The 57,671-nt window shown below is 41.8% G+C and carries 53 protein-coding genes, 2 rRNA genes and 2 pseudogenes (1 of these 57 running past the window's edge); 31 read left to right on the top strand and 26 right to left on the bottom strand.

Annotated features, from left to right (window positions below; translation table 11 throughout):
- From PL8927_RS15160 to PL8927_RS15150, 3 genes are all read right to left on the bottom strand, one after another.
- Window positions 1-547: the 5' end (the start) of a DNA methyltransferase gene (locus PL8927_RS15160; RefSeq protein WP_083623030.1), read on the bottom strand. 770 nt of this gene lie to the left of the window's left edge; the window shows 547 of its 1,317 coding nt (coding positions 1-547); its start codon is at window positions 545-547; its stop codon lies beyond the left edge, outside the window.
- A 32-nt stretch (window positions 548-579) separates the two neighbouring features.
- Entirely contained in the window at window positions 580-1,758 is a 1,179-nt protein-coding gene (locus PL8927_RS15155) for a cysteine desulfurase family protein (RefSeq protein ID WP_083623029.1), read from the bottom strand.
- Window positions 1,759-1,838: 80 nt separating this feature from the next.
- The gene (locus PL8927_RS15150; RefSeq protein ID WP_083623027.1) at window positions 1,839-2,240 is read right to left on the bottom strand and encodes a DUF7682 family zinc-binding protein; all 402 of its coding nucleotides are present in this window, start codon (window positions 2,238-2,240) and stop codon (window positions 1,839-1,841) included.
- Between the two features lie 432 nt (window positions 2,241-2,672).
- Between PL8927_RS15150 and PL8927_RS29250 the strand changes: the two are divergent.
- Both PL8927_RS29250 and PL8927_RS15140 read left to right on the top strand, forming a co-directional pair.
- Window positions 2,673-2,915, top strand: a pseudogene (locus PL8927_RS29250) (RRXRR domain-containing protein); the annotation flags it as partial.
- A 44-nt stretch (window positions 2,916-2,959) separates the two neighbouring features.
- Window positions 2,960-4,051 carry a sensor histidine kinase gene (locus tag PL8927_RS15140; protein WP_083623019.1) on the top strand — a complete coding sequence of 364 codons (1,092 nt, stop codon included), beginning with the start codon at window positions 2,960-2,962 and terminating at the stop codon, window positions 4,049-4,051.
- A 33-nt stretch (window positions 4,052-4,084) separates the two neighbouring features.
- Here PL8927_RS15140 and PL8927_RS15135 read toward each other — a convergent pair whose 3' ends face one another.
- Both PL8927_RS15135 and PL8927_RS15130 read right to left on the bottom strand, forming a co-directional pair.
- A complete protein-coding gene (locus tag PL8927_RS15135) occupies window positions 4,085-4,870 on the bottom strand; it encodes a metal ABC transporter ATP-binding protein (RefSeq protein WP_083623017.1) in 786 nt (261 codons plus the stop codon).
- Between the two features lie 17 nt (window positions 4,871-4,887).
- Window positions 4,888-5,838 (bottom strand): metal ABC transporter solute-binding protein, Zn/Mn family, encoded by a 951-nt coding sequence (locus PL8927_RS15130; protein ID WP_083623015.1) that lies wholly within the window; start codon window positions 5,836-5,838, stop codon window positions 4,888-4,890.
- A 290-nt stretch (window positions 5,839-6,128) separates the two neighbouring features.
- Here PL8927_RS15130 and PL8927_RS15125 point away from each other — a divergent pair, with 290 nt between their 5' ends.
- On the top strand, window positions 6,129-8,084 hold the full coding sequence (locus PL8927_RS15125; RefSeq protein ID WP_083623014.1) for a heavy metal translocating P-type ATPase: 1,956 nt from the start codon (window positions 6,129-6,131) through the stop codon (window positions 8,082-8,084).
- 28 nt (window positions 8,085-8,112) lie between these two features.
- Here the strand turns inward: PL8927_RS15125 and PL8927_RS15120 are convergent, their stop codons facing one another.
- The 6 genes from PL8927_RS15120 to PL8927_RS15095 all read right to left on the bottom strand — a co-directional run bounded on the left by PL8927_RS15120 (window position 8,113) and on the right by PL8927_RS15095 (window position 14,207).
- A complete protein-coding gene (locus tag PL8927_RS15120) occupies window positions 8,113-8,691 on the bottom strand; it encodes a Uma2 family endonuclease (protein ID WP_083623012.1) in 579 nt (192 codons plus the stop codon).
- A 244-nt stretch (window positions 8,692-8,935) separates the two neighbouring features.
- Entirely contained in the window at window positions 8,936-10,090 is a 1,155-nt protein-coding gene (gene corA, locus PL8927_RS15115) for a magnesium/cobalt transporter CorA (protein ID WP_231506029.1), read from the bottom strand.
- Between the two features lie 110 nt (window positions 10,091-10,200).
- Window positions 10,201-10,665, bottom strand: coding sequence for a nitrate reductase associated protein (locus PL8927_RS15110; protein ID WP_083623354.1), 465 nt, complete (start codon window positions 10,663-10,665; stop codon window positions 10,201-10,203).
- 54 nt (window positions 10,666-10,719) lie between these two features.
- Window positions 10,720-11,787, bottom strand: coding sequence for an LOG family protein (locus PL8927_RS15105; RefSeq protein ID WP_083623008.1), 1,068 nt, complete (start codon window positions 11,785-11,787; stop codon window positions 10,720-10,722).
- A gap of 206 nt (window positions 11,788-11,993) precedes the next feature.
- Window positions 11,994-12,323 (bottom strand): thioredoxin, encoded by a 330-nt coding sequence (gene trxA / locus PL8927_RS15100; RefSeq protein WP_083623006.1) that lies wholly within the window; start codon window positions 12,321-12,323, stop codon window positions 11,994-11,996.
- Window positions 12,324-13,043: 720 nt separating this feature from the next.
- On the bottom strand, window positions 13,044-14,207 hold the full coding sequence (locus PL8927_RS15095; protein ID WP_083623004.1) for a GuaB3 family IMP dehydrogenase-related protein: 1,164 nt from the start codon (window positions 14,205-14,207) through the stop codon (window positions 13,044-13,046).
- Between the two features lie 208 nt (window positions 14,208-14,415).
- Here PL8927_RS15095 and PL8927_RS15090 point away from each other — a divergent pair, with 208 nt between their 5' ends.
- The 7 genes from PL8927_RS15090 to PL8927_RS15065 all read left to right on the top strand — a co-directional run bounded on the left by PL8927_RS15090 (window position 14,416) and on the right by PL8927_RS15065 (window position 20,184).
- Entirely contained in the window at window positions 14,416-15,369 is a 954-nt protein-coding gene (locus tag PL8927_RS15090; protein WP_083623003.1) for an FkbM family methyltransferase, read from the top strand.
- Between the two features lie 154 nt (window positions 15,370-15,523).
- Window positions 15,524-16,162, top strand: coding sequence for a peroxiredoxin (locus PL8927_RS15085; RefSeq protein WP_083623000.1), 639 nt, complete (start codon window positions 15,524-15,526; stop codon window positions 16,160-16,162).
- A gap of 124 nt (window positions 16,163-16,286) precedes the next feature.
- Window positions 16,287-17,273 (top strand): cysteine synthase A, encoded by a 987-nt coding sequence (locus PL8927_RS15080; RefSeq protein ID WP_083622998.1) that lies wholly within the window; start codon window positions 16,287-16,289, stop codon window positions 17,271-17,273.
- Between the two features lie 407 nt (window positions 17,274-17,680).
- Window positions 17,681-18,244 (top strand): Uma2 family endonuclease, encoded by a 564-nt coding sequence (locus PL8927_RS15075; protein ID WP_331281830.1) that lies wholly within the window; start codon window positions 17,681-17,683, stop codon window positions 18,242-18,244.
- Window positions 18,245-18,421: 177 nt separating this feature from the next.
- Complete coding sequence (locus PL8927_RS15070; protein WP_083622994.1) at window positions 18,422-19,045, top strand: hypothetical protein; 624 nt, start codon at window positions 18,422-18,424, stop codon at window positions 19,043-19,045.
- Window positions 19,046-19,436: 391 nt separating this feature from the next.
- Window positions 19,437-19,598 (top strand): hypothetical protein, encoded by a 162-nt coding sequence (locus PL8927_RS28050; RefSeq protein ID WP_197047429.1) that lies wholly within the window; start codon window positions 19,437-19,439, stop codon window positions 19,596-19,598.
- Window positions 19,591-20,184, top strand: coding sequence for a GNAT family protein (locus PL8927_RS15065; protein ID WP_083622991.1), 594 nt, complete (start codon window positions 19,591-19,593; stop codon window positions 20,182-20,184). The genes PL8927_RS28050 and PL8927_RS15065 overlap by 8 nt, the downstream gene beginning before the upstream one ends.
- A 241-nt stretch (window positions 20,185-20,425) precedes the next feature.
- On the opposite strand, the gene PL8927_RS15060 is transcribed toward PL8927_RS15065, so the two are convergent.
- A complete protein-coding gene (locus tag PL8927_RS15060) occupies window positions 20,426-21,910 on the bottom strand; it encodes a mechanosensitive ion channel domain-containing protein (protein WP_083622989.1) in 1,485 nt (494 codons plus the stop codon).
- A gap of 155 nt (window positions 21,911-22,065) precedes the next feature.
- Here PL8927_RS15060 and PL8927_RS15055 point away from each other — a divergent pair, with 155 nt between their 5' ends.
- Window positions 22,066-23,046, top strand: coding sequence for an acetamidase/formamidase family protein (locus tag PL8927_RS15055; RefSeq protein ID WP_083622987.1), 981 nt, complete (start codon window positions 22,066-22,068; stop codon window positions 23,044-23,046).
- A gap of 61 nt (window positions 23,047-23,107) precedes the next feature.
- Window positions 23,108-23,917 (top strand): sulfite exporter TauE/SafE family protein, encoded by an 810-nt coding sequence (locus tag PL8927_RS15050; protein ID WP_083622985.1) that lies wholly within the window; start codon window positions 23,108-23,110, stop codon window positions 23,915-23,917.
- A 36-nt stretch (window positions 23,918-23,953) separates the two neighbouring features.
- Here PL8927_RS15050 and PL8927_RS15045 read toward each other — a convergent pair whose 3' ends face one another.
- On the bottom strand, window positions 23,954-24,613 hold the full coding sequence (locus PL8927_RS15045) for a hypothetical protein (protein ID WP_083622983.1): 660 nt from the start codon (window positions 24,611-24,613) through the stop codon (window positions 23,954-23,956).
- Between the two features lie 310 nt (window positions 24,614-24,923).
- Window positions 24,924-26,420: a UDP-N-acetylmuramoyl-L-alanyl-D-glutamate--2,6-diaminopimelate ligase gene (locus tag PL8927_RS15040; RefSeq protein WP_083622981.1), complete on the bottom strand. Its 1,497-nt coding sequence runs from the start codon at window positions 26,418-26,420 to the stop codon at window positions 24,924-24,926.
- Between the two features lie 472 nt (window positions 26,421-26,892).
- On the opposite strand from PL8927_RS15040, the gene PL8927_RS15035 reads away from it, so the two are divergent.
- From PL8927_RS15035 to PL8927_RS15025, 3 genes are all read left to right on the top strand, one after another.
- Window positions 26,893-28,383 (top strand): 16S ribosomal RNA (locus tag PL8927_RS15035).
- A 317-nt stretch (window positions 28,384-28,700) separates the two neighbouring features.
- A 23S ribosomal RNA gene (locus PL8927_RS15030) occupies window positions 28,701-31,587 on the top strand.
- The 16S and 23S rRNA genes sit together here, the layout of an rRNA operon.
- Before the next feature lie 216 nt (window positions 31,588-31,803).
- Window positions 31,804-32,139: a hypothetical protein gene (locus PL8927_RS15025; RefSeq protein WP_083622979.1), complete on the top strand. Its 336-nt coding sequence runs from the start codon at window positions 31,804-31,806 to the stop codon at window positions 32,137-32,139.
- 75 nt (window positions 32,140-32,214) lie between these two features.
- On the opposite strand, the gene PL8927_RS15020 is transcribed toward PL8927_RS15025, so the two are convergent.
- Window positions 32,215-32,862 (bottom strand): YsnF/AvaK domain-containing protein, encoded by a 648-nt coding sequence (locus PL8927_RS15020; RefSeq protein ID WP_083622976.1) that lies wholly within the window; start codon window positions 32,860-32,862, stop codon window positions 32,215-32,217.
- A gap of 150 nt (window positions 32,863-33,012) precedes the next feature.
- Window positions 33,013-33,840 carry a DUF2382 domain-containing protein gene (locus PL8927_RS15015; protein WP_083622974.1) on the bottom strand — a complete coding sequence of 276 codons (828 nt, stop codon included), beginning with the start codon at window positions 33,838-33,840 and terminating at the stop codon, window positions 33,013-33,015.
- Between the two features lie 408 nt (window positions 33,841-34,248).
- Between PL8927_RS15015 and PL8927_RS15010 the strand changes: the two genes are divergently transcribed.
- The 11 genes from PL8927_RS15010 to PL8927_RS14960 all read left to right on the top strand — a co-directional run bounded on the left by PL8927_RS15010 (window position 34,249) and on the right by PL8927_RS14960 (window position 43,379).
- Window positions 34,249-35,226, top strand: coding sequence for a sodium-dependent bicarbonate transport family permease (locus PL8927_RS15010; RefSeq protein WP_083622972.1), 978 nt, complete (start codon window positions 34,249-34,251; stop codon window positions 35,224-35,226).
- Between the two features lie 3 nt (window positions 35,227-35,229).
- Window positions 35,230-35,523 (top strand): P-II family nitrogen regulator, encoded by a 294-nt coding sequence (locus tag PL8927_RS15005; RefSeq protein ID WP_083622970.1) that lies wholly within the window; start codon window positions 35,230-35,232, stop codon window positions 35,521-35,523.
- A 15-nt stretch (window positions 35,524-35,538) separates the two neighbouring features.
- Complete coding sequence (locus tag PL8927_RS15000; protein ID WP_083622968.1) at window positions 35,539-35,835, top strand: P-II family nitrogen regulator; 297 nt, start codon at window positions 35,539-35,541, stop codon at window positions 35,833-35,835.
- An 88-nt stretch (window positions 35,836-35,923) separates the two neighbouring features.
- Window positions 35,924-36,832, top strand: coding sequence for a polysaccharide deacetylase family protein (locus PL8927_RS14995; protein WP_083622966.1), 909 nt, complete (start codon window positions 35,924-35,926; stop codon window positions 36,830-36,832).
- Between the two features lie 237 nt (window positions 36,833-37,069).
- The gene (locus tag PL8927_RS14990; RefSeq protein WP_083622964.1) at window positions 37,070-38,068 is read left to right on the top strand and encodes an RNA polymerase sigma factor, RpoD/SigA family; all 999 of its coding nucleotides are present in this window, start codon (window positions 37,070-37,072) and stop codon (window positions 38,066-38,068) included.
- Between the two features lie 95 nt (window positions 38,069-38,163).
- Window positions 38,164-38,649 carry a GNAT family N-acetyltransferase gene (locus tag PL8927_RS14985; RefSeq protein WP_083622963.1) on the top strand — a complete coding sequence of 162 codons (486 nt, stop codon included), beginning with the start codon at window positions 38,164-38,166 and terminating at the stop codon, window positions 38,647-38,649.
- Window positions 38,650-38,755: 106 nt separating this feature from the next.
- Window positions 38,756-40,468, top strand: coding sequence for an FAD-dependent oxidoreductase (locus PL8927_RS14980; protein WP_083622961.1), 1,713 nt, complete (start codon window positions 38,756-38,758; stop codon window positions 40,466-40,468).
- Window positions 40,469-40,809: 341 nt separating this feature from the next.
- Window positions 40,810-41,385 (top strand): IS607 family transposase, encoded by a 576-nt coding sequence (locus PL8927_RS14975; RefSeq protein ID WP_083622959.1) that lies wholly within the window; start codon window positions 40,810-40,812, stop codon window positions 41,383-41,385.
- A gap of 10 nt (window positions 41,386-41,395) precedes the next feature.
- Entirely contained in the window at window positions 41,396-42,466 is a 1,071-nt protein-coding gene (locus PL8927_RS14970; protein ID WP_231506028.1) for an RNA-guided endonuclease InsQ/TnpB family protein, read from the top strand.
- A 215-nt stretch (window positions 42,467-42,681) separates the two neighbouring features.
- Entirely contained in the window at window positions 42,682-42,888 is a 207-nt protein-coding gene (locus PL8927_RS14965) for a glycogen debranching protein (RefSeq protein ID WP_083622958.1), read from the top strand.
- Window positions 42,889-43,157: 269 nt separating this feature from the next.
- Window positions 43,158-43,379: a hypothetical protein gene (locus PL8927_RS14960; RefSeq protein WP_083622956.1), complete on the top strand. Its 222-nt coding sequence runs from the start codon at window positions 43,158-43,160 to the stop codon at window positions 43,377-43,379.
- A gap of 84 nt (window positions 43,380-43,463) precedes the next feature.
- Here the strand turns inward: PL8927_RS14960 and PL8927_RS14955 are convergent, their stop codons facing one another.
- From PL8927_RS14955 to PL8927_RS14935, 5 genes are all read right to left on the bottom strand, one after another.
- Entirely contained in the window at window positions 43,464-43,655 is a 192-nt protein-coding gene (locus PL8927_RS14955; RefSeq protein ID WP_083622954.1) for a hypothetical protein, read from the bottom strand.
- 370 nt (window positions 43,656-44,025) lie between these two features.
- Window positions 44,026-45,996 carry an iron uptake porin gene (locus PL8927_RS14950; protein ID WP_083622951.1) on the bottom strand — a complete coding sequence of 657 codons (1,971 nt, stop codon included), beginning with the start codon at window positions 45,994-45,996 and terminating at the stop codon, window positions 44,026-44,028.
- Between the two features lie 165 nt (window positions 45,997-46,161).
- The gene (locus tag PL8927_RS14945; RefSeq protein WP_083622949.1) at window positions 46,162-48,426 is read right to left on the bottom strand and encodes a PhoX family protein; all 2,265 of its coding nucleotides are present in this window, start codon (window positions 48,424-48,426) and stop codon (window positions 46,162-46,164) included.
- A gap of 249 nt (window positions 48,427-48,675) precedes the next feature.
- Window positions 48,676-49,416, bottom strand: a complete 741-nt coding sequence (locus tag PL8927_RS14940; RefSeq protein ID WP_083622947.1) for a response regulator transcription factor — start codon at window positions 49,414-49,416, stop codon at window positions 48,676-48,678.
- 83 nt (window positions 49,417-49,499) lie between these two features.
- Window positions 49,500-49,661, bottom strand: a complete 162-nt coding sequence (locus PL8927_RS14935; RefSeq protein ID WP_156093203.1) for a hypothetical protein — start codon at window positions 49,659-49,661, stop codon at window positions 49,500-49,502.
- A gap of 269 nt (window positions 49,662-49,930) precedes the next feature.
- Here PL8927_RS14935 and PL8927_RS14930 point away from each other — a divergent pair, with 269 nt between their 5' ends.
- Window positions 49,931-50,671: a creatininase family protein gene (locus tag PL8927_RS14930; protein WP_083622945.1), complete on the top strand. Its 741-nt coding sequence runs from the start codon at window positions 49,931-49,933 to the stop codon at window positions 50,669-50,671.
- Window positions 50,672-50,741: 70 nt separating this feature from the next.
- On the opposite strand, the gene PL8927_RS14925 is transcribed toward PL8927_RS14930, so the two are convergent.
- From PL8927_RS14925 to PL8927_RS14910, 4 genes are all read right to left on the bottom strand, one after another.
- On the bottom strand, window positions 50,742-51,323 hold the full coding sequence (locus PL8927_RS14925) for a retropepsin-like aspartic protease family protein (protein WP_083622943.1): 582 nt from the start codon (window positions 51,321-51,323) through the stop codon (window positions 50,742-50,744).
- 94 nt (window positions 51,324-51,417) lie between these two features.
- Window positions 51,418-52,080, bottom strand: a complete 663-nt coding sequence (locus tag PL8927_RS14920) for a retropepsin-like aspartic protease family protein (RefSeq protein WP_231506027.1) — start codon at window positions 52,078-52,080, stop codon at window positions 51,418-51,420.
- Window positions 52,081-52,136: 56 nt separating this feature from the next.
- The gene (locus PL8927_RS14915; RefSeq protein WP_083622942.1) at window positions 52,137-52,451 is read right to left on the bottom strand and encodes a hypothetical protein; all 315 of its coding nucleotides are present in this window, start codon (window positions 52,449-52,451) and stop codon (window positions 52,137-52,139) included.
- Between the two features lie 136 nt (window positions 52,452-52,587).
- Window positions 52,588-53,109, bottom strand: a complete 522-nt coding sequence (locus PL8927_RS14910; protein WP_083622940.1) for a pentapeptide repeat-containing protein — start codon at window positions 53,107-53,109, stop codon at window positions 52,588-52,590.
- Between the two features lie 747 nt (window positions 53,110-53,856).
- Here PL8927_RS14910 and PL8927_RS29245 point away from each other — a divergent pair.
- The 4 genes and pseudogenes from PL8927_RS29245 to PL8927_RS14895 all read left to right on the top strand — a co-directional run.
- Window positions 53,857-54,078: pseudogene (locus PL8927_RS29245) on the top strand (zinc ribbon domain-containing protein); the annotation flags it as partial.
- Window positions 54,079-54,100: 22 nt separating this feature from the next.
- Complete coding sequence (locus PL8927_RS29240) at window positions 54,101-54,292, top strand: hypothetical protein (RefSeq protein WP_456319741.1); 192 nt, start codon at window positions 54,101-54,103, stop codon at window positions 54,290-54,292.
- Window positions 54,293-54,434: 142 nt separating this feature from the next.
- Window positions 54,435-55,040, top strand: coding sequence for a DUF3038 domain-containing protein (locus PL8927_RS14900; RefSeq protein ID WP_083622938.1), 606 nt, complete (start codon window positions 54,435-54,437; stop codon window positions 55,038-55,040).
- The gene (locus PL8927_RS14895) at window positions 55,037-56,146 is read left to right on the top strand and encodes a DUF4335 domain-containing protein (RefSeq protein ID WP_083622936.1); all 1,110 of its coding nucleotides are present in this window, start codon (window positions 55,037-55,039) and stop codon (window positions 56,144-56,146) included. The genes PL8927_RS14900 and PL8927_RS14895 overlap by 4 nt, the downstream gene beginning before the upstream one ends.
- A gap of 562 nt (window positions 56,147-56,708) precedes the next feature.
- On the opposite strand, the gene PL8927_RS14890 is transcribed toward PL8927_RS14895, so the two are convergent.
- Window positions 56,709-57,671 (bottom strand): WD40 repeat domain-containing protein (locus PL8927_RS14890; RefSeq protein ID WP_231506026.1); only part of this gene is annotated, 963 nt, incomplete at its 5' end.

Raw genomic sequence — 57,671 nt, 5'->3', positions numbered from 1 at the left:
TAGAAGTTTTTCTAACGGTTGAGGCAAATGCTAACCAAAGTAAGGGTTGAAGGCTAGATTCAGCTAATAAAATCTGTTCTCTTAAAAGTTCTAATCCTTCTTGTACAGGTTGCTGAAACCAAAAATCTTTATTGGAAAAATTGATGGTTGCGGGTGCAAACTTTTGGGTAGATGTTTTTTCAATAATTTGGGTTGTTGCTTCTAAAATCTCCTGGGTTGAAAATACAGTGGTTTTAACTTGGCAAATTAAACAACTGAGAGGGTGATAGTCTAACCAGTAGGCTGAAATATTTTGTTGAATGGCTTCTAATAAAGTTGTACCTGAGCCACAAAATGGGTCAAGAATCGTAAAATCAGGATCAGCATATTTTTTGAGAAACCAACGAGGAATCTCTGGGATAAATTTTGCAGGTTGGAATCCTAAAGAATAGACTTTTATAGGGGGAACTCTTTCAACAGTTATAAACTTTTCAGACTCCAGATTATCAGGAATTTCTCCGACAATCTGTGAATAGGAACGAAACTGTTGTTCAACTGTATTGATCATACTCTTTAGAATTATACCAACCTGATTTTAAGTTAAACACTCATGGCTAACAACTGATTTGGAATTAGTCGTTCTAAGACTTGTTTGAGAACCATTGCTGTCCAATCAATATCCGCTTCGGTGGTATCCCGTCCCAAGGTGAACCGAATCCCTCCTAAAGCCGCAGTTTCCTCATATCCCATTGCTAATAAAATCGGACTGGGACTGAGTTTACCACTGCTACAAGCCGAACCTGCACTAATGCCAATTCCAGCTAAATTCAGTTGACGGACTAGGGTTTTTCCCGTCAGGGTTTTGGGGTCAATGTGTTTGGGGGGGATCACAGAGAAACTAACGTGATGGGGTAAACGATTTAAGCGATCGCCTGTGGGTAATAAATAGGGCACATCGGCTAATAAGTCAAATAAGCGATCGCGTAACCCCATTAACCGCAGCATTTCTGTTGTCAGATCCTGATCCGCTAATTCGCAGGCTAACCCAAATCCGGCTATCGTGGGAACCCCCTGCGTCCCAGAACGCAGTTGAAATTCCTGTCCTCCTCCCCCGAATAAAGGCGTTAACCCTACCGTATCCCGAACATATAAAGCCCCGGCTCCTTGGGGGCCATACAATTTATGACTGGATAGGGATAATAAATCAACGGGTAAATGCTGCACGTCCACAGGTAAACGTCCCGCCACCTGTACCGCATCGGTATGGAACAGAACCCCGTGAGCATGGGCAATTTTGCCTAAGGTTTCGATGGGTTGCAATGTTCCGACTTCACTTTGGCCATAAATAATCGACACTAACACCGTATTCGGTTGAATGGCCGCTTGTAAGTCCAACGGGTGAATGCGTCCGCGACTGTCTACGGGTAAGTGGGTGATTTGCCATCCCCACTGTTCCAGAAGTCGTGCAGGTTCAGCAATGGCCGAATGTTCCACCGCAGAAATAATCAGATGTTGGGGTTGAGAATATTGACGAGCGACGCCCATAATGGCGAGGTTGTCCGCTTCCGTTCCCCCAGAAGTAAAAATAATCGATTCCGGTGGAGCATTAATCAGATGAGCCACTTGTATTCTAGAGCGTTCTAAAACCGTTGCCGCCCTCTGACCCCACTCATGAATACTAGAAGGATTTCCCCACTGTTGAGCCATCACCCTTTGCATCAGGGTGATCACTTCAGTTCGGGGAGGAGTGGTTGCACTATAGTCGAGGTAGATTTGCATGGATATTTCTAAATCAAAAGTTGAGTTTTCTTTTCAAGGGAAAAATTAAAAAGGTTAGGATTTAGAGTGGTTTGGGTGCATTAATCTCCGGGTTTACAAACGTTGTAATCTTCATGAGAGAGAACTTTTTGGGGAACGAGGAAATTACCACTATCTTGACAAAGCATTCGATAATTCCGCGTGACGGGAATACTGATAATAAATCGATTATGGCGAAGTCGCTTCCCCCCAAAGTCTCGATAACTTTTCTGGTCATTTAAGCCAGCAATAATCGCCCTGGCTTTAATCACCACATAATCCGGTAAGCCTCTCAGGTCAATAATATCCTGAGCAAAGGAGGCTTCCCACTGTTGTTTTTTGGTTCGTTTGTCCTCAATGGCCTGATGGTGGGAATCCTTTGTCACCTCTTGTTGATTACAACGATGACAGATTTTCCCATATCCTTTATGGCCACAGGGAAATGTCCTCTTTCGTTTTGGCATAGCACAGCAGTGAGGGTTATTACCCGCGCCTACAAGCCCTGAACCAGTGCTTACGGCGCTCACAGACGGTTAAAAAGTGTGACATCCTTTTAACTCGGTAGCTTGGCAGAAATTAAGTTAATCTCCCCCCTATTAATAGATTACCCGAATCAGGAGGCAGGAGTTGAACCGTCATCCGTTAGCAGCCCCGTGACCTCAGTTTTACAGGAAACTCGGAAAAATCCCTTGTTTGTTGTTCCTCTTGCTGTCAAACTGTTAATAGAACCTATTCATTGTTTTGATTAATTGTGGATCAATTCAGCCGAATTTCGTTGCGATTAAGTTTAACTGTATTACTGGCTTTGAGTTTGGATGCTTGTGTTAAAACTTCATCCCAATCTGTCTTAAAGCCCCGTTTACAACCTTTACCTCAAGATCCTTTAATTCAAGTTTATTTTAATCATTCTGAAGCGTCAGTTTATCCAGAACCCTATCGTCNAAGCTCGATTGTTATTGAATCAAGGTCAAGCTGCTGTTTATCGTCGTTATCCGTTTACTATTATCTTAAAGGAGTCAAAACCCGCACCAGAAATACAACAAATAACCCTCAAAATTGATCCGGGTTCAAAAACCACTGGAATTGCATTAGTTCAGGGAAACAAAGTAATTTGGGGCGCTGAATTAACTCATCGAGGTGATTAACCAAGATTTAATAGAGTCCTGAAGGACTCACTACTAATATGGCTAAAATCGGTTTACGAGGACGTTTATTTTTATCCCATCTGTTAGTGATGTTAATTGGGGTGACATCCTTAGTAATTATTGGAAAAATTTATTCTCCTCGGTTTTTCGTCAGTAATTTAGAACAACTAGAAGGCCCAGGATTTCGGTTACAATATATTAGAACTCGTCTTGTAAAAGGCTTTGAAATTGCTTGGAACCGCAGCACCTTTTGGTCAGTTCTAGCCGGAACAAGCGCCGCCGTTGGACTCAGTTATTGGTTAACAAAAAGAATTACCCAACCCCTCACCCAAATGGAAGAAATTACCCAGAAATTTGCTTCCGGGGAATGGTCAGAACGAATGTCTTATAGTGATATTCCTGAATTAAATCAATTAGCCATGAGCTTTAATCAAATGGCGGCGAGTTTACAAAATGTTGAAAAAGGACGGCGAGAACTAATTAGTGATTTAACCCATGAATTAAGAACTCCGTTAACCGTTGTTAGGGGTTATTTAGAAGAGATAGCCGATGGTCACATTGAACCTTCTCCCGAAATTTATCAACAATTAGCTAAAGAAACCAAACGCCTAGAACGATTAGTTAACGATTTACAGGAACTCTCAAAAGTTGAATCTGGTTATTTATCTATCCATCAAAAACCCGTTAATTTATATCCTTTATTAGCATCCTTAGTCCAACGATTTTCCGATCAACTGTTAGAAGATGGGCCGATTATTCAATTAGAGTCTAAACGCGATTTACCTTTAGTTTTAGCTGATTTAGATCGAACCGAACAAATTTTAGTCAACTTATTAGGAAATGCGATTTGTTATACCGAAACGGGAACAATTACCGTTAAAATAGAAAATGATTTAAGCTTTCTTTGGATTTCAGTCATTGATACTGGAATTGGTATTTCTCCAGAAGATTTACCCCATGTTTTTGAACGCTTTTGGCGAGCAGATCGTTCCCGTTCTCGACATTCAGGAGGAACCGGAATTGGGTTAGCAATTACCCGGCGTTTAGTCGAATTACAAGGAGGAAAAATTTCTGTTTCTAGTCGTTTAGGAGAAGGAAGTATCTTTAAATTTTCACTTCCCCTAACCTAAAACATTACAACCTATTTAGGATGGTCGAGAGAGTTAAATATCTCCTGTATTGCTGTAGGTTTGTTCTAACATTTTTGGAGTGATATGTTGTTCTCCATGATAGTGTAAACGACGATTTAAACATCCGACGGTTTTGACATAGGAAGACATTGTATTAATATCATGAGTAATCATTACAATTGTCATATATTCATTGAGTTTAAGCAATAATTCATAAATACTGCTGCACATTTTGGGATCAACGCTGGCGGTGGGTTCATCGAGGAGTAAAATTTGGGGTTCACTCGCTAACGCTCTCGCAATATAAACCCGTTGTCGTTGTCCTCCCGATAATTCCCCAATAGGTCGATTTCTTAAGTCTAACATTTCTACTTTTTCTAAAGCCTGAATCACAATTTCTTCATCTTTTTTCGTATAGGGTTGGAATAAAGAACGCTTTCCTAACCGGCCCATTCTCACCACCTCATTCACCCGGACGGGAAAATTGCGATCAAATTCTAAAATTTGAGGAGCATAACCCAAATAACGCCGACCTTGGGGAACAGAACGACCCATAATTTTAACATCTCCTTTTAACGGTTTAAGTAACCCTAAAAGCACTTTAATTAATGTGGTTTTCCCCCCACCATTGGGGCCGATTAATCCTAAAAAATCTAATTCATAAACCGTTAAATTAATCGCTTCTAAAATGGGTTCATGAGCATCATAACCCGCCCAAACTTGGCTTAAACGGATGACTTCATTTTTTTGCTCAGGCTTTGGGGATAACTTTTGGGAATTTGACACAGATGTAAAGGTAAAATTAGGAATAGAAATCATGGCTAAGTTAAAATAAATTACGGGGTTAAGGTTTGAGATAAGGTTTCAGAAACTTTCAGTAAATTATTAGACCAATTTTCATCTAAATCACTAATAACAATAACTTTGGCATCAATTTCTTTGGCTAACATTTCCGCAGAACGGGGACTAAATTCCGGTTGAGTAAAAATAATTTTAATATTCTCCTGTTTAGCCTCAGAAATTAAATCCGCTAATTCCGCAGCGCTGGGTTCTTGTCCTCCGACTTCAATGGGTTCTTGTTCTAAGTTATAATCCCTGGCAAAATAGCCCCAAGCGGGATGAAAAACCATAAATTTACGGTTTTTGACGGGGGCTAAATTCTGGCTAATTTGTTGATCCAGTTGTTCAATTTCGGTGATAAAATTATTCAGGTTAGCTTGATATTCAGCCTGACGTTTAGGGTCAATTTTGACTAAGCCATCATAAATATTTTGAGCTTGAATTTTAACTAATTTAGGAGAAAGCCAAATATGAGGATCTAATGTTTCTTCTGCTTGATGATTTTCTTCATGATGATGGTGATGTTCCACCATAGGAATTCTCTCAATCCCTTGAGTTGAATCCACGATTAACATTTGTTGATTAGCTGCCTTAATTCGATCCATCCAAGCCGTTTCAAAAGCAATTCCAGTGGTAATATAAGCTTGAGCATCATTTAAAGATTGTAACTGTTGAGGTTTAGGTTCATAGTTATGTAAATCAACTCCAGGAGGAACCATAACATTGACTCTAACATTCTTACCCCCAATTTTTTCAACAAAATATTTTTGCGGGATAATACTAACGGTAATATCGACAATATTATTAGGAGTTTCTGTTGCTGTTTCCGCCACTGTTGGAGAATTATTCTCCGCCGAACTTATGGGTGTAGAAACGCTGTTACATCCACTGATTAAACCGATTCCTAATAACAATGTCACCATAGGGGTATAAATCCACAATCTCATATTGATGTCCTCAATACCGTTTTACACCGAGTTAGCCCAGCACACTTCCCGAAGCAACCGAATTGGGATGGGACTGAGCCTAAGTATAATGATAATCGTTTTCAAAATTTTTGGGAAGAGGGTTTTACCCTAGATCCTCAGAGACAGGTTTTGGGAGGTTGCTGTCAACACCAGATGTTCTTCAAATACTCCTCCTCAAACAAAGGTGAATACTCAACTCATCCCAAATCTAAAATTCAAAATTCTTAGTCACGGTTTATGCTAAAAACAGCGTTCTTTTTTCTCTTGTAATGACTCAACGTTCTAATTCCCCAATTTCTGTGCTTACATTTCTTCAGCACTATTCTGAAATGATTGCAGCGATAGTTTGTGCTGTTTTAGTGTTTATGGGTTGGGTTTGCTTACAAATAGGTTGGCTGGGATTAGCCTTTTTAGTCTTACCGATGGCTTATGTCATTGGTGGTTATGAAAGTGGGAAACAGGGGTTAACAACACTCCTGAAAGAAAAACAATTCGATGTTGATTTATTAATGATTGTAGCTGCTTTAGGAGCCGCTATTTTAGGAGTTTGGAAACAGGATTATTTTTTAATCATTGATGGGGGAATTTTAATCTTAATTTTTGCTTTCAGTGGTGCTTTAGAAAGTATTGCGATGAGACATACGGAGCGCAATATTCAGAAATTAATGGGATTAACACCCGATACCGCCACAGTCATTGACAATCAACAGGAGCAAAAACTTCCGATCAATCAATTAAAAATTGGAGATATTATTTTAGTGAAACCGGGAGAAAGAATTCCCACCGATGCGATTATTTTATCCGGGAATAGTCCGATCAATCAATCAGCAATTACAGGAGAATCGATTCCTGTTGATAAAACGATTGGTGATGAAGTTTTTGCGGGAACATTAAATGGAAATGGAGTATTACATTTAAAGGTTCATCAACCACCTGAAAGCAGTTTAATTCAACGGGTGATTCAGTTAGTTGAACAAGCCCAAACCGAAGCCCCTCCCTCTCAACAATGGATGGAAAAATTTGAACGAGGTTATGCTAAAGTTATCATAATAATGGGTCTAGCATTAGGAATTTTACCCCCGTTATTCCTGGGTTGGGATTGGGAAACCACGATTTATCGGGCTTTAATCTTTTTAGTTGTTGCTTCTCCCTGTGCGTTGATGGCATCAATTATGCCCGCATTATTATCAGGAATAGCTACTGGAGCAAGACATGGAATTTTATTTAAAAATGGGGCGCAATTAGAAAAAATTGGCCGAATAAAAGCGATCGCTTTTGATAAAACGGGAACCTTAACAACGGGAAAATTAACCATTGTTGATATTATTCCGATTTCCGGGATTTTAGAAACGGAATTATTGCAATTAGCCGTAGCAGTGGAGTCGGTTTCAGAACATCCCATTGGACAAGCGATCGCTGAATTTGCCCGGGAAAAAAATATTCCCCGAATTACCGCTATTAATGTCGCGACTCAAATCGGAGAAGGAATTATCGGAAAAGTTGATCAGGATCAGATTTTTGTGGGAAAATTAGAGTGGATTCATCAACATGATATTGAAGTTAATCCTGAGTTAGTCGAAATTAGTGATCATTTAGAAACCGATGGAAAAACGGTGGTTTGGGTCGCTAAAAATCAACAAACTTTAGGCTTAATTGCGGTGGCGGATACCGTGCGTTTAGAGGCGAAAACCTTAATTAAAAACTTGAAAAAATTTGGTATTGAACAGGTCGTGATGCTGACCGGAGATCATCAAAGAACCGCAGATAGTGTGGCAAAACAGTTGAATATTGATCTGGTTTATGCTAATTTGTTACCAGAGGATAAATTAACCATTGTTCGACAATTAAAAACCCGTTATCAAGGGGTGGCAATGGTAGGAGATGGGATTAATGATGCTCCCGCTTTAGCCTTAGCAGATGTGGGCATAGCCATGGGGGGTGCTGGAAATGATGTAGCCCTAGAAACAGCCGATATTGTGTTAATGACGGATCAATTGGGTAAGATATTAAAAGCGATTAAACTGGGTCGTCGGGCTAATCGAATTATTCAACAAAATATCGCCTTTGCTCTTTCATTTATTGTAATCTTATTAATCTCTAACTTTTTTGGTTCTATTAATATGCCTATGGGGGTAATTGGACATGAAGGGTCAACGGTATTGGTAACATTAAGTGGTTTACGGTTATTAAAAAGTAGTTCTTCTAGACTAACTATGATAAATTAGGGGAAAAACTTAGGTTAATAGAAAATAATTAAAATAGAGGTAAGTTTAAAATAAATTCTGGTAATACATTTTCCCCTGATAAAGTTGTGGGTAATGGGACAATTTCAACGGTTTGATGAGGACGATAAATTTCTACTTGTTGTGCTTGAGGATTAATTAACCAACCTAAACGCAAACCACTGTTAAGATATTCCTGCATTTTTGCTTGAAGTTGGGTTAGGGAGTCAGTACGAGAGCGTAATTCAATCACAAAATCAGGACATAAGGGGGGGAATTTTTCTTGTTCTTCTGCTGTTAGTAATTCCCAACGTTCCTTCTCAACCCAAGCCACATCAGGAGAGCGATCGCCACCATTCGGTAAACGAAAGATAGTTGAAGAACTAAACACTTTTCCGAGTTGAGTTTGACGATTCCAAATTACTAAATCAGCATTCAAATCTGATTCTCGATTACCACTGACTCCACCAACGGGGGGCATAATTATTAATTCTCCTTTAGCTGTTCTTTCTAGTTGCCAATTTTCATTATCTTGGCAAAGTTGATAAAATTGATCGTTGCTTAAGGTGACATTTTTGAAACTTAAAATAATAGGTTCTGAAGTAATCATTTTGCCATCCTAATACTAAGGGATACATAATAAGAGATCGACCTCTCGGAAAGTGACACAAGAGGGATATTCATTATGAAGCGATCGCTCTTTAATTTTACTGTATTTGCTCCCGAATTGCGATCGCACTATCACTAACACCAATCTTAGCCCTAAAGGGCTTACTACGTTGGCTCCCGAATTGCGATCGCACTATAACTAACACCAATCTTAGCCCTAAAGGGCTTACTACGTTGGTTTTAACTTAGGAAGAAGAATCTTCATTTTGAGGCTGGACAAAGCTATTAAACCAACCTCGTCGCCAAAAGAAAAAGAATAAGGCTAAAGCAATCATAAACATCAGTCCCAAACAAACCGGATAGCCCCAATACCAATTGAGTTCTGGCATATTTAAAGGGGAAGTATCAGGATTAAAATTCATCCCGTATACCCCAGCCACAAAGGTTAGGGGAATAAAAATCGTAGAAATCACCGTCAGCAATTTCATAATTTCATTCATTTTGTTACTAATAGAAGACATATAAATTCCCATTAAATCGGAAGATAATTCTCGATAGGTTTCGACCATATCTCGAACTAAAATCGTATGATCATAACAATCTCGTAAGTAAACGCGAACTTCGGGACTAATCACATCACTTCCATCTCGAATTAATACATTAATCGCTTCTCGTTGCGCCCAAATTGCCCGTCGCAGGGTAAATAAATCTCGACGAATACTATAAATTTTAGCCAAGTCTTTAGGAATAGGATTGAATACAACCTGATCTTCTAAGTCTTCTAACATATCTCCATATTCTTCTAAGACTGGGAAAAATCCATCAATAATTGCATCTAAGATGGCATAAGCTAAATAATCAGCCCCTTGTTTCCGAATGAGGCCTTGATTATAACGAATGCGATCGCGTACAGGTTGTAAACAATCATATTCGGGTTCTTCTTGTACCGTCAACAGATAATTTTTTCCTAATATAATACTAACTTGTTCTTTATGTAGAGGATCGTCACCGGGTTTGAGTGTTACCATCCAGGCGACAATTACCAGTTGATCATCATATTCCACTACTTTAGGACGTTGGGGAACATTCACCACATCTTCTAAAGCAATCGGATGTAAATTAAACACCTTCGCCATCCGCTCCCAAGTGTCTTGATTTCCTAACCCTAAAATATCTAACCAAGAGACAGAATGAGTATCTAAATAAGGCGTGCATTCTTCCGGGTTTGTTAATTTTAAACGAGTCGCCATCGCCTCATTATAATCAATTAAAACCATTTCAGGAGGTGGATCATCCGCTTCAACATCTAATGTTCCTGGAGGTGTGCCCGGATCATCATAAAAATAATCTAAATTCGATTCTTCTTCATCCTCATCAACAATAGAATCTATTGGGGGCATAGTCGATTTGATACTGTGTGCCATAAAAAACCGCCCTGAACGTTAATTGAATCGGTTGAAAATTTTCTTGAAATAGGGAATAGAAGCAGTTAATATTTTAACATAAAATGCTAGAGACTCTTTTCTAAAATTTTAAATTCCCTTAAAGCGGGTAAGAAATTTTTATTTTCATGACTAGGACGGCTTAACTTTAGTAAAGCAAATCGTTGTAATGGAGTTAAATCTTGCCATTGTTTTAAGGTAATATTAACACCAACTTCCTCGGTTTTTTGCTGCACCACATTCGGTAATCCGGTTGTTTCTAACCAAGGAGGATAATCATCAATCGGTAAATCCTTAAGAGGAATATCAGTATATTGTTCTGCTAATTCATACAATAAACTTCGATAAGCCATAATTTCTTCCGGTGTACTGATCGAATTTTGCACTAACTGTTGACGAGCATCCTGACTAAATTTATTCCAATGTTCCAGTTTTAACTTAACCCCACAGGTATCCAGTTTATACCTGACAACCATCGGAATACAGTGCAAAGATTCAACAAAATCTTGTTCAAATTGAAATAGATTATTCATATTTCGGGTTTCGGGTTTCGGGTTTCGGGTTTCAGTCAACAGTCAACAAAAACCCTATTTCTGCTCTGGATGTGCTGCCTCTGGGGAAGTAGCTCCCATCCTATTAATGGTATAAATCATTTGATATAATCGTCCGACGCGGCGTTGATTAAAATGGAAGGTTAGACGAGGTAACTCATCTGTTTCGCCGCCAATCTCTTCAGGAAATGCTTTAGTTTTCTTTATTTTACCCTTAGATAACATATCGTGAAACTCTGTATTCAGTTGTTCCACTTGCTGATCAGACAATTCCGATTTTAACCGCATCACAAACTGATCTTTGACATGGCGGCTCGAATGATAAACTCGATAGAAATTAGCGATCGCTTCACAAGCCACAGACAAATCATCAGTAATCGTATAAAAACTCGGATCATCGGGTGAAATCAATCCCCGATTCAGCATTTGTTTTTCAATAAATTGGTGTAAATCGTACCAATAATCGCCCCCCGGACGATCCACTAAAATTAACGGAGCCGGGCCAAATTTTCCCGTTTGAATTAACGTTAAACATTCAAAGGTTTCATCTAACGTCCCAAACCCTCCTGGAAACATCGCTAAAGCATCACTTTCACGCAGAAAAAACAACTTGCGCGTGAAAAAATACTTAAACATAATGGCTTTTTTATTCCCTTCAATATAAGGATTTGAAGATTGTTCAAAGGGAAGCTGAATATTTAATCCAAACGATAAATCCAGACCCGCACCCTCATTTCCCGCCTGCATAATCCCACCTCCACCCCCGGTTAATACCATAAATCCTTGTTGGGTGACACATTGGGCAAAATCTGCCGCCATGCGATACTCTTGGGTATCCGCAGAAATTCGAGCCGAACCAAAAATACAAATTTTGCGAACATGGCGATAGGGATAAAAAATTTGAAAACCCCGTTCTAAGTCTAATAAAGAAGCAGAAATAATTTTCCAGTCGAGGGTTTCAAATTCTTCTCCAGCCATGTGAACCAGACTTGAAAGCGCTCGTGAAATCCACTTTTTATGCTTCAAATTCGGCAGTTGATCCACTAACTGGATAATATCTGCTTGTAGAGAATCTACCGCTTGGCTAATGTCAGAGGAGTGCATAAGATTTTATCACTTACAACAAAACGCCTCAGACCCAAGGTTCCAAGGCGCAACACCCGTGAATAATGAGCTTGAGGTTCGAGTATCATTTTGAGGGAATGGAAAACTCCTTTTATCAACTGACTCAAACCTACTCTTTTTGAAGCCAGTTTTTGAGTTGAGTTGTCAACCCCTGCAACAATGATTAAACTTTACAACTAGCTAGTTCAGGCCTTCAGATACTTTTCTAAAGTAAATGCTAAAGTCGTTTTTGGAACGGCTCCCACAACCATATCCACTTTTACACCTCCTTGGAAAATCATCAAAGTTGGAATGCTGCGAATGCCAAACTGACTAGCAACAGCAGGATTTTCATCTGTATTGAGCTTGACTACTTTTACTTGTCCAGCATATTGTTCTGCAATTTCATCGACAACCGGTGCAACCATACGACAAGGCCCACACCAAGGCGCCCAAAAATCCACTAACACTAAGATTTCGCTGTCAAGCACATCTTCCTTAAAACTAGCATCAGTAACTGGTTTGGCGTTGGACATCCCTAGAAATCCTTATATATAACAGACCCTATCAAATTTGACAGTCCCATCTCAGACACGAATGTATCTGATCAGAGATCCTTGCGTCACAGATTAGATTGGCACAGTGTTAACCTTAGATTTAACGGGTTCCACTCAATCTTGTCCACAAGAATTTTAATTTTACATCCACTGACTGTCTAACAGCAGACGAAGGCTGAGAAGAGGTGATTTCTCTCTCGTTTTTTGCTTGCTTTTTGTTTATTCTACCCTTAATTTGAGCAAGCTTTTGACAAAGCAATAATTCCTCAAGCCTACTTTTGTATGTTAGCCTGTTTGTTCTGAGTCAGTCGGGGGGTAAAAAACCAGTCAGATTTTACCATAAACTTTGTGTTTTTGTTGGTTTTGTGGGGCGTCGTCATTCATTCCCTATTTCCATGAGGACAGGCTCGACAGCCTACAACCCTGCTCAAAAAAATTTTTCCCCGCCGACTTGCACAAATGAGCAGTTATCCTTATCCTAGGAGCAAGCGAATTTAAGCAGGTCGGTTCTAGTCCCTAAAATTAAGAAACCGCCCGAACAAAAGTCCAGGCGGAGTGTGGTGTGAGGAGTGAACGGAAACATACGTCTCCGCTTCTTCTATTGTGCCATTTTATTTCAGAGAATTCCAGGTTGAGTCGTAACTTTTACGACGATTTAACAAGTTTTGTCAAGAATTTTTAAACTCAACCTCCGTAAATTTACTTACCCATCCCTAACTGTTGGGCTTTTTGATAGACTTTTCCTTCGGTCAACAGCGAAGGTGCAATCACAACTTCCACCTGCTGCATTTCTGGAATTGTTTGCGCCCCAAGGGTTCCCATACTGGTTTTTAACGCCCCCAATAAATTATGAGTCCCGTCATCCAATTGAGCCGGGCCACGCAGGATTTGTTCTAAGGTTCCCGTTGTCCCTACCCGAATCCGAGTTCCACGCGGTAACACCGGGCTAGGGGTTGCCATTCCCCAATGATAACCCCGTCCTGGAGCTTCTTTCGCGCGAGCAAACGGAGAACCAATCATCACCCCATCGGCCCCACAAGCGATACATTTACAAATATCTCCTCCGGTAATTAATCCGCCATCGGCAATAATGGGGACATAACGCCCGGTTTCTTGATAGTAATCATTTCGCGCTGCGGCACAGTCGGCTACGGCCGTTGCTTGGGGAACTCCAACTCCTAAAACCCCCCGTGAGGTACAGGCCGCACCGGGGCCAATCCCAACTAAAATTCCCGCAGCACCCGCTTTGAGCAAATCTAGGGTGATATCATAAGTGACACAGTTGCCCAAAATCACCGGAATCGGCATTTCTTGGCAAAATTGAGCTAAATCCAGAGGAATAACGGACTCCGGCGATAGGAATGTCGTTGATACCACCGTGGCTTGAACAAAAAATAAATCGGCTCCGGCTTCAGCCACAACCATTCCATATTTAGCGGCTCCAACTGGTGTAGCACTTACCGCCGCAATCCCGCCACCGCTTTTGATTTCCTGAATTCGTTGGATAATGAGTTCGGGTTTAATCGGTTCTGCATACAATTCTTGCATCAAGGTGACAAACTCATCCTTCCCGACTGAAGTGATCCGATCCAAAATCGGTTCGGGGTCTTCGTAGCGGGTTTGAATCCCTTCCAGGTTCAATACTCCCAATGCCCCCAATTTAGATAATTCTACAGCCATGCGAACATCGACCACCCCATCCATGGCACTAGCAATAATCGGAATTTCTCGTTGAATACCACCAATTGTCCACGTTGTATCTGCCAAACTTGGATCAAGGGTGCGCTGTCCAGGGACTAACGCAATTTCGTCAATGCCATAAGCTCTGCGGGCAGCCTTGCCCCGACCAATTACAATATCCACTCTTGTATTTGTTCCCAAGACTCTATTTTTATTTACTGTAATACGAGTTTACCCGATTTCAGAAGGTAGTCCATTAACAAGGACTGCCTTTGCTTTACCTGCCACCGAACCTGTGCAGGAATCGTTTGTATATTAAATTTGTTATTGTTGCCATCTCATCTGTTATATTAAAATAGCATATACAAATGGGTTAGGGAGAACTAAGCCAATGTCTTTTATCAAAACTTTGTTTCAAGAAGCGATCATTTTTACTTTCCGTCCCTTAATTTTTAGAGAGGTGGAGGGATGGGGAAAGATATACAATATTTTTGTCGGTAGTTACAAGAGAAACTGGTTTTGGCAGAATACCAGAAAGCGAAGAATTAAAGGCAAGCTAAATAACTTTTGGATGGAGTTGGATATATCTCAGTGGTCTGATCGCTACACATTTTTTCTGGGTCGCTGGTACGACCTCCCAACTCAAAAACTTCTTGAACAAGTCCTGAAGAAGGGAGACGAAGTTATTGATGTTGGTGCTAATATTGGTATGTTTGCTCTCGCTGCAAGACATATTATTGGAACCGAAGGTATTGTCTATTCCTTTGAGCCTAACCCTGAAGCAAGAAAGCATCTTAACTACAACATTGAGATCAATCAAATTGAGAATATCAAAGTTTATCCAGTAGGTCTCGGTGAAACCGACGCGCAGCTTACCCTTTATGTACCCTATATTAACTCTGGGGAAGGAAGTCTTGCATCTTTTCCTAATACTCAATACAAAGATAACAAATGCTATGAAGTAAAAGTCGATGTCAAGGTTGGCGATACTCTTTTACAAGAGACAGCACCTCGTCTGATTAAAATTGATGTGGAGGGGGGAGAAGTAGGTGTGCTGAAAGGGATTTCTAAATTGATTGACAGGCATCGACCACTGATTATCGCGGAATATGTGCCAAAGCATATCCGTAGATTTGGCAACTCTTTTGAAGACATTTTATTGATAGCCCAAGAACACTCCTACAACCTTTTCAAATTGGACTTACTCAAGATTTCTGGTAGCTACAATTTATCACTTATTCCCATTGAAGATTCTAAATTTGACGAACCCTGTGATATCCTACTCGGTCACGCAGAAGATCCTTTCATCAAAGCGTTGGTGTCGGGAGGAATTACGACCCAATAAAAAGACATATTTCAATACTACGATATCCTGGCTACCGACTAAAATTCGATTTTCTGGAGCTTCAATCCCTTTCTGTACAAACTGCTTGAATCCGATGGGAAAACTGGGGTATAATAACAACACAAGTTTTAATTGAACTTACAGGATATTAACTATGACACTTCGACTTGGGGATACCGTACCTAACTTTACTCAAGCGTCCTCCGAAGGTGACATCAGCTTTTATGATTGGGCTGGGGATAGCTGGGTGGTGTTATTTTCTCATCCGGCCGACTATACTCCCGTTTGTACAACGGAATTGGGAACCGTTGCTAAATTAAAACCCGAATTTGACAAACGCAACGTTAAAGTGATTGCTCTGAGTGTGGATGATGCCGAATCCCATAAAGGTTGGATTCAAGATATTAACGAAACTCAAAATACTGTGGTTAATTATCCCGTTTTGGCGGATGGCGATCGCAAAGTGTCCGAATTGTACGACATGATTCATCCCAATGCCAATGCTGCGGTGACGGTGCGGACTGTTTTTATTATTGACCCCAACAAAAAACTGCGTCTGAGCTTAACCTATCCTCCGAGCACCGGACGCAACTTTGATGAAATTCTGCGGGTAATTGATTCTCTGCAACTGACTGACCACTACAGCGTCGCTACTCCGGCCGACTGGAAAGATGGAGAAGATTGTGTGATTGTTCCTTCCCTCAAAGACCCAGAAGTCTTGAAACAGAAGTTCCCCAAAGGGTATCAAGAAGTCAAACCTTATTTACGTTTGACTCCTCAACCGAATAAATAAACCCATCTTGAGGAAAAAAACCCGGTTTCTGAAGGCAAGAATCAGAAATCGGGTTTTTGCGTTAGTCCAGTTAATCTCTAAAATGAAAGAAACCCACTGCAAAATTTTAACTAGGACATCGTTCATGGACATTAAAAACGGTTTTGTTGGCACCATTGGGAATACCCCTTTAATTCGATTAAACAGTTTCAGCGATGAAACCGGATGTGAAATTTTAGGGAAAGCAGAATTTCTAAATCCGGGGGGGTCTGTTAAAGATCGCGCGGCTTTATATATTATTAAAGATGCAGAAGAAAAAGGATTACTGAAACCCGGTGGAACCGTTGTAGAGGGAACCGCAGGCAATACCGGAATCGGATTAGCCCATATTTGTAATGCTAAAGGCTACAAATGTTTAATTATTATTCCTGAAACTCAATCTCCTGAGAAAATGGAAGCTTTAAGAACATTAGGGGCAGAAGTTCGTCCAGTCCCGGCTGTTCCTTATAAAGATCCAAATAATTATGTTAGATTATCAGGACGTTTGGCCTCAGAAATGGAAAATGCAGTTTGGGCGAATCAGTTTGATAATTTAGCCAATCGTTTAGCCCATTATGAAACAACCGGGCCAGAAATTTGGCAACAAACCGATGGAAAAGTGGATGCTTGGGTTACTGCAACGGGAACTGGAGGAACCTTTGCCGGAGTTTCCCTATTTTTAAAAGAGAAAAATCCTCAGATTAAAACTGTTGTTGCTGACCCGATGGGAAGTGGGTTATATAGTTATGTGAAAACGGGAGAAATTACGCCTCAAGGCAATTCAATTACTGAAGGTATTGGAAATAGTCGAATTACGGCTAATATGCAAGGTGTTCCCATTGATGATGCCATTGCCATTGATGATGATCAAGCGTTACGAGTGATTTATCAACTATTAAGAAAAGATGGGTTATTTATGGGAGGTTCTGTAGGAATTAATGTGGCGGCGGCTGTGGCTTTAGCTAAAGAAATGGGGCCGGGTCATACCATTGTGACGGTATTATGTGATGGGGGCGCTCGTTATCAATCTAAATTGTTTAATAAGCAATGGTTACAGGAACGGAATCTCTGGCCGAATAATTTGGATTTTTAGGACTGAGATACAGCCCAAAATTCCACAACCTCCCATTAATTTCATTTGGTATTTCCATCATTTTTGCGGAAATAATTCTTTTGGTCATTCATCAACTTTAGGTTATCTATTTCAGCAAAGATTAAGCAACCCGAAATAGTTAACTTCGTTGATAAGTTGGGAGAGATTATTGGCGATCGCACTCCAAAAACAAATCAACTCATTTGAGAATATTTGTTGTTGGGTGAAATAGCGATCGCCAAATCGCAAACTTGAGAATATGATTGTTGAGGCAATCTCTGGTAACACGACATGAAAACATTATATATTTCGATATAATGAATGTATTAATTGGGCTAAGTTGATATATGGCAATCGCAACCGACCGACCAATTCAACAGAAAGCACTCAGCTTTGACGAGTTTCTCGTGCGTTATCGTGACGATAACCGTTATGAACTTATTGATGGAGATATATTTGACTTGGAACCAACAGGCTTGCATGAAGAAGTTGCAGCTTTTATTACCACAAAGGTATGCGTCCAGATTGACCAAATGGGATTACCTTGGTTTGTGCTTCAGCGAGGACTTATTCGCCCTTCTAACATTGGAATGACTGCATTTCGACCTGATGTGATAGTTATTGATCGCCATGAGCTTACTAAAGAACCAATTTGGAATGAGCAGTCAATTCTGACATTAGGCAGTTCAATTAAATTTGTAGCGGAAGTTGTGAGTAGCAACTGGCAAAATGATTATGCGCGTAAAGTTGAAGACTACGCGACTCTGGGCATTCCCGAATATTGGATTGCCGACTACGCTGGATTGGGAGGTGTTCGACATATTGGGAAGTCCAAACAACCTACGCTCTCTATCTGCACATTAGCAAATGGAGAGTATGAAATTCAGCAATTACGAGGCAATCAGATAGTTGTTTCGACTACTTTCCCTAACCTAAAATTGACAGCCGCAGAAATTTTAAAAACTTTTTAAATAGCGATCGCAAAATCGCAAACTTGAGAAGATTATTGTTGAAGCGATCGCCAAAGTTAAGAAATTGAGAAGCGATCGGGGCATAACAAATCATTGGAGCGGACAAAGTTATGATATTTTGGTTGAGAGCGAAAGTATATCTACCGCTCAATTCAACCTTTAGACTAGGATGGCAGCATGGAGAATATTCCAGATACATATATTGATTTGATGGCTATTGTCAGGAAAAGACTAGATGCAATCGATAAGATTAAATCATTGGGCGAAGAAAACTTTTATTTGTCAGAAATTGTTGCATTTCATGGACGAAAGATAATTGAAGCTATCGCATTTTCATGCTTGTTAGCAGTTGATAATAGTCTTAAATCAGTTCCGAAAGAGGCAGAAGGTCAGTATAATGCGGAAAAGATTTTCAGAACCTTAAAAAAGAAAGGGCTTAATGCTTTACAAAATCCTTCGATTATCAGGCAGGCTAGTGAAGAGGAGAAAAATCAACATAATGTAAATGTAGTGATAGAAGGTATTCCTGCCAAATGCCTAACATATGACGATCTAATCAGTATTTATAAAAAGCTGCACAATTGGTTGCACGAGTTAAATCCTTATACTAAAAAAGGTCATACTGAATTTAATAATATAAATCATCCACAACTATGGAGTGATATGTCGAGACTTGAAAGTATGATGGAGTGTCATACCATCACCGTTAGAGGTATTGGTTTTTATTGTACTTTGCGTGATAAAGATACTGGAGATACTAAAATGATCGCTATATCAAAAACAAGTAATACTTTAGTCTAACGATGCCATGCAGGGCGATGATCGAATGATCCTCTCAACTGAATACTTTGAATCTCCGCCCCTGATACTTGTGCGGTTATGCCGATCCGATCGCTCCGTTTAAGCGCAATCGCCGATCCTGTAGGGTGTGTTAATGAAATGTAACGCACCTTATTTTTGTTTGAACATATACAACAACTTGAACTTGTTTATTTGTCGATTACAATGTCTAAAGAAGTAGCGGTTTAAAGAGATATCACAATCATGGCAATCCGTCAGCCTCGCTATAGTAAAGAAGAATTTGCTCAACGCGGCGATCAGATCTATCAAAATGAGATACGCATAGCTATTTAAAGTCCGATCGCGCCTTTTTACTTGCTATGATGAATATATAGAGATTGTACACCCTGACATGAAATATCCTCTCCATACCCAATCTAAGCCTGTTTCAGGTATTGCCGCTAAGAAACTACTAGAAGCGATCGACGCTGGCGAGTCAGTTGTTAATGATCGCGTGCTTGCTCTTGCAAAGCGTATTGCTGCACATCGTCGCAAAGCACAGAAAAATGGCTAGTTCTGGTAAATTTGATGGAGTTGATTTTTCCCAAGTCAATATTGAGCCTCTAACCCCTGAACTTCGGCAACTCGGTCAGGGGTTTCGCTGTGTCAGGGGAGAATTTGTTACCTATTGGAAACAGAGTCGAATTCAACGAGAAGCTGATGCCTATCTTTGTCAATGTTGGCTCGTCAGAGTTGAAGATGCTCTGGCTGGCTACATTACACTTCTAGCAGATAAGTTAGAGGTTGAGGATGCACTACTAATTCAAGAAGGTGTGAAATATCGTACTTTCCCAGCCGTCAAGATTGGACTACTTGCCGTTGATCGTCGCACGAAAGGGCTTGGAGTAAGGTTGATGGAATGGGCGATCGATTATGTGATTACTCAGGTAGTTCCTGCGATCGGAGTAAGATTTATCACTGTAGATGCGCTTTACGATTTCGATGTTGACCCAGCTTATGATGCATCTGGCTTCTATGAAAAGTTAGGGTTTGAGTTTGCTGATCCAACTGAATCTCTTCCACCTGCCAATCCGTATCGTACAATGTATCTCGATCTAAAGCCGTTGATGGAAGAACTTGCCAGGGAAGAACTGCTTTAATCTTTCCAAACTGCCGTATAACTTCACCGTTATGCAAAGCCGATGCGTCCGTTGAGGTTATCTGTTTCTATTCGAGATTGGGCAAGCAAAAATAGTTAACTTCGTTGTTGAGTTCAGAGAGATTATTTGCGATCGCACTCCAAAAACAAATCAACTCATTTGAGAATATTTGTTGTTGGGTGAAATAGCGATCGCCTAGAAGCATTTAAGCAAATTATTATGGAAATTTTAAGTGTTAATTTTAAATTCCAAAGAGTGATTTCATGCGTTTTCGTATCCAGAGAAGGGGATTAATATCTAAATCTTCTTCCTCGCCTAAAATTCCCATTTCTCGTAATAGTTGCTGACGTTGAAAAAGTTCTTCTTTTCGTTCAACTAATTTTTCAGCTATTTGATCGGCTAATTGAGGATAACTGGATAAAAAATGATGAAATACATTTCGGTCTACCACAAATAAAATCGTTGTTTCTAAGGTTCGGACAGCAGCCGTGCGGGGAATTCCCATAATTAAGGAAAGTTCTCCAAAAAAGTCTCCGGCGTTTAAATTACGAATATGTTTGTTGACTTTCTCTGAGATAATTTCCACAGAACCAGAAAGAATAATATGAAACGCATCCCCTGGATCTCCTTCATGAAAAATAAATTCTCCTGGGGGGATGGTTTCTCGATACCCTTGTTCAATTAATCCTAATAATTCTAAGTCTGTAAACTGTTCAAAATAAACGACTTTTCTTAATAAATCTCGTAGGGATATATGATTTGTCGGTTCTAGCTCTAAACCCTCAGATTCTTCAACAGTTTGAATAGCAGAAAATTGAGCTTGAGGAGGAGCAGGAACAGTAACGGGATAAGGGTTAAAAATTGTTCTTAAGTCTTCAGGGTTTTTAATCCATAAATCTCTCTGAGGGAGGGGAATAATAATATTGTTTTTTTTAAGCTCATTTTCAATAATATAATTTAATGAACTTTGGATCGGAAGTCTAGCTTTGGGTTGATCAATCCAGACTAAAAGCTCAAAATTAATCGCACTATCTCCAAAATTCCTTAACCAAACTTGAGGCGCGGGATAGGACAAAACTCTCGATTCTCGACGAGCAACAGCTAATAAAACTTCGGTAACTAAAACTGGATCACTCCCGTAGGAAACAGGAACTTGAATATGAATTCGACTATTAACATTTCCATAACTCCAGTTGATAATATTTCCACTGACTAAACTTAGATTGGGTACAATAATAGAGATCCCATCATTGGTTAAAATAGTTGTAGCGCGAATTGATATTTTCCGAATTGTTCCTTCTAAATCCTCAATTTCAATATAATCTCCTACTTTAACAGGACGTTCAATCAAGAGAATTAATCCGCTTACAAAATTTTGAACTAATCCCTGAAAACCTAAACCGATCCCAATCCCTAAACCTCCAGCTAAAAAGCTTAAAGACCGAATATCTAAACCACAGGCTTGAGGAACAATAATAAACCCTAAAGCAATGGCAAAATAATAACAAATTGTAGCGATCGCATCTCGGCTACCTTCATCAAATCCCCATTTGACCAATAATTTATCCCGTAACCAATTAGTAAAAAACCTAGCAATTAAAATAACAGCGAATAAGGAAATAATGATGGTAAAAATCAAATTAACTGAAATCGTAATTTCCCCTAATCTAATGGGCTGAGTAAAAATTTTGTTGAAAAATTGTATTATTCCTAGAATAATATTCATGGTTTTTACCCTCTTTTCTGCTTTGTAAATTTACAACAAATTAAAATAAATTTATCTAATTATATAAATTCCAAAAAAAATGACTGAATCCGTCAAATTGCTTTAATCCGTTTAAATTCATGTTTTAATTAAAGATCAACCGACCTTTCAATCCCATGAATCATCATACACTCAAAGCAACTTGTACAACGGTTCATTTAGGGGGATTCTCCTGCAATTTACCTCCAGCTTTAGTCATCAACTCTGGAGATTCCATTGAAGTCGAAACTTATACAGGGTTCAAAATTTATCAGGACGCACCAGCAGCCTTTCTCACCTCCGAATTAGTAGAAATTTGTCAGCATTTACCCCCAGAACGAATTGTAGGGCCAGGTTCCCATCTATTAACGGGGCCAATTTATATCCGAGAAGCACAACCGGGAGATGTTTTAGAAATTCAATTAGAGGAAATTTCTCCCCGTTTAGCAATGGGATTTAATGCAATTCGCACAGGTTGGGGCGCTTTACCCCAACAATTTTCTGAACCTCGGTTACGGTTTATTCCCTTAAATTTAGAGGAAAATATTGCCGAATTCCCTCCAAATAGTGGGATAAAAATTCCCTTAAAACCGTTTTTTGGAATTCTAGGAGTTGCTACTTCAGAAACACAACAATCTTCAATTCCACCAGGGATTTATGGCGGAAATTTGGATAACCCCGAATTACAAGCAGGTTCTCGTTTATTCTTACCTATTTTTGTTCCGGGTGCGTTATTTTCGATTGGAGATGGACATTCTGCACAAGGAGAAGGAGAGGTTAATGTTACAGCAATTGAAACGTCAATGAATGGTAGAATTAAACTGATTTTACATAAAAATATATCGTTAACATCTCCCCTTGCAGAAACTCCATCGGATATAATTACAATGGGATTTGCAGAAACGTTAGATTTAGCGTTTGAATCGGCTTTAAAACAGATGATTCATGTTTTAGAACAATTTTGGGGATTAAAGGCGGAGGAGGCTTATGTTTTATGTTCTTTAGCCGCTAATTTTAGGATTACTCAAGTGGTTAATCGTCCTCAGAAAGGAGTTCATGGGATGATTTCTAAATCGATTTTACCCATCCCAGAAACCGAGTTTCTGTACAAAGATTAATTATAATTAATAAAGGCTTGATAGAAACCTGGTTTCTGGCTCCACTAGAATTGGAATCAATATGACCTCATTTGAATTGATTATTTTGACGGTGGCGGGACTAATTGCTGGTATTTTAGCCGGATTTTTAGGAATTGGGGGAGGAACGGTTTTAGTGCCGTTATTAGTTGCATTAGGATATACACCAGTGGAAGCCGTTGCGACCAGTAGTTTATCAATTGTAATTACTGCTATTTCGGGTAGTATTCAAAATTGGCGCATGGGATATCTGCGTTTAAATCAAGTCATTGGTATTGGATTTCCGGCTATATTAACCGCACAAATTGGGGTATTTTTGGCAGAATTATTTTCTTCTCGTTTGTTATTATTTTTATTTGGGTGTCTATTATTATTGAATGTTTATTTAGTAGAACTGCGTAAACAAATAACAACCCGAAAAAAACAACAAGAAGAACAGCAAGTTTCTGAATCTACTATTTTTCCCAATCAAAATATCCTCTTTAATCCGGTATTTGCTCGAATTTTAACGGGAGGGACTGCGGGAATTTTAGCCGGATTATTTGGCGTGGGCGGTGGAATTATTATGGTTCCTTTGCAAATTCTTTTATTAGGAGAAACGATTAAAATTGCGATTCAAATTAGTTTAGGAGTGATTGTAATTACAGCTATTTCTGCTTGTGCTGGACACGCAATACAAGGGAATGTATTATGGAGTCAAGGGATTATTTTAGGAGTAGGTGGATTATTAGGAGCGCAAATTAGCACCCGATTTCTACCTAAATTATCCGATCAAACCGTTAGTTTGATGTTTAGAATTTTCTTAGTAATTCTCTCTATTTATATCTTTAAACAAGCCTGGATACAATCTTAATCCCTTCTGTAATCCTCCCTTTAGGGATGAGAATACTTAACAGCTTAATACCCGTTGAGATTGACCTTCAAGATAATGTAAGATTAAATTAATCGTATCTTGTTTTACCCATCCCTTCTGTACCGCTAATTCACCAAATTCAAGATCGGTTTGTGCTTGTTCGATTAGAATCTGATTAATTTGTTGATCATCTAAAAGTTTAGCTATCTTTAAATATTCGGCTAATGGTTTCTTGTGGGGATGCTGATAAAGGTTGGGTAAATGTTCAGCAAAAAAGTCAATTGTTTCTGGCTCAATCCAGCCTTGAGCGACTAAAATATCTCCCAGACGCAGATGATTGAGAGACATTTTTTGGACTTGTAAAGCGACTTTAATTTGAAATTCCGTTACTAACCCAGCTTGTCGAAGTAAATAACCCAGGGGTAAGCATCGAGGTTGACTGGAATTCACCCTTTTTGGTAATGCTGGAACCGGGTGGAGGTGGAAATTCGGTTGTACAATGGTTGTCTCTGGTTTCGTGACCAATTCTAACCAAGAAATCGGAATTGTAATAGGCCAAAAAACCGTTGTAAATGCTAAAACACCCCAGGAAGTTTGATCCGTTAACGGAGTTGTTGAATCTTCTACAAAGGCTTTCAAGCATACAGAAAATGAAGCCAAAGCTCCAACTGTGTAATAAGCTAATAATATTTCCATTAGACTCTCTCTTTTCTATCAGGGATGGTAGCGCTTTGAATCAAAAAAATTACAATCTCTGGTTAAATTGAGCTAATCCATTAACCAAAATTGGAAATGGAAAGTTTTATCTATCAGTAGAACTCTGGTTTTCAATAGTTCTTTTGTTATGCTATCAAGTTTTATGTTAAAGTTTCAACACTTTATTGAGATTTTTTGTAAAATTTTAGTAAAATGCTTAAAAAAAGATTGAGAGTTGAGAGAAAGATTTCACTCTCTCTCCAATCTCAACCCTCTAAAATAGACCGTTTCTTGATCTAAATCATGCTATTTATTGGATTCTTTCTGCTAAGGCATCCCGCGCTTGTTCTCGATCATCAAAATGGATTTTTTCTGTCCCCAAAATTTGATAATCTTCGTGACCTTTTCCCGCAATTAAAACTCCATCTCCGGGTTGAGCATCCAAAATTGCCCTGTGAATTGCCTCAGCCCGATCCGCAATCACAATCGGCTGTATTGTGTTAGGAATTCCTACTAAAATATCCTGCAAAATTCCTTCAGGATCTTCAGTTCGGGGATTATCTGACGTGACAACGGCAACATCCGCTAATTCTGCGGCAATTTTCCCCATTTTTGGGCGTTTAGTGCGATCGCGATCGCCCCCACACCCAAACACACAAATCATCCGACCCCGAATAAACGGACGAGACGCCTTCAATAAATTCTCTAAACTATCGGGGGTATGAGCATAATCTACAATTACACTAATATCTTGATTCGGGCTAATTTGCACCCGTTCCATGCGACCGGGAACACCCGGAAACTCCGCAATTTTTTCGACCAGGGTAGTTAAATCTAACCCCAAACTTAACCCCGCCCCCAAAGCTGCCAACAGATTCGATAAATTATATTGACCCACTAAAGGTAAATAAAACTCCGCCTCTCCTTGGGGGGTATGGAGAACGCCTTTAACTCCTGTCGGTTCATAACCCAATTGATCCGCCCATAAATCAGCCGTTGAGTCATGGGTGCTATAACTCCAAGCCCGATCTGCTAACTGGGTAATTAACCGTTGACCGAAGGGATCATCGGCATTAATAATAGCTCGACCCTTGAGATAATCGGGGCTAAATAATAATGCTTTGGCTGCGAAATAATCCTCCATCGTCGGGTGATAGTCCAAATGATCTTGAGTCAAATTCGTAAACACCGCCACTTGAAACGGACAACCCAGAACCCGTCCCTGGTCTAACGCATGGGAACTAACTTCCATCGCCCCAAATTCACATCCGGCCGCCACAGCATCGGCCAGTTGTCGTTGTAATTCAACCGAAAAGGGAGTCGTATGAACGGCCGTTTCTTGAAATCCGGGCCAACGGGCGTAAAGGGTTCCGAGTAAAGCCGTAGGATGGTCGGTGTTGCTGAGGAGGAATTCAATTAAATGGGTGGTTGTGGTTTTTCCATTGGTTCCCGTCACCCCCACCAATTGCAATTTTTCCGCCGGATGATCATAAAACGCCCCCGCAATTTGGGCGCAGGTTTGGGTCATGTCGTTGCTGGAAATAATGCAGGGTTGTTCGGCTGCGATGCGGTCTTGGGTTTTGTCGGCGGCGGTTTGGGAGATGAAGGCGGCTACTGCGCCAGAGGCGATCGCATTCGGCCAGAATTCTCCCCCGTCCACACGGGTTCCCGGCATTCCCAAGAATAAATCTCCGGGTTGACAAGCGATGGAGTTCGTTGTTAACCCCTTAACTTCTTTCTCTAAAGCGGGGTGGGATGGGTACGGCATCGGTATCCCAACTTTTGCCAGTAACTCTTTGAGCTTCATCTATTACCACTCCTCAAAACGGGACTGAATTGATTTTAACCGTCGGGCTGTTATCCCACTCCTAATCTATTGTGTTCAAGATAGGCAACACCAACAAGCCATCCTAGTCTGAAGAGTAACGACAGGGAAGCTGATTCGACAGTTAAATCTAATCTATCCTGAGTTTTCCTACAATTAAGTGCATCCTTGCCAGCCAGAGAAAGCCCCCAAACCTATACATAGAGGCAAATCAAAAATATTTTGGCAAAAGGGTTGACAAATCCAGAACTAGCTGATAGATTGATAAGAGTGTCGAAAAACAAAAGACACGCCGAACCTGGACAACTTAAGAGTTTGAAAGCCAAGTTGACACATTTTTTCTCGTCATAGGAATTCAGTCTTAGTCAAGGAGTTTAACACAAACTCTGAAATTAAGCAAAGAATTCCAAAACTTTGAGAAACAAGTTTTGGAGCCAAAAACAACAGATTCTTCAAAATGGAGAGTTTGATCCTGGCTCAGGATGAACGCTGGCGGTCTGCTTAACACATGCAAGTCGAACGGAATCCTTCGGGATTTAGTGGCGGACGGGTGAGTAACACGTAAGAACCTGCCTCTAGGACGGGGACAACAGTTGGAAACGACTGCTAAACCCGGATGAGCCGAAAGGTAAAAGATTTATCGCCTAGAGAGGGGCTTGCGTCTGATTAGCTAGTTGGTAAGGTAAAGGCTTACCAAGGCGACGATCAGTAGCTGGTCTGAGAGGATGATCAGCCACACTGGGACTGAGACACGGCCCAGACTCCTACGGGAGGCAGCAGTGGGGAATTTTCCGCAATGGGCGAAAGCCTGACGGAGCAAGACCGCGTGGGGGAGGAAGGTTCTTGGATTGTCAACCCCTTTTCTCAGGGAAGAAGAAAGTGACGGTACCTGAGGAATAAGCATCGGCTAACTCCGTGCCAGCAGCCGCGGTAATACGGAGGATGCAAGCGTTATCCGGAATGATTGGGCGTAAAGAGTCCGTAGGTAGCCCCTCAAGTCTGCTGTTAAAGAGCGAGGCTTAACTTCGTAAAGGCAGTGGAAACTGGGGAGCTAGAGTATAGTAGGGGCAGAGGGAATTCCTGGTGTAGCGGTGAAATGCGTAGAGATCAGGAAGAACACCGGTGGCGAAAGCGCTCTGCTGGGCTATAACTGACACTGAGGGACGAAAGCTAGGGGAGCGAATGGGATTAGATACCCCAGTAGTCCTAGCGGTAAACGATGGAAACTAGGTGTTGCCTGTATCGACCCGGGCAGTGCCGGAGCAAACGCGTTAAGTTTCCCGCCTGGGGAGTACGCACGCAAGTGTGAAACTCAAAGGAATTGACGGGGGCCCGCACAAGCGGTGGAGTATGTGGTTTAATTCGATGCAACGCGAAGAACCTTACCAGGACTTGACATCTCTGGAATCTTGATGAAAGTTGAGAGTGCCTTAGGGAACCAGAAGACAGGTGCTGCATGGCTGTCGTCAGCTCGTGTCGTGAGATGTTGGGTTAAGTCCCGCAACGAGCGCAACCCTCGTCGTTAGTTGCCATCATTAAGTTGGGAACTCTAGCGAGACTGCCGGTGACAAACCGGAGGAAGGTGAGGATGACGTCAAGTCAGCATGGCCCTTACGTCCTGGGCGACACACGTACTACAATGCGAAGGACAGAGAGCAGCCAACCCGCGAGGGCGAGCGAATCTCAGAAACCTTGGCACAGTTCAGATTGCAGGCTGCAACTCGCCTGCATGAAGGAGGAATCGCTAGTAATCGCAGGTCAGCATACTGCGGTGAATCCGTTCCCGGGCCTTGTACACACCGCCCGTCACACCATGGAAGTGAGCCACGCCCGAAGTCATTACTCTAACTCTTAGGAGAGGAGGGTGCCGAAGGCAGGGCTGATGACTGGGGTGAAGTCGTAACAAGGTAGCCGTACCGGAAGGTGTGGCTGGATCACCTCCTTTTAGGGAGACCTACTTCTGGGTAGAGTGCGAACATCCCAACAAAATCTAGCACCCTCAGAAGTCATCCCAGGTCGTGCGAGAACAATGAATTAGACAGAAGCTTTCAAACTCTTAAACTCAGGTTTAAAAAAACGGACAATTCAGCACCTTGCGTGAGCCAAATCAGCAAGAATGCTGGACTAGCAAGTCCAGACAGAACCTTGAAAATTGCAGAGAAACAAAACTGGCAGTAGTTCGTAGTTAGAACTTCTGATTTGAGGGAAAGGAAACTGACCCATTCAGCAGAAGAACTAATCACAAACAAAAGAGAATCAAGTGGTCAAGATAGAAAGGGCTGACGGTGGAAACCTTGGCACACAGAGGCGAAGAAGGACGTGGCGACCGACGATAAACTCCGGGGAGCTGGAAGCGAGCGATGAGCCGGAGGTGTCCGAATGGGGCAACCCAAAAACAGCCCACTGAATCAAATAGGTGGGTATGAGCGAACCGGGCGAACTGAAACATCTTAGTAGCCCGAGGAAAAGAAAGCAAAAGCGATTTCCCGAGTAGTGGTGAGCGAAAGGGAAACAGCCTAAACCAACAGGTTTACCTGTTGGGGTAGTGGGACAGCGACAGTGGACTCAGAGAGTTAGACAAAGCAGATGAAACCTGCACCAAAGAAGGTGAAAGTCCTGTAGTCGAAAACTCAAAAAGCCTAGCTGAATCCCGAGTAGCACGGAGCCCGTGAAAGTCCGTGTGAATCCGCCTCGACCACGAGGTAAGGCTAAATACTCCTGTGTGACCGATAGAGAAACAGTACCGTGAGGGAAAGGTGAAAAGAACCCCGGAAGGGGAGTGAAACAGAACCTGAAACCGTCAGCTTACAAGCAGTGGGAGTCCGATTCAACGGATGACCGCGTGCCTGTTGAAGCATGAGCCGGCGAGTTAAAGGCAATGGCAGGTTAAGACAGAAAATGTCGAAGCCCAAGCGAAAGCGAGTCTGAAGAGGGCGAAGTCGTCATTGTTTTTAGACCCGAACCCGGGTGATCTAACCATGTCCAGGATGAAGCTTGGGTAAAACCAAGTGAAGGTCCGAACCGACCGATGTTGAAAAATCGGCGGATGAGGTGTGGTTAGGGGTGAAATGCCAATCGAACCCGGAGCTAGCTGGTTCTCCCCGAAATGTGTTGAGGCACAGCGGTTGCGGAAAAATCTGGGGGGTAAAGCACTGATTCGGTGCGGGCTGCGAGAGCGGTACCAAATCGAGTCAAACTCTGAATACCCAGAGGAAAGCAACCAGTCAGACGGTGGGGGATAAGCTCCATCGTCAAGAGGGAAACAGCCCAGACCACCAGCTAAGGTCCCCAAATCACCACTAAGTGAGAAAGGAGGTGGGAATGCCGAGACAACCAGGAGGTTTGCCTAGAAGCAGCCAACCTTAAAAGAGTGCGTAATAGCTCACTGGTCAAGCGTTGCTGCGCCGAAAATGAACGGGGCTAAGTGGTGTACCGAAGCTGTGGAATATATTTTTAATGTATTGGTAGGGGAGCGTTCTGGCGTAGGGAGAAGCACTAGCGGAAGCAGGTGTGGACGAACCAGAAGTGAGAATGTCGGCTTGAGTAGCGAAAATGTAGGTGAGAATCCTACACCCCGAAATCCTAAGGGTTCCTCCGCACGGCTCGTCCGCGGAGGGTAAGTCAGGGCCTAAGGCGAGGCTGAAGAGCGTAGTCGATGGACAACGGGTGAATATTCCCGTACCGTTGGCAAATTGGTCAGGGGAACGGAGAAGGTGTGTGCTAGCCGGACGATGGTTACCGGTGCAACCGTACGAGGTGTTGAGGTCTGGAGAAAACAGACTGAGCTAAGGCGGGAGTCCGACCCTCTACGGAGGGGAAGTAGAGAGCATCAAGCTTCCTAGAAAAGCCCTAAAACCGTTAATTTGTCAATGCCTGTACCCGAAACTGACACAGGTAGGAAGGTTGAGAAAACCCAGGGGCGCGAGATAACTCTCTCTAAGGAACTCGGCAAAATGGCTCCGTAACTTCGGGAGAAGGAGTGCTTATGCAAGTAAGTCGCAGTGAAGAGGCCCAGGCGACTGTTTACCAAAAACACAGGTCTCCGCCAACTCGTAAGAGGAAGTATGGGGGCTGACGCCTGCCCAGTGCCGGAAGGTTAAGGAAGTCGGTCAGGAGTAATCTAAAGCTGATGACTGAAGCCCCGGTGAACGGCGGCCGTAACTATAACGGTCCTAAGGTAGCGAAATTCCTTGTCGGGTAAGTTCCGACCCGCACGAAAGGCGTAACGATCTGGGCGCTGTCTCGGAGAGAGACTCGGCGAAATAGAATTGTCTGTGAAGATACGGACTACCTGCACCTGGACAGAAAGACCCTATGAAGCTTTACTGTATCCTGGAATTGGGTTCGGGCTTTGCTTGCGCAGTATAGGTGGGAGGCATGGAAGTGATCCTTGTGGGGATCATGGAGCCATCGGTGAGATACCACTCTAGTAGAGCTAGAATTCTAACTATTACCCGTGAATCCGGGTAGAAGACAGTTTCAGGGGGGCAGTTTGACTGGGGCGGTCGCCTCCTAAAAGGTAACGGAGGCGCGCAAAGGTTCCCTCAGAATGGTTGGAAATCATTCGCAGAGTGTAAAGGCAGAAGGGAGCTTGACTGTGAGACCTACAAGTCGAACAGGGTGGAAACACGGCCTTAGTGATCCGACGGTACTGCGTGGAAAGGCCGTCGCTCAACGGATAAAAGTTACTCTAGGGATAACAGGCTGATCTCCCCCAAGAGTTCACATCGACGGGGAGGTTTGGCACCTCGATGTCGGCTCATCGCAACCTGGGGCGGAAGTACGTCCCAAGGGTTGGGCTGTTCGCCCATTAAAGCGGTACGTGAGCTGGGTTCAGAACGTCGTGAGACAGTTCGGTCCATATCCGGTGCAGGCGTAAGAGCATTGAGAGGAGCCTTCCCTAGTACGAGAGGACCGGGAAGGACGCACCGCTGGTGTACCTGTTATCGTGCCAACGGTAAACGCAGGGTAGCCATGTGCGGAGTGGATAACCGCTGAAAGCATCTAAGTGGGAAGCCCACCTCAAGATGATTGCTCTCACCCGTTTAACGGGTTAAGGTCACGGGCAGAACACCCGTTTATAGGTGTTAGGTGGAAGTTCAGCGATGAATGCAGCCGAGACACACTAACAGACCGAGGGCTTGACCTCTATTCTCTACTCCAGTTTCTCTGCAATCTTCAGTGTTTCTGAATAATTCTGAATAATAATGTACCTAGCTTTAGGTATATGGTGAATTTAAAATAAAATATTCCTATACTATTATTTTTACCATCTCCAAGTTTGTTATCATGACGGAGATGGTAATTTTTTTTACTTTATCTCAACAAACAAAACTAATCTTCTCTATCTTAAGAAAGATTACAAATGACTGAATATGAAATAGCCACCGAAAGTGAGATTGTGGCACAGCACAAAGCCGAGTTTGAACAAGGAAAACCTTCTGGGTCTGCCTCGATGTTAACTTGTCCCGACTGTGGGGGAGTTTTGTGGGAATTACAAGAGGGAAATTTACTGTGGTATGGTTGCCATGTCGGACACGCTTATTCTATTGATAGTTTGCTGGAACAACAAGGGGATGATGTTGAGCGGGCGTTGTGGTCAGCAATTCGGGCGTTAGAAGAAAAAGCAGCTTTAGCACGGCGGATGGCAGCCCAAGCCCAGAGAAACAAAATCGAGCGATGTCAGAAAGCCAATTTTTAAAACGAGCACAGGAAGCGGAGAAACAAGCCTCCTTAGTGCGTCAAGCGATGATGCAACAAATAGAAACCCACTAAGCTACTCTTTGGACTCTTGAACTTCCGTTTTCACCACTTGAACTCTCTCTTCAGATAAAGGAATTTCTGCTAAGGTTTGATCATCTTTTCCGACTTGTTCAATCACAAGTTTTTCCCGTCTAAGAGGAACCTGGACAAAATCAGTTTCAATTTCTTTGCGAATAATAACTTCTCCAACTTTACGGCGTTCGCGTTCAACGATTAATCTTTCTTCTTTTAAAAGAATCGTCAGATTATCTACAACATTCGGTTGATTTTCAGAAGACGGTAAAGGTAAGGTTGAATCGGGTTCATCCGTTTCAGAAAAAGATTGCAGGGGTGTGGGAAAATATTGCTGAGGATTGGATAAATTCAAGTTTGTATTGAGAAAAGGTTCTAACTCTGGTGTTCGCTCAATAAACAGTAAGCGTTCAGGAATATTGGCTTGTTTTATTAAGTTGGCTTTCAATAATAATAATTGCTGACGATTTTCAGGGGTAATCTTTAAAGGGACGACTAATTCCGGCTTTCCTTGGGGATTGGAAACAACATCAACCACTTGACCCACAACTTCCCCATCTAAGGTTTGAATCCAACATCCTTTGAGTCTTTTCGCTAATCGTTCAATCTTGCTATTTTTTTGATAACCTTCAGGATAAGAATAAACCATTTTTACCTCTTTAGAAGTTGGGAATTAAAAAAATTACTAAAAAATTGAAAAAAAGATAAATGATCACAAAATCATCTTTTCTGTAGAGATATTCAGGGGAACACCTCTACAGAAAAAATTACTAGCAAGGGAATAGAATTAACCTAGGGTTTAAGAGTTGTCTTTAACCACAGGTTGTCCATCGGTTTTAACATTCAATTTTTCCCGACGCAGTTTTTCTTTTGCGGTCACGGTATCCCGATTAACTTCTTTGTGAACATTGACTTCTTCGGTCACAAAAGCTTGCTTGCGAATATCCGCCGTTTCTTCATAGACATCGACGCGAGCCACTTCTCCTTCGCGGAAATCAGCATCGCCGGGGTTAACAGGTCGTTCACCTGTTGGAGTCGTCCGTTCAACGATCACACGCTCTTTTTCCACGGGAACACTCGCCCGTTCTGTGTGGGTTTCTACGGTTTTACCTACCGTAACCGTCCCTGTTTTTTGACGTTGTTTATCAGCAATTAACCGTTCTTCGTAGAGCTTGATTGTGCCGTGATTTTGGGCATGGGTTTGGTATAAATCCGGCTCAGAATCGTACTGATAACTACTCCGGTCATACTGGTTTTTTTGAGATTTAGAAGTCCGATATCCCGCCCGAACGCGCTCTTCATAATCGTAGTCTACCGTCATATTATCATTATATTCGGGTAACGCTTCTGCTTGATTTTTAGTAAATCCCAGGGCGTACAGACGTTTATTTGCATAGTCGATTTGAGCACGACCAACGGGGAGTAAAACTTTTTTACCAAAGACCCAAAAACCCGTATCAATCACAAAATAACGGAAATATCCATTCTCATCAATTAAAGCATCGTAAACTGTCCCAATTTTTTCATTGGTAGTATCTGCATAAACATCAAATTTCTTAATGTCTTTGCCATCAAAAATCTCTTCTTTGTAATGGGGATAAGCATCTTTTATTTTTAACAAAGTCATCTTGGTATTCCTCAAATACTATCCCTTAATCATGTCAGAAATAACGAGATTTTTGTTGTGTCATTAGGTAGATATTTGCCTCTATCTGAAGATGTACAATATTTTAATTGTATTTTTAAATTTGAGCAAAAAAACAAAAACGAAAATAAATATAGCAACCCTAAATAGGTGGTAACATTTTAATACTAATATGAAACAACCAGAAGTATTACCCCCTGTTCTCTGTTCCCTGTTCCCTTTTAAGCCTAAATTTTGAACACAAGATATTGCTGAGTTAGATATTTAACGGTTTTTTAGTGCTATAGCCTCAATTAAGAAAATTTTTAGAATTTTGTCCCCCTTCTGTTAGTATATTTTCTTTAAATCTTGATTAAGATTTTTTCATCACCTCTACCTCAACTTTAATTTATGGATGGAAATCTGATTTTATTTAACATCCTCAACCCTCCGGTACTGTTTTTCTTCTTGGGGATGCTAGCCGTTTTTTGCAAATCCGATTTAGAAATCCCTCAACCCTTGCCAAAACTGTTCTCATTGTATTTGTTATTGGCAATTGGATTTAAAGGCGGTTACGAGCTATCAGAAAGCGGGATTAATGCCCAAATTGCCTTGACACTTCTGGCTTCTATTGTCATGGCAGTTTTAGTTCCTTTCTATAGCTTTTTTATTTTGCGCCTCAAACTAGATGCTTATAATGCGGCGGCTATTGCAGCGACTTATGGTTCCATTAGTGCAGTGACATTTATTACTGCTAGTTCCTTCCTAGAAAAAGTACAAATTCCCTATGGCGGACACATGGTAGCATCACTCGCTTTAATGGAATCTCCAGCCATTATTATTGGGATCGTTTTAGTGAGGATTTTTGCTCCCTCTAAGGAGGCTGAAAATAGTTCATTGTCTTGGGAAAAAGTTTTGCATGAATCCTTCTTAAATGGTTCCGTTTTTCTATTAGTTGGCAGTTTAATTATAGGACTGTTAACCGGAGAAAAAGGATGGGAAAAATTGCAACCCTTTACTCAAGGAATTTTCTATGGTGTTTTAACATTCTTCCTCCTAGATATGGGATTAGTGGCAGCAAAACGAATTCGGGAACTGAGGAAAGCCGGATCATTTTTGATTGCTTTTTCTATCTTCATTCCCCTTGCTAATGCTGTTTTTGGGATTATCATTGGTAAACTATTAGGATTTGGTCAAGGGAATACATTACTCTTTGCTATTCTATCTGCGAGTGCTTCCTATATTGCAGTTCCAGCGGCGATGCGAATGACTGTTCCTGAAGCCAACCCTAGTATTTACGTTTCTATGGCCCTTGCCCTCACATTTCCCTTTAATATTATTGTGGGAATTCCTCTGTATTTAGAAATGATCAAACTAATCGGAGTGTAGAGAATGCAAGCAGTAAAAAAAGTTGAAATCATCATTAGTAGCTTAGAATTGAAGGAAGTTTTGGAAATCTTAGATCAATCACAAGTCACCGGATATACCGTGCTCAATAATACATCAGGAAAAGGTGATCGGGGCTTTTCTAATGATGACTTAGGAGAAGTGTTCAGCAACACTTATATTATGACGGTTTGTATGAACGAAGAACAACTCGAAAAAGTTATTAAAAACATCACTCCTTTACTCAAGCGAGTCGGAGGAGTGTGTTTAGTTAACGAGACCACTTGGATTCATCACTAGGATGTTTAATTGAGTATGCAAGATGTCAAAAAAATAGAAATCATCATTGATACGTTTCATATTCAGGATGTACTGAATATTTTGGATCAGATCAAAGTTTCCGGGTATACCGTGATTAAAGATACGTCAGGAAAAGGGGATCGGGGAATCTCTTGTTCTGACTACTTAGATTGCGATTTCACCGGTAGCTATATCATGACTGTTTGCACCAATGAAAAACAACTTAATACCCTGATTGAGTTGATTAAACCTTTACTCAAAAAAGTAGGCGGTATTTGTTTGTTCAGTGATGCTAAATGGGTGATACACTAAAATAATTTTCAGACAGGATACAGGAATCAGTTAGCAGTTAGCACCATACAATAACCAGAGTTGTTAGTAATTGAGGATAGATTGACCTATGAAGATCCCGATTATTCTACAAAAATTGTTGAAAAAAAACTGGGTTTTGCTGAGTTTTTTGATCGGCTTACTTTGTGTTATTTTCTTAAATCTTCCGGCTTTGGCAACGACTTATAAAACCGCAACGGTGAGAATACCGATTTTTGGATTACATGATATTATTGATCAAACCGATATTAATCAAAGTCCTGAGAAACGCTTGCAATTTGACAATGATTATTTCAAACAAGATCTCTATACTTTTCTTAATTATTTAGCGCAAAATAAATATTGGTTTCTAACCACTCAAGATTTATTTGTTTATTTTATTCAGAAATCTAAACCCATTCCTCAAGAACGGATTGGATATAAACCTGTGATGATCTCCTTTGATGATGGGTATCATGGAGTTCATCAGAATGTTTTACCCATTTTAAAAGATTTAGAAAAAAAATACAACGAAAAATTTAAAATAGTTTGGTTTTTGAATCCCGGCTTAATGGGAGTTAAATTAAAAGACTTTATCCCCCATGTCAGTTGTGAAGAATTACGAGATGGCTATAAACGCGGCTATTATGATATTCAATCTCATGGTCAAACCCATAAAAAATTAACCTTAATTAAAGGCAAAAATTTAAAATTTGAACTAGAAAAAGCCAAGCTAGATCTCCGAACCTGTACTCAAGATTTAGATAAAAATAAATGGGTTTCTGCTCATTTTGCTTACCCCTTTGGAAAAGTCAACCGCAGAGTTGAAAGAAGCTTACCGCCCTATTATTTAACAGGATATCTCTATGATGGAAATATTGCCAGAATTAATCGTTATACCAATAAATATCGCATTTCTCGGATTACGGTTAATCGCTATACTTCCCCACGAAGTTTAATTAGAATTGCCAAAAGAGCCACAACTTTGAGAAACTCATAGCCAATGAAGTCAATATCAAACCCATGAACTCCCATCAGAAATAGTGATAATTCCCCTGTCTTTTGAAAGAGTCTTCTATAATGGAACCAGCATAAAGTAGTGATAGATCGTATTTCCTGGTCTTCTGATCTCACAGAAGATTTTGACGACAGGGAAAATTAAAAGCGGACTGTTCAAATTCTAGATCGTCAAGACCATTCTGTAATGACGAATCATAACCTGGAGGAGGTAATAACCATGAATCCACAGAATTCAACATTTTTTCCGATTATCGAAACTACTGTAGCGGGAGATGATGCCATTGCCTCATTATTTAAACGCATGGCGCGTTATCCTTTACTCAAACCTGATGAAGAAATAGAACTCGGTCGTCATATTCAAACTTTAGTTAAAATTGAAGAACTACAAACTCGACTTACCCTCGAATTAGGATGTTTACCTACTCCTGTTGAACTCGCAACTGTACTGGAAATTACGGAAACAGAACTCAAACATCGCTTGAAATTAGGAACTAATGCTAAAAGTCGGATGATTAGTTCTAATTTACGGTTAGTGGTTTCTATTGCTAAACGCTATATTAATCGAGGGGTTCCCTTTTTAGATTTAATTCAAGAAGGTGCTTTAGGACTCAACCGCGCTACAGAAAAATTTGATCCCGATAAAGGATATAAATTCTCCACTTATGCCTATTGGTGGATTCGCCAAGGAATTACTCGAACGATTGCTAATCAAGGACGCACCATTCGATTACCTGTTCATATTGTTGAACAATTAAATAAACTGAAAATAGCCTATCGAGATTTAAAGAAATCGCTACAACGAAAACCAACGGAAGAAGAACTAGCAGAAGCCGTTTGTATTACCCCCCAACAAATTCGGATACTCGAACAGGTTCATCGGAAATCCCTATCTTTAAATCATCGAATTGGGACTGAAGAAAACTCCGAACTAATGGATATTTTAGAAGATCAAGAAACTCAAACTCCTGAAGATCAAATGAATGAAATGATGATGCGTCAGGATTTATTAGAAGTTTTAGGAACAGTTTTAACTGAACGAGAAAAAGATGTTTTAGCTCTGCGGTTTGGATTAGTTACAGGCGTTCCCTTCACCTTAGAAGAAGTCAGTGGACTCTATCATCTATCACGAGAACGAGTCCGGCAAATTCAAGCCAGAGCCATGCGAAAATTACGACGTCCCCATGTTGCAGAACGCTTAAAAGGTTGGATCAAATAACCTATTCCTATTTAATTTGAATTGTTGTATACTGACAAAGATCTAGCGATCCAAAAACTGATCCTCTTGTCATTATCAACTGTTCAAAATTTAATATGTCTCAACCTACAATTTTGCGACGGGCTACCTGTGAAGATGTTCCGGTTCTATTTCAATTAATTCAAGCCTTAGCTGAATACGAAAAATTATCCGATCAAGTCAGTGGTAATCAGGAGAACTTAAAACAACATTTATTTGGTTCTCCCTCTTATGCAGAAGCTATTTTAGCGGAAATAGAAGGAAAAGCTGTTGGTTTTGCTTTATTTTTTTATAGTTATTCTAGCTTTTTAACCCAACCTGGAATTTATTTAGAAGATTTATTTGTACTCCCTGAATATCGTCGTCAAGGGATTGGAAAAGCTTTAATTACTCATTTAGCAGAATTAGCCGTATCCAGAGGCTATGGACGTTTAGAATGGTCTGTTTTAGATTGGAATCAACCCGCCATTAATTTTTATCAAAAAATAGGAGCTACAGTTTTACCCGACTGGCGAATTTGTCGTCTAACGGGAGAATCATTAAAACAATATGACCCCAAATAATAAGCTGTCGATTCACTGTTTTCGGTTTCCCCTGTTTTTAGAATTAAAAATAAACCTAATTCAGATATGATTAAAAATAAACATAATACGAGACTAGCCAAAAATTATGAAAGTTATTATTGTTGGTGGAGTGGCAGGGGGTGCATCCTGTGCGGCTCGTCTGCGCCGATTAGATGAAACGGCCGAAATCATCATGGTAGAACGCGGCCCCTATGTTTCCTACGCCAATTGTGGGCTCCCTTACTATGTCGGGGGATTGATTGAAAGAGAGTCCAGTCTATTAGTCGCGGATGAAAGCACATTCCGAAACCAGTTTGCAATTGATGTACGGACACGCTGCGAGGCGATCGCAATTTCACCTGAAAATAAAACCGTAGATTTGCGGAATGGGGTTACAGGTGAAGTTACCACCGAATCCTACGACAAATTGGTGCTCTCACCGGGGGCTGCTCCGATTCGTCCCCCAGTGCCCGGAATTGATCTTCCGGGTATTTTTTCTGTCAGGACTATACCCGACGCCCGCACCATCCGCACCTGGATTGAACAGGGTACAACTGATCAATCTGGAATGAACACCTATTCGGGATTTCAGACCGTTAAACGGGCAAAGCGGGCGGTGGTCGTCGGTGGTGGCTTTATCGGACTGGAGATGGCAGAAAACCTGATTCATCTGGGACTGGAAGTTACCCTGATCGAGAGGGACAATCAACTCCTGTCTCCCATCGATCAGGAAATGGCCCGTTTAGGCGAACGCTACCTAGAAAAACAGGGTCTTCGCATCTGCCTCAATGACGGTTTGACCGGATTTCAACAAGCTGCTAAGGGCTCCTTGGAAGTTCTCACCCAATCGGGTAAGACTTATCCCGCAGACATTGTAATCCTGGGAATTGGGGTGAAACCTGAAACGGATCTGGCAAAACAGGCGGGACTAGAAATCGGTGAGCTAGGCGGCATCCGGGTTGATGACCAAATGCGGACTAGCAAACCAGATATTTTTGCCGTTGGGGATGCGATCGAGGTTAAAGATTTTGTCACCGGGCAATGGTCTCTCTATGCTCTAGCTGGCCCAGCGAATCGTCAAGGCAGAATTGCCGCCGATGTTATTGCTGGGCGTAACTCCCGTTTCCGAGGGACTCAAGGCACTGCGATCATTGGCTTGTTTGGAGGTGCGATCGCTTGGACGGGTGTTAGTGAAAAAGTCTTAACCCGACTCGGTGATACGGATTTTGAAAAAATCTATATCTATCCCAACTCCCACGCCGGATATTATCCCGGTGCGAAAATGCTGGCGATGAAAGTCATTTTCCGCAAATCCGATGGCCGGATATTGGGAGCGCAAGCCCTGGGTTTGGACGGGGTGGATAAGCGGATTGATGCTATTGCCATGGCGATTCAGATGGGTGCAACAATTTATGATTTGGAAGAAACCGAGCTTTGTTATGCACCGCAGTTTGGCAGCGCCAAAGCTCCTGTCAACTTTGCGGGAATGGTGGCGGCCGATGTTCTCAGAGGTGATATGCCTTTAAGTCATTGGAATAATATAGAATCAGGCTTGCTTCTTGATGTCCGTAATCCAGAAGAACTCGCAGTAGAAAATGTACCCGGCGCGGTCAACATTCCTTTACATGAACTCCGCGCTCGCTTGGGCGAACTTCCTCAAGATCAAGAGATCCTCGTCTTTTGCCGATCAGGTCAGCGTGCTTACTACGCAACACGGATTCTAGTACAAAACGGATTTAAAGCCCGAAATTTATCGGGAGGAATGATGTCACATTCGGTTATTTTAAGGGAGGAAACTGTGGGCGGGACTTTATACTAAAATCTTGATTGAATAAACCCAAACCCGAAAAATCCATACTTTCAGGTCTAGTTATTGTTAAGAAACCAGGTTGATATCCCCAGGTACTAACCTGGGGGTATGTTTTTTAAATGTGGTTTAACCTCATCAAAAATTAAGGTATAGCAGTCGCCAGACCTATTAAGACAAAGAGTGAGGTAGCAAAGTTAGACCGTACACCTGTCTTTTCCTCCGGTGTTCCCTGTTCCCTGCTATAGTAATGAACACTATCCCATCCGATGCCCTAGTTTTTTTTGGAGCTAGAGGTTATTCAAAAGTGTAAGTTTTGTTAACAGATGCTAATGTATGCTAGAGTTTAGGACATGGCATACATACCACTCAGGAAAGCGGTCGAATTTCTGGGTTTGCATCCGAATACATTAAGAAAATATGCTGATGAAGGGAAGATCAAAAGTATCAAAAACCCCGCAGGGCAAAGACTCTATGATGTCGAATCCTATGTCCGGGATACCGTTGGAGCTACCACTGTTTGCTACTGCCGAGTCAGTTCAACAAAACAACGAGATGATCTCGACAGACAAGTTGCCTATATGCAATCAATCTATCCAGACACAGAAATTGTCCGAGATATCGGTTCAGGACTTAATTTCAAAAGAAAAGGATTGCAAGAGTTACTGGTCAGACTTATGCGGGGTGATAAGCTCACAATTGTTGTTGCCTGTCGTGACAGATTGTGTCGATTTGGATTTGAATTATTTGAATTTATGGCACAACAAAACGGTGGAGGCATCGTGGTTCTCGAAAACTCTGTACACTGCCGGGAAGCCGAACTCACAGCCGATCTTCTCTCCATCCTTCACGTCTTTTCTGGCCGGATGCACGGACTTCATCGCTACATCAAGAAAATCAAGGAAGATCCGAATCTACCTAAACCCTGAACAAAAAGGATTGCTCAAACAATGGTTCGGAGTTAGTAGATTTGTCTACAACGAAACCCTTAAATATTTGCAGCAACCTGACACAAAAGCAAACTGGATGGCAATTAAAACAGGAATCTTAAACGGATTACCTGAATGGGCTAAACCTGTCCCTTATCAAATTAAATCAATAGCCATCAAAGATGCTTGTTTAGCTGTTAAAGCTGCCAAAAAGAGGTTTAAGGTAGATGGCAAGATTCAGCGATGCAAATTTCGCAGTCGCAAGGATGTAAAGCAATCAATTTACATCCCTAAATCAGCGATTAAAGATTGTGGGATTTACCACAGTATATTAGGAGGGTGTAAATTTAAAGAATTACTCCCTGACAATTTTAGCGATGGTCGATTAACACTAACTTATGGTGAGTATTATTTGACCATTTCTACAGAAGTGCAACAATTAAATTCCGAGAATCAAGGGAGAGTTGTTGCCTTAGATCCTGGTGTTCGTACATTCATGACCTTCTTTTCTGAAACATCTTTTGGTTGGTTAGGTAAGGATTCTAATTTGTATATTCAGAAATTGTGTTTCCAGTTAGATAAATTAGTTTCCCGACTGTCAAAAGCCCAGTGTAAACAGAAAAGAAATCTCAAAAAAGCAGCTAGTAGGCTTCGTTGTAAAATCAAGAACTTAGTTAAGGAATTACATCATAAAACAGCTAGATTTTTAGTAGAAAACTTTGATGTAATTTTACTTCCCACGTTTGAAACATCACAGATGGTTTCTAAGTCCAGACGTAAACTTAGAAACAAATCTGTCAGGCAAATGCTGACTCTAAGCCATTATGAGTTTAAGCAATTTCTGAAGTGGAAGGCTTGGGAAAACCATAAAGTTGTGATTGATTGTAACGAAGCCTACACTTCTAAAACAGTGTCATGGACAGGTGAAATTATCAATAATTTGGGTGGGGCGAAAATCATAAAATCGGCATCTACCCAATCAAAGATGGACAGAGATCTAAATGGTGCGCGAGGGATCTTCCTTCGTGCATTGGTTGATACGCCTTGGTTGAGAGAGTATCTTAACTTATGTGTTTGTTAGCAAATGTTAGCAAAAAAGTATCGGCGATGATGCTACTAAACTTTTCGTTGGTAGGTGGTTTTCGCAGCACCCTTGCCGAATATTGATCCTCCCCATAATTTTATAGATGATGCCTTTATTGCTGGACTTCGAGCAAATATCCGGTTTTAAGGAGAGGAGGTAATCCTGATAAAATAAAAGCAATTGAGTTGTATTAGGTGAGGAGAAAATCCACAATGAAAATTTGGGTAAATGAACAACTTGATCCTATGGGAATTGTCTATTCTTGTATTGCTTGTTGTAATGAAAAGCAAGCTCAAGACTGCCATGAGTCCTTTCAAAAAGACTTAACTGAAACCCAAAAACAACAAGGTTGGGTCGCTGTCCTGAGAAGCGTTGAATCTTGGGATGATGTTCCTGTGAGTGCCTTAAAATTAAACTAAGTTCTTGTAAGCTAAATCACCAGTTAAGGGGGATTGAGATCACGGAGTTATCCCCAAAGAATCACCTCTCCTCCTAATGTTTAATCACGCCTCTAAAGCTAAAATTCTGAAATAATAATCATAAAGTTCAACCCCCCAACCTCCCCATTCAACAGTTTTCATACGATTCACAGCCAAAACTCTACTGAATTGGCTTTACAAGTGTTGAGCTTGAAAATTGCTTGATTCTCCATCATCAGATCAATCTAGTTATCCCAACTTACCAGATCATGGAACCACCCATCTGTTTAATTGAGTCTGCACTCAGCGAATTGTTCGCCCAAGTTAACGAAACAGGTCGCCTGACATTAGCCGATCGCTATGGATTATTAGCGGCAATTTTTGATGAGAGTTTAACGGAAGAAGAATTGCGATCGCTTAGTCGAATTTATCGTGCCATTGCTCGGAAACAAATTGAAGTTGTGGATGAAATCTCTGCAACTCAAGAATAAACTTATCAAGGGAAATTCAATCTTATCAGGAAGTAAAGGCTTAACGTTCCTGAATCCTGGCGCATTTCCAATCAGCGTTAACAGTTAAATATTGACGCTCAAGTTCCTGATCAGATTCAATACATTTTCAAGCGACACAACTGAGGGAATTTGACTCACAGGTGCAGGCAACATTTCCCCTCGAAAATCTAAGATAGAAACAATCAATAAATAAGCCAAAGCCAGAATAATCGAAATTGCACCCGTAATATAAGCAATCAGTTTTGAACGTTCCATAATCGTTAGAGTTAGAGCAAGTGCGAGCGCACTTGCCAGTTGCGTAATTTATGACTATTAGAAGTAAGGCAATGGTATCAGTCTACCCTTGAACGCACTCAAAATTAAATCTTTTCTTTTAAGTGGGACATTCTGACACTCTAAACGGACGTGGAGGAAGGCGTAAGACTATCGTTAAGATAGCAGCATCCAGTGAAGCGTCAACCCCATTCAGCGACCCCCTTAAACAAGTGGCGTGGTGAAGAATCACCCCCACCTTCAGGTCGGTGAGGATGTCAAGACTATGATCCCTCTTTACTGTTAAAAAAATAGAGAGAAAACCTTTGTTTTCCCTCTATTTTAGATTGATGTGGGATTGAAGCTCAATCCTTTAGAAGCGGAATTGAGTCCGCAGCGTTCCAACAACAATCGTGTTGTTATCGCTATTATGATCAGGGTCAGTCACGACATAGAAGCCCGGAGTAATGGAAATGTAGTCGTTGATCGGATAACGATAGAAACCTTCAATGTGAATCGAGGTATCTTTATCCTCTAAAGCACCGATATCGTGGCTGGTAACTTTGGGAGGCATACCCACAATTAAACCACCTAAGCCACCTTCTTTAAAGACATCAGGGAAAGCTAAACTAACAGCCCAGTTGAGAATGGTCGCGTTATCATTGCCACCATTTTGCTGATCCGCCCAAGTTGAACCAAACCAGCCGCCTAACTCAAAGTTTTTGGAGAGACGCCAGTTGGCTTGGAACCCTAAGTTTTCCGTGGTTGTGGCATTATCACCAAAAGGTCGGTTTGCAATCCAGCTACCTGTTCCTCCCGTGACAAACACATTCCCATTGGTAAAGTAGCGGTGGGTATAGTCTAAAGCAACACCAATCTTAGGACTGGGTTGAAATACTAATTGCAGACCTGTACTGTAACCGCCGTTGAACAAGCCACGACCTTCATCGGCATAATCAGCTTGGTTCGCTAAGTAACTTAGGTTGACTTTAAACTTGTCACTGAAGGCATATTTCAGACCCACACCAGTTCCGTCTGGCCCTCGGTTGGTGGCTGGGTTATACCGACCAAAGCGAGAGATAGCGCCACTCCCATCGCTAGTAAAGAGTGTGACGTTGTCATAAACATCATCTTGGTCAAGACCCTTACCACCAATATAGACTTGGCCTCTATCATTGGAGACGGGGAAGCGATAGTACAACTTATCCAAGAAGACAGAATCGTTACGACCATCAATAGAGGTACGACTCATCAACGTATTGGTGATGTCGTAGTCAGAGAGGTTAGGAACGGATAGAGCCTCTAACCGTGTTACCAATAAGTCTTGTCCGGTAAAGCTGGTCTCAAAGTTCAGACGAGCGCGATAGCCGAAATAGGCTTCGGTGGGGTCACTATCGTCATCCGCAAACTGACCCACCACGTTATTTGTGGCGCGATCGCCCGCGGCATCTCCACCCCAGAAGATCACTTCCCCACGCAGTTTAGTGGTGGTGGAGAACTGATTGGCTTCTAGTTCAGCAGTTCTTGCTTCTAAGGCATAGACACGACCGCGCAGGGTTGCCAATTCTGCTGCAAACTCTTCTTGTAAGCGTTGCAGAACGGCCAAATCTTCACGGGTGACTAAGTTAGCCACAGAGGCAGCAATCAGTTCGTTAACCCGCTCTAAACAGGCATTTAAACCCGCCGCGAATTCGTAACGGGTCATGGCGCGGTTGCCTTTGTAGGTTCCATCGGGATAACCCGCGATACAACCATACCGTTCAACCAAGGATTGTAAAGCCTGGAATGCCCAGTCAGTGGGTTGAACGTCAGATAATTGAGAAACCGATGTCACTTGCTCTAGGGCATCAGTGACCTCAGAATACTCATTAATCTGTTCTAAGTCTGATCCATTGGTTGCAGTGGGTTCAACCGCTTCCATCTGAGCCACTTGGAACTCAGAAGCTTGAGCAGTTTGTAGCGGCGCAGAAGCCTCTGAGGACAAGCTTACGGAGTCACTAGGTAGGCTAGTGGCTTCAGCCGTAGCAACAGTCTGCGGTTCCATCTGAGTCGGAGACTCACCATTGACCAGAGTAGTCGGTTCAACGGCAACATCAGCATCAGGAGTCACAGACAGAGCTAGTTGCTCTGGGGATGACTCGGAATTGGCCTGATGTTGCAAATCAGTATTTTGTCCAGACAGGGCAACGGTACGGGCAGCTTCAATAGTGATTGAAGCCGGGTCTGCTGCATTGGCCAACTTCTCCGATGGAGCCTCAGTTGCTAAGGCTGCATTAGTTAAGAGAAGGGCCGCTCCCAGAACGCCCGGACTGTGCTTTAGAGTGTTCAATAAAACTTTGTTCATCATCTCAATTCTCACACCGACACTTTAAAAATACCTGAAGCAAGGGAGTCCCCAGCTCGATTGAACCAATAGTATCATATCTTAACTAGAGTTTTTCCCGCGTCAAGTAGGTAAACACAAAGTCAAGGCTGATTTTCCACCAGATTTTATCAGTAGAAGCTTGGCTTAGACCGGGTTTCGCTTCTCAACAATGGGTTGAGAATTGATCCGTCGAATTGCCACAACTGATGGTTTAGGTGGATCATTTCGCTGCTTACCTGGCCAGTTCGATCCCACAGGAACCTGACGAGTTTGCATAAATCCTTCTCCCTCAGTGGTTTGTAATGCAAATTGGAGTGTTGCTGTCGCCATATTCTGACGAGTCCCATGAGCTTCGCCAGGGTGTTGAGCCGAAATAAACAGGGTTTTTTGATCCGGGGTAAAAAACGGCCCCGTCATTTCGCACTCCATTGGCCCGATGGCAAATAAAAAGGCTTGACCCGCAGCGTCCCCAGAAGTTGGCAAAAACCAAACGGAATTATTGCCATATACCCCTAATAAATCCCCTCCCTCTAAAGGTTGTTGGTTCTCATCCAGACGACCTTGAGCAACGGGTTGATTGTGTTTAGTCGTAGAAATATCCGTTACCATCCATAAATTCCCGGCTCCATCAACGGCTAAATTATCTGGGTTGGAAAATCCCAACCCTCCTTGAGCCACCTCTCCACCTGTCGCCAACATTTGCCATCGGAAGGCCATCGCCTGGGGGACATTCCCATCTTCTACTAAACCCATCACCCATCCGTATTCATACGGTTTTTCCTCCGAAGGAGATTTAAAAATCTGGAGGTTGGGGCCACCCGTTTGAGGATCGGGTGTACCGGAAGTAAAAGCAATAAATAAAGTCCCATCTAACCCTACTTCTGTATCTTCAGGTCGAGCCGTACAGGTCGCTCCAACAGCACTGGCGGCTAAGTGAGCATCAATTAAAATTGCTCCTTGTTGTTCTTCTGGATTTCCGCTATATAAATCAGCAAGGGTTTTAAACCGTTGTTTAAAGCGTTGGATATCTTGATCGGTTTTAGCCACAAAACTGCCCCCATCGGGTCGTTGGGGTAGACTTATAATTCCTCCGGCGTGAATACTGGGAAGATCGGGATTTACAACCGTATCCGCTTTCAACGGAATCCAACGACCTGTACCATCAGGATTAAATTGAGCCGCGTATAATATCCCCTCAGCTAATAACTGGGAATTTTTTTTATCCTGGGGATTTTTCACCGTCCCTTTGCTAACAAATTTATATAAGTGTCCACTTTGGCGATCGCATCCTGAATAAAACGCTAACGGTTGACCCGCTTCCACCCGAATACCGACGGCTTCATGGCGATAACGTCCTAACCCAGTGTGTTTTGTGCCATAATCCTGGGGATTTGCCGGATCAACTTCCACGATCCAACCGTATTTATTCCCCGCTAGTCCAAAAACATTCCCTAAACCCTCCATTTTTTCTAATATAAAGGGAGTTTTACCGGGTTCATAAGCACTCCCATCGGGATAAACCGCTTCAGGTACATAACTTTGGAAATTTTCTTCCGCACTTAATACCGTACCCCAAGGGGTTGTCCCTCCAGCACAATTGCTGAAAGTCCCAATAATTTTTTCCCCTAATTGATCGTTGTACCCCTGACCTTTTTTGCGAAATATAGCAACGGCTGGCCCCGTAGCCTTTAAATAATGTTTGTCTTTCCACCCGGATAGTCCGGTAATGCGTCGATCAACCTCGGAATATGTCCTCACCCAACGACCATCGGCTTGACGCTGAATAGAAATTACCCCCATACCCAGATCAATTAATCCTTCTTGGCATAGTTTTAAAATCTCCTGTCGCAATAAGTCTTTTGGGGGTAATGCAAAAGCGTTAATTTTCGGTTTCTGAGTCAAGGACTGAATTTTTTTCAGGGGTAACGGTTTCCCGATCACCTGTGAGTATGTTTCCAACCAAATCAGTGAACTAATATACTCGAAGTTAACCGTCAAAAAACCTTGATTTTCTCCCGTTGCTACAAAGGAAACGTAATCGTTATTATATCCAAAGCGAGAATTTCCTACTTTGTCCCCCCAAGTCGCAATCACATCATAGATAAATCCTTCAGGTAGGACTAAATCATCGACGATTTGATATTGACTGTAGGCTTTGATTTGTTCCTCGGATAGGGAAATAGAACTTACTGGGAGTGATAATTCAGTCGTTTCAGCCTGAATGAAATCCGATGTGTTGGGTAATGGCCCTTTGATCGGTTTGAAGGGTAAAGATTGAGAAAATTTTTGTGGCGCGGATGGAGATGAGTCAATTAACGGTGACTTTGAAGCAGTCCGACAAGATCCGACTGCTACTGTTGTAAAGCTTGCGCCCAAAAACAATAGAAAATTACGACGATTAACAGACATAAATGTTACAAAAGCAAGGAAAAAAACAGTTATTTGACATCACATATTATTCCCTCTATCCTAAAAGAATAGAGGGCTAACGGATGTATTTTATAGCAGTCGCCAAGGCAGTTAGGACATAGACTGATGCTAAAACCGCGCGCAGAGAACTCTTTTCCTCCGGTGTTCCCTGTTCCCTGTTCCCTGTTCCCTGTTCCCTGCTATAATAGATTATCAAGAAAATAAAATGGTTCTGAAATTGAGCCAATATTATCCAAATCGATAGCCAAACCCACGAACTGTAATCACATATTCGGGTTTGCTGGGATCTTGTTCTATTTTTTCGCGTAACCAGCGAATATGAACATCAACGGTTTTACTATCCCCAATAAAATCGGGCCCCCAGATGATATCTAATAATTGTTGTCGTGACCAAACTCGCCGGGGATAACTCAGGAAAAGTTCTAACAACCGAAACAGTTTAGGAGAAAGCTTGATTTCTTCCCCCCGAAGTAGCACTCGACATTCTTCTTGGTATAGGATGACTTCTTTATATTGCAGCATGACGGGTGCTGGAAGTTGACCTAAGCGTTGACGACGCATTAACGCCCGACAACGCGCCATAAACTCCCGAATTCCAAAGGGTTTTGTTAAATAATCATCGGCTCCGGCTTCTAAATAAAAAGCCGAATTACTCTTGCTCTCGCTTAAGCCAATAATTAAAATGGGTACAGAATTTCCTTGATGTCGTAACGTCCGACACAGATCTAACCCATTAATGGAGTCAATAATTAATAGGTTAAAGGGAAATTCTCCCACCGGAGAAGTCGGGTTCTGGATCGGGGAGAGAGCATCTCGTCCCTCTAAAGCTACTGCGACGCGATAACCCTGTTCTTCCAGCGCTATAGAAAGGATCTCCCGCCAAGTTTGTTCGTTTTCCAAAAGTAATATCTGACCATTTTGTCTTAAGTCGGAACGGGAAGAACTCGTGCTTAGTTCAGGGGAAAGCATAAAAAAATTTTGTTTGGGGTTGGATTACAAGATGTTGTTATTAATAGCTTGTGTCGCTATCAACAATTCGACAGTTTGAGGAGTTAGCCGAGTTTTAACCATCCAACGTAAATATGTTCTCCGTTACGAATTCCTTCACAGAGAGACTCCCGATAGAGAACTGCTACAGCAAACCCGACCCCGGAATTTATGGGCGGGTCGTCAGACTCATCCTGATTTGGCTTCGATTCTAGGTTTTTAAGCATTGTTCACGCTCAATTTGCCTGGTAGTTTGGAATCTGATTAATGGAGATGGCTATCATGGTATTAGGAGAAGGTTAACACAAAGTAAAGCTAGGGTAATCTTTAGGTTAAATTATTCTAATTAGATTAAAACTTTTAAACGATCACCTTTTAATCTATTGATCGGCTAATTCTCAAAATTGCCATTGCTCAGTCTTTGTCTCTGAACAGAGGGATCAAATCGCTACAATAAAATATAGATATCGATTCTCAACTGGCTTAACATAACATAATGTTACTTCATCTCAGCACTTGGCAAGAAGTGGAAACTTACCTGACTCATTCTTCAGGTATTATTATCCCGATTGGCTCTACAGAACAACATGGGCCTACGGGACTGATCGGGACTGATGCGATTTGCGCTGAAGCGATCGCCAAAGGAGTAGGAGAAGCAACTCAGGCTTTAGTCAGCCCCACTATCAATGTAGGAATGGCATTACACCACACTTCCTTTCCAGGGACAATTAGCCTTAGACCGACGACTTTAATTCAGGTAATCAATGATTATATCACAAGTTTAACGAGGGTTGGGTTTACTCACTACTTTTTTATTAACGGACATGGGGGGAATATTGCCACCCTGAAAGCGGCGTTTTCTGAAACTTACACTTATGTAGCGGATCTCAACTTACCCAAAGCCCATCAAGTCAAATGTCAAGTGGGAAATTGGTTTATGTGTAGCTCAGTCTATAAATTAGCAAAAGAACTCTATGGTGATCAAGAAGGTTCCCATGCTACACCCAGCGAAGTGGCATTAACCCAATATATTTATCCTGATTCGATTAAACAAGCATTTCTGGCGCCGAAAGTTGCGAAAGGATATCCCATTTATGGCCCAGAGAATTTTCGTCAACATTATCCCGATGGTCGGATGGGATCTAACCCCGCCTTAGCCACCCCCGAACATGGCCAACAATTTTATGAATTAGCCGTTAAGGAACTTAGCCAAAGCTATTTAGATTTTCTGAATTAAAGCAGATGCAATTATCAGTGATCAGTTCAGAAATTAATAGTGATGTCTTTCACTGATAACTGATAATTGATTAGGTACGGGCGCGAAATTCAATTACATCTTGTTTAATGGTGATATCGTAATTTCCAAAAAAGCCTTGTCCTAATAGTCCAATTTCTAATACTGGAGAAATGGAGACTTCTACATCTCTCATTTCTAACCCTCCTACATCAATAGAATTTACACGACCTACTTGTTGATTAATCAGTTGATCACTGGCTGTACTAATCGGTAGATTTCCATAGGGTTGAACGGCTAAGGCTGTTGCCATTCTGGGTGTAATGACAACGCCACTTGCTCCAGTATCTAATAACATTTCAAAGGTATTTTGACCATTAAAATTAACATCAATTACTGGAATTCCTGCCTCTCGGCGTTTAATAGGAATTTGAAAAACCCCCGGTGTTGTCGGGTTAGCAGATAGGGGTGCAGAAGTGGGGAATAAATTACAAACAGACTGGGTTAAATTCACAACATCTCCAGAGCGTTCACGAATAAAACAGCCCGGATATTCTTGAGCTTTAACCGGAATGACACTTAATAGACTTCCTGTTAAAAGCAGGATTAAACTTAGTTTAAGGGAATAAGAATTAATCGAAATTGTTTGGATCATAATCTCACCCTGTTATCCTATTTTATCAGATTAGACTGTTCAATTTTTCAATTCTTTCTGGTATTTGCATGATTAAAATCTGGGATTCTATCATTTATTGTCTAGCTCGAAATTCAACAACATCTTGTTTAATTGTAACATCATACTCTCCAAAGAAATCTTGACCGAGTAAACCTATATCCAACGATGGCGCGATCGCAACTGTAATATTATTTTTAACGGCTCCGGCAACATCAAGAGTACGAATTGAACCTAAATCAAATTCAACTCCTTTTTGGCTGGGTGTATCGGCTTTCCCTCGTCCCGATGGAATTACCCCTAAAAGTTCTGCCATCAGGGGAGTAATTACAGTTGCACTTGCTCCGGTATCCACCGCCATTTCAAACGGAGCTTGACCATTAAACATTGCTTGGATGATCGGAATGCCTCCCTCTCTTCTAATAATTTTAGCTTGATAAACTCCTGGTGTAGCTAGGGGAGAAATAGCTGTTTTTTCATCAGTTTGTGGAAAAATACAAACTTGATTTAAAGAGATTATTTGTCCGGTTTTTGTTTTTATAAAACAACCCGGATATTCTTGAGCAATAGCACCGAAAGTCTCGCTCAATATTAACCCTGTAGTGGATAATAAAATTGAGAATAAGGATATTAACCGGACTAAACCCTGACGCTGAACTCGATCACTCAGAAATTTTGAATCATAGAGCGTCATCGTCATAGAAGCAGATAAACGAACTAAACATGGGGAATTCTTCATCTATTATTCCACTGGTTATCAAGGGTTACTCTTATCCATTTTAAGCAATTTTGTTCCTAGAAAGTTGATCGTCTTGGCTTTCTTCTCCTCGACCCCAACCGAACAGCGAAGGAAATTAACCCCATCGCTTGTTGGAGTTGTTGGAGTTGTCGTTGAAGTTGACTATAGTTTTGTCGCAGTTGAGAACTTCCCCGTTGTCCATAATCAATAAAATTAGGTGCTCTTTCCAAAACAAAACGGGTGCGATGCTCGATTAAGATTAACCGTTTTTCCAGACGATTGATCATTAAGGTAAACATCCAGATTTTTCTCGCTAGAGATAAACACAGCAGAGAAATCAAAATATTAATAACAATCACGGCTATAAGCATTTATATTGGGGAAATCCAGCCAGTTTTTGATCTAATTATACAATCCCAACAAAAAACTTCGCCTTGTTCAGACAACAAGCTCGAAGTTTTCTGATCATCCCACATTCAACAACAGATAGAGTTGAGGGATGAGGGCTTAATAGCCATCGGGCCCAATGGTGGTTTGATCACATTGAGCATCTGATAAATTTGCCATTTTAGAGCGAAATAAATTACAGCCTCCCAATTGAGCATTTGTTAACTTGGCATTTTCTAAATTGGCATTACTTAAATCTGCATATCTTAAGTCCGCTTCCGTCAGATTGGCATTGGATAAATCCGCTCCTTGTAAATTACAATGGGTTAAATTGGCGCCGCGTAAATCGGCATGACGGAGGTTACATCGAGATAAGGTACTCCCTTGAAGGTTCGCTGTCGATAAATCCACTCTTATGAGTTGTGTGTCACCGAGTTGGGCTTCTTGGAGTTGAGTTTGGTGTAAATTAGCGTAACTGAGGTTAGAATAGGGCATATAAACCCGATTTAAGTTACTGCCTGCCAAGCTAATCTCTTCTAAGTTGGCCTCGAATAGATCTGAGCCGCTTAAGTCAAGGGCACCAAAGTCTCGTCTACCTTCGTTATAAAAAGCGAGTAATTCGTTTGAACTAATTTTCTGCATTTTGCATTTATCGAGAATTTCGGTCTAACACCCCGCGCTTATAGCACGGCTTTGGATTAAGATAGAGAGGGTTGAAATCCCCAAGGTGGGCGGTTGTGAAGCGGCTTTTAGTCGGCACCCTCGAACCTGAAAACTCCTTGAGAGTAACAGCAAGGGTAGCGAAAACCTTGTAAAACACAGAAGCGAGAATCAACGCATTCTCATTACCAGAAAACAGATAATTGGGTTTGAGCAATTAAGGTAGGGCGGGGCACGCCCAAACTCTAGGTCGTATCCTAGTAAGCTTTTGGAGATAGACCCTCTGGAGTTGCCGTAAGTCAGGCTCGTCAATTGGTGACTTTTCACGATTGAAAGGTTTGAGTATTGCTCGAAAGAGATCCGGTGCTTAAAGGTCAGTCGCTGAATTAAGAATCTCCGCGCGTTTAAGCGCCTAGAGTGTCAAAAGCCACGAAACTAAAACCACCTCTAGGGCTGAGGTAGTCGGAATCATAGGGAGAGTATTCTTGTTTAACCTGTGTTTACTTTAAAACCTTGTAACGAATAGTTAAGTTGTGTTAATAATTTTTTTGGCTTCTGTTGGAGTTATCCCGGAAACCCATAAATGATCTGACTCCATCCCCAGTTTCCGTTCTTGATCGAATTCGAGGTAAAGCTATCCCCGGCAAGAACAGTAAAATTGAAGCAGGGGAACAGATGCCTTAACTTAATAAACTTAGTTATAAGTTAGTCAGCGATAGCCAAGCTGTTATAGTAGAGAATCTTCATGTTAAAAGCATGGTTCGTAATCATAAATTGGCTCAGGCAATATCTGATTGTGGATGGGGAACTTTCACTAATTTCTTAGCTGACAAACTAGGTCGAAAAGGCGGTAAGTTAGTGGAGATAGATAGATGGTTTCCTAGTTCCAAACTCTGTTCTAATTGTTTCTATCAAGTCAGTGAGATGCCATTAGATGTGAGGGAATGGACTTGTCCCGATTGTGGTAGTGATCATGACCGTGATGGAAACGCCGCGATCAATATTAGAGCCGAGGGCATCAGAATGCTGGCATACGGATGGTGCAGCCGTTTCTGCTGTAGGAGGGGATGTAAGACCCGATCTGGGGCGAAAGTCTAAGTTCTGGCATTCGCCTGTGAGTACAGAAGCCGACACTGTACTTGGTACTCCAAGTCAGTGTGGGTAGTTCACACAGCGTACACTAGAAGCTTGTAATCTAAAGCAATTGAGGTAGCAAACTTTATAATGGCATCGTTGTCTATTCCCAGCCTATTCCTGAAGACCTGTTATCCCTATAGTGTGTTGGAATTAGTGTTGCTGTGAGTGTAATGCAGTTAGAACAGTCTCAAAGTCAATCAATCCCAATTATATTGGACAGCTTACCGGATCTACCGATTTCCGAGAAAGGATGTCCACGACGTGCCCGATTAGAAATTGATTTGATGTTACTCGCCATTGAAGCCTTGTATCTAGGTGGTGCAGAACATATGCTAGTGGTGATCTCAGAACTGGATTTACAAACGGTGATCCAAAATCGGGTGACATTATGGCGACTTCGCAGTACCAACCCGTTACGCCGATTTACCCAGCGTCGGGCGCTGAGTCTGCTAGAAGCAAAAGCGTTAGTCGTGGTGATTTGTAACTTAGGAAGACGCTTAACCGCTAGAATTCGGCAGTTACTAATGGATTATGAGGCCCTAAAACAAAAACAAATTCCGATTGAACGACATTTACAATTGTCCAACTACTTAACCCAATTTCGGGTGCATTTCCGCAGTCGCATGAATCCCCGTCGGGCGTTAGTGATGACTTATAGTTCCGATGATAAATTAAACGAGTTAGCGATGGATTTGTTAGAGAAACTTCTCTTTTGTACAGGTACCGCAGGAATGCAGCGATTTTGGATAAGTTTGTTTGATGGAGAAGTCAAATGACGATTGAACGTCAATATAGTTTGCCCAACTGCAAACTGATTTTGCAGGGATTACCACAAGCCAGCGATGGCAAATCTGATGGCCGCGCCAGTTTAAACATTCTCATGAATGCAGAATGTCATTTTGTGGGCTACCCCCAACCCATCACCGGGGGACGGGAGTTTTTTGAAAGTTTGGTGCGACAGGTCAGTCGCTACGCTCAAGGGTTTCTCAGTGGACTAGGAACCCCTGCACCCCATCATCGGAAACCAGAGTTAGTGGAATTACACCCGATTGCGGGAGAGTTACATCAGTTAACGGTGTATGAACCTTCAGAGGAAAATCCCTCTGGGGAATCTTCCTTAGCACAGCCCGCGACAATCAAGGTCGATTTAACAACGGTACAATTATTTGATCTGGTGGAAGCGGTGGATCAGTTTTTAGCCGATACCCAGACCTTACCCGAATTGTCTCTCCAGTTACGACCCCTTTCTAAACGCCACCTGAAACCGGATATTTCCGTGGCCCAACAGGTTAAGCCGGCGGCGATTGGCATATCCAGTTTGGCATTAACAGCTTTGGCTCTGTTTGTCTTACCCATTCCCAATGTGAAACGACCGGAAGACCCGAAACTGCAACCCCAAACCCAGAGCAAAACGGTTCCGACCACCACCGCCACTCCCCCAGGATCATCCCCCCAAACTACAGTACCGCGACCTTTACCGTCTAGCCTTTCGAGTCCTCCACCGATTACCGATCCTCAAGAACTCAAGGATTTAGAAGCCCAATTAAATGAAAAGCTGATCAAAGCTTGGATACCATCGCCGGAGGTTAAAACTCCCCTCATCTATCGGGTGAGTGTGGCAAAAGATGGGGCAATTGTGGGCTATAAGTCCCTGAATCAAGGGACAGCAACGGAAACGGAACAAACTCCGTTACCGGATTTATTGTATAAACCTGTCGGAAGTCGAGTGGCTAATGAACCCTTGGCGGATTTTCAAGTTACGTTTAATCCTGATGGCAATTTAGAGCTTNGTTGGCCTCGAATAGATCTGAGCCGCTTAAGTCAAGGGCACCAAAGTCTCGTCTACCTTCGTTATAAAAAGCGAGTAATTCGTTTGAACTAATTTTCTGCATTTTGCATTTATCGAGAATTTCGGTCTAACACCCCGCGCTTATAGCACGGCTTTGGATTAAGATAGAGAGGGTTGAAATCCCCAAGGTGGGCGGTTGTGAAGCGGCTTTTAGTCGGCACCCTCGAACCTGAAAACTCCTTGAGAGTAACAGCAAGGGTAGCGAAAACCTTGTAAAACACAGAAGCGAGAATCAACGCATTCTCATTACCAGAAAACAGNTAACAAATTTACAACGGTAAGGATGTCAACTTAAACGGTTAATGCCCTGAACTAAAGTTCGGGCTAAAAGCTAACGTTATCTAAAGATAACTCAAGATTTGATTTTATTAACCCGTTTTAACGGGTTTGAGCTTTAAGCCTGAAATTTATTTCAAGGATTTTGTTATTTTTCTTAATCAATTTTAACGAATTTACAACGGTAAGGGTGTCAACTTAAATGATTAATGCCCTGAACTAAAGTTCGGGCTGAAAGCTAACGTTATCTAAAGATAACTCAAGACTTGATTTTATTAACCCGTTTTAACGGGTTTGAGCTTTAAGCCTGAAATTTATTTCAAGGCTTAGAATTCTGCTTCACCGTCACCCCATCACACAAATGTCTGTCCTCCTCACTCACACTCGAACTATTCTCCAGATAATCCTTCATCCACTTACAAGCCGATACCATTAATTGATCCAAATCAAAATTCCACAGTTTGATGGTGTTGTCATGACTCCCAGAAGCCAAGGTTTGGCCGTCAGGACTCCAACTCACACTCCAGACCCAATACTTATGGCCGTTGAGAGTCCGCAACAGTTGACCCTCTCGACTCCACCACAGCTTAATGGTCTTGTCTTCACTCCCAGAAGCCAGGGTTTTACCGTCGGGACTCCAACTCACACTGCTGAATGAACTCTCATAGCCGTTGAGAGTCTGCAACAGTTGACCCCCTTGACTCCACAGCTTAATGGTGTTGTCAAAACTCCCAGAAGCGAGGGTTTGGCCGTCGGGACTCCAACTCACACTCCTGACCCAATCCTCATGGCCGTTGAGAGTGTGCAACAGTTGACCCTTTCGACTCCACAGCTTAATAGTCTTGTCACCACTCCCAGAAGCCAGGGTTTGGCCGTCGGGACTCCAACTCACACTATAGACCGAATTCTTATAGTCGTTGAGAGTGTGCAACAGTTGACCCTCTCGACTCCACAGCTTAATAGTCTTGTCAACACTCCCAGAAGCCAGGGTTTGACCGTCGGGACTCCAACTCACACTGATGACCCAACTCTCATGGCCTTTGAGAGTGTGCAACAGTTGACCCTCTCGACTCCACAGCTTAATGGTGTTGTCATCACTCCCAGAAGCCAGGGTTTGGCCGTCGGGACTCCAACTCACACTCCAAACCGAATCCTCATGACCCTGGAGAGTGTGCAACAGTTGACCCTCTCGACTCCACAGCTTAATGGTGTTGTCATCACTCCCAGAAGCCAGGGTTTGGCCGTCGGGACTCCAACTCACACTCCAAACCGAATCCTCATG

The sequence above is a fragment of the Planktothrix serta PCC 8927 genome (assembly GCF_900010725.2).
GTDB lineage: Bacteria > Cyanobacteriota > Cyanobacteriia > Cyanobacteriales > Microcoleaceae > Planktothrix > Planktothrix serta.
Note: the sequence above shows the minus strand (reverse complement) of the source record. Positions and strands in the feature narration are given on the sequence as shown.

What these genes read in the sequence shown, in the direction of transcription:
- PL8927_RS15020 (WP_083622976.1), bottom strand. Translation starts at nt 32,862, where the DNA reads ATGGTTTATTCTTATCCTGAAGGTTATCAAAAAAATAGCAAGATTGAA.
- PL8927_RS15045 (WP_083622983.1), bottom strand. Translation starts at nt 24,613, where the DNA reads ATGGAAATATTATTAGCTTATTACACAGTTGGAGCTTTGGCTTCATTT.
- PL8927_RS15155 (WP_083623029.1), bottom strand. Translation starts at nt 1,758, where the DNA reads ATGCAAATCTACCTCGACTATAGTGCAACCACTCCTCCCCGAACTGAA.
- PL8927_RS14955 (WP_083622954.1), bottom strand. Translation starts at nt 43,655, where the DNA reads ATGGAACGTTCAAAACTGATTGCTTATATTACGGGTGCAATTTCGATT.
- PL8927_RS14945 (WP_083622949.1), bottom strand. Translation starts at nt 48,426, where the DNA reads ATGTCTGTTAATCGTCGTAATTTTCTATTGTTTTTGGGCGCAAGCTTT.
- PL8927_RS14965 (WP_083622958.1), top strand. Translation starts at nt 42,682, where the DNA reads ATGAAAATTTGGGTAAATGAACAACTTGATCCTATGGGAATTGTCTAT.
- PL8927_RS15085 (WP_083623000.1), top strand. Translation starts at nt 15,524, where the DNA reads ATGACACTTCGACTTGGGGATACCGTACCTAACTTTACTCAAGCGTCC.
- PL8927_RS15015 (WP_083622974.1), bottom strand. Translation starts at nt 33,840, where the DNA reads ATGACTTTGTTAAAAATAAAAGATGCTTATCCCCATTACAAAGAAGAG.
- PL8927_RS15070 (WP_083622994.1), top strand. Translation starts at nt 18,422, where the DNA reads ATGGAGAATATTCCAGATACATATATTGATTTGATGGCTATTGTCAGG.
- PL8927_RS14920 (WP_231506027.1), bottom strand. Translation starts at nt 52,080, where the DNA reads ATGAAGAATTCCCCATGTTTAGTTCGTTTATCTGCTTCTATGACGATG.
- PL8927_RS15120 (WP_083623012.1), bottom strand. Translation starts at nt 8,691, where the DNA reads ATGATTACTTCAGAACCTATTATTTTAAGTTTCAAAAATGTCACCTTA.
- PL8927_RS15140 (WP_083623019.1), top strand. Translation starts at nt 2,960, where the DNA reads ATGGCTAAAATCGGTTTACGAGGACGTTTATTTTTATCCCATCTGTTA.
- PL8927_RS15135 (WP_083623017.1), bottom strand. Translation starts at nt 4,870, where the DNA reads ATGATTTCTATTCCTAATTTTACCTTTACATCTGTGTCAAATTCCCAA.
- PL8927_RS15090 (WP_083623003.1), top strand. Translation starts at nt 14,416, where the DNA reads ATGTCTTTTATCAAAACTTTGTTTCAAGAAGCGATCATTTTTACTTTC.
- PL8927_RS15005 (WP_083622970.1), top strand. Translation starts at nt 35,230, where the DNA reads ATGCAAGCAGTAAAAAAAGTTGAAATCATCATTAGTAGCTTAGAATTG.
- PL8927_RS15130 (WP_083623015.1), bottom strand. Translation starts at nt 5,838, where the DNA reads ATGAGATTGTGGATTTATACCCCTATGGTGACATTGTTATTAGGAATC.
- PL8927_RS15125 (WP_083623014.1), top strand. Translation starts at nt 6,129, where the DNA reads ATGACTCAACGTTCTAATTCCCCAATTTCTGTGCTTACATTTCTTCAG.
- PL8927_RS14985 (WP_083622963.1), top strand. Translation starts at nt 38,164, where the DNA reads ATGTCTCAACCTACAATTTTGCGACGGGCTACCTGTGAAGATGTTCCG.
- corA (WP_231506029.1), bottom strand. Translation starts at nt 10,090, where the DNA reads ATGCCCCCAATAGATTCTATTGTTGATGAGGATGAAGAAGAATCGAAT.
- PL8927_RS28050 (WP_197047429.1), top strand. Translation starts at nt 19,437, where the DNA reads ATGAAATATCCTCTCCATACCCAATCTAAGCCTGTTTCAGGTATTGCC.
- PL8927_RS14900 (WP_083622938.1), top strand. Translation starts at nt 54,435, where the DNA reads ATGCAGTTAGAACAGTCTCAAAGTCAATCAATCCCAATTATATTGGAC.
- PL8927_RS15000 (WP_083622968.1), top strand. Translation starts at nt 35,539, where the DNA reads ATGCAAGATGTCAAAAAAATAGAAATCATCATTGATACGTTTCATATT.
- PL8927_RS14940 (WP_083622947.1), bottom strand. Translation starts at nt 49,416, where the DNA reads ATGCTTTCCCCTGAACTAAGCACGAGTTCTTCCCGTTCCGACTTAAGA.
- PL8927_RS14925 (WP_083622943.1), bottom strand. Translation starts at nt 51,323, where the DNA reads ATGATCCAAACAATTTCGATTAATTCTTATTCCCTTAAACTAAGTTTA.
- PL8927_RS14910 (WP_083622940.1), bottom strand. Translation starts at nt 53,109, where the DNA reads ATGCAGAAAATTAGTTCAAACGAATTACTCGCTTTTTATAACGAAGGT.
- PL8927_RS15105 (WP_083623008.1), bottom strand. Translation starts at nt 11,787, where the DNA reads ATGCACTCCTCTGACATTAGCCAAGCGGTAGATTCTCTACAAGCAGAT.
- PL8927_RS29240 (WP_456319741.1), top strand. Translation starts at nt 54,101, where the DNA reads ATGACCGTGATGGAAACGCCGCGATCAATATTAGAGCCGAGGGCATCA.
- PL8927_RS14980 (WP_083622961.1), top strand. Translation starts at nt 38,756, where the DNA reads ATGAAAGTTATTATTGTTGGTGGAGTGGCAGGGGGTGCATCCTGTGCG.
- PL8927_RS15150 (WP_083623027.1), bottom strand. Translation starts at nt 2,240, where the DNA reads ATGCCAAAACGAAAGAGGACATTTCCCTGTGGCCATAAAGGATATGGG.
- PL8927_RS14915 (WP_083622942.1), bottom strand. Translation starts at nt 52,451, where the DNA reads ATGCTTATAGCCGTGATTGTTATTAATATTTTGATTTCTCTGCTGTGT.
- trxA (WP_083623006.1), bottom strand. Translation starts at nt 12,323, where the DNA reads ATGTCCAACGCCAAACCAGTTACTGATGCTAGTTTTAAGGAAGATGTG.
- PL8927_RS15055 (WP_083622987.1), top strand. Translation starts at nt 22,066, where the DNA reads ATGAATCATCATACACTCAAAGCAACTTGTACAACGGTTCATTTAGGG.
- PL8927_RS15040 (WP_083622981.1), bottom strand. Translation starts at nt 26,420, where the DNA reads ATGAAGCTCAAAGAGTTACTGGCAAAAGTTGGGATACCGATGCCGTAC.
- PL8927_RS15080 (WP_083622998.1), top strand. Translation starts at nt 16,287, where the DNA reads ATGGACATTAAAAACGGTTTTGTTGGCACCATTGGGAATACCCCTTTA.
- PL8927_RS15065 (WP_083622991.1), top strand. Translation starts at nt 19,591, where the DNA reads ATGGCTAGTTCTGGTAAATTTGATGGAGTTGATTTTTCCCAAGTCAAT.
- PL8927_RS14960 (WP_083622956.1), top strand. Translation starts at nt 43,158, where the DNA reads ATGGAACCACCCATCTGTTTAATTGAGTCTGCACTCAGCGAATTGTTC.
- PL8927_RS15010 (WP_083622972.1), top strand. Translation starts at nt 34,249, where the DNA reads ATGGATGGAAATCTGATTTTATTTAACATCCTCAACCCTCCGGTACTG.
- PL8927_RS14995 (WP_083622966.1), top strand. Translation starts at nt 35,924, where the DNA reads ATGAAGATCCCGATTATTCTACAAAAATTGTTGAAAAAAAACTGGGTT.
- PL8927_RS14950 (WP_083622951.1), bottom strand. Translation starts at nt 45,996, where the DNA reads ATGAACAAAGTTTTATTGAACACTCTAAAGCACAGTCCGGGCGTTCTG.
- PL8927_RS15110 (WP_083623354.1), bottom strand. Translation starts at nt 10,665, where the DNA reads ATGAATAATCTATTTCAATTTGAACAAGATTTTGTTGAATCTTTGCAC.
- PL8927_RS14930 (WP_083622945.1), top strand. Translation starts at nt 49,931, where the DNA reads ATGTTACTTCATCTCAGCACTTGGCAAGAAGTGGAAACTTACCTGACT.
- PL8927_RS14975 (WP_083622959.1), top strand. Translation starts at nt 40,810, where the DNA reads ATGGCATACATACCACTCAGGAAAGCGGTCGAATTTCTGGGTTTGCAT.
- PL8927_RS14935 (WP_156093203.1), bottom strand. Translation starts at nt 49,661, where the DNA reads ATGCTTAAAAACCTAGAATCGAAGCCAAATCAGGATGAGTCTGACGAC.
- PL8927_RS14990 (WP_083622964.1), top strand. Translation starts at nt 37,070, where the DNA reads ATGAATCCACAGAATTCAACATTTTTTCCGATTATCGAAACTACTGTA.
- PL8927_RS15060 (WP_083622989.1), bottom strand. Translation starts at nt 21,910, where the DNA reads ATGAATATTATTCTAGGAATAATACAATTTTTCAACAAAATTTTTACT.
- PL8927_RS15025 (WP_083622979.1), top strand. Translation starts at nt 31,804, where the DNA reads ATGACTGAATATGAAATAGCCACCGAAAGTGAGATTGTGGCACAGCAC.
- PL8927_RS15050 (WP_083622985.1), top strand. Translation starts at nt 23,108, where the DNA reads ATGACCTCATTTGAATTGATTATTTTGACGGTGGCGGGACTAATTGCT.